This is a genomic window from Comamonas halotolerans (genome assembly GCF_030162935.1).
Lineage (GTDB): Bacteria > Pseudomonadota > Gammaproteobacteria > Burkholderiales > Burkholderiaceae_C > Comamonas > Comamonas halotolerans.
In genome coordinates this window covers 230,687-288,357 of sequence record NZ_JASAUZ010000034.1, presented here as the reverse complement: position 1 = coordinate 288,357, position 57,671 = coordinate 230,687, and the positions used below count along the sequence as shown (strand labels likewise).

Below are 57,671 nucleotides of genomic sequence, written 5' to 3'. Positions count from 1 at the left end.
ACCAACTCGTTTTCCGCAAGCGCGATCGTGACTTTCCCTGGTTTCCTGCCCGGGTGGTTTGCCACGACATCTTGGGGCAGACCGCATTGGTAGATTTGGCTGGCCTGCGCGACGCAATTGCCGCACAAGGAGGCGACCCGGCAGCAGTCAACCCTGTAGTGCCCGTGCAATTGATCGTGGACCATTCACTCGCGGTTGAATGCGATGGCAATGATCCTGAGGCTTTTGCCAAAAACCGCGCGATTGAAGACCGTCGCAATGAAGACCGCTTTCACTTCATCGATTGGTGCAGGCGTGCCTTCAAGAATGTGGAAGTAATTCCTCCAGGTAACGGCATCATGCACCAGATCAATCTGGAGCGAATGAGCCCAGTCATCCACGCCATCAACGGCGAAGCCTACCCAGACACCTTGGTAGGCACCGACAGCCATACCCCCCATGTCGATGCTCTGGGCGTTATTGCAGTTGGCGTGGGTGGTCTGGAAGCTGAAAACGTCATGCTAGGCCGCGCATCCTGGATGCGCCTGCCCGAGATCATTGGCGTGCAACTGAGTGGGCAGCGCCAACGCGGCATCACGGCCACCGATATCGTCCTGGCTCTTACCGAGTTTCTGCGCAAACAAAAAGTTGTGGGCGCCTATCTGGAGTTTTATGGCGAAGGTGCCCGCAGCCTCAGCGTAGGTGACCGCGCCACTATTTCCAATATGGCACCTGAATACGGTGCCACGGCAGCCATGTTTGCGATTGATGAGCAAACCATCAACTACCTTCGCCTGACTGGCCGCGCCCCTGAACAAGTGCAAATGGTTGAAACCTATGCCAAGCACACAGGCCTGTGGGCTGACGCCCTCGCCCAAGCCGAATACGAACGCACTCTGCAATTCGACCTTTCCACCGTGGTGCGCAATATGGCAGGCCCTTCCAACCCACACGCCCGCATAGCCACCACTGACCTGACGACCATGGGCATTGCTGGAGCATGGACAGAAACCGATGACCAAATGCCTGATGGCGCAGTCATCATTGCCGCCATCACCAGCTGCACCAATACCAGCAACCCGCGCAACGTGATTGCCGCGGGCCTGCTGGCTCGCAATGCACGCAACCTGGGGCTGGAACGCAAGCCTTGGGTCAAAACATCTTTGGCACCCGGCTCCAAGACCGTACCACTCTATCTGCAACAAGCGGGCCTGCTGCATGACCTGGAAGCCCTGGGCTTTGGCGTGGTGGCATTTGCCTGCACCACCTGCAACGGTATGAGTGGGGCGTTGGACCCAGCGATTGAACAAGAAATTCAAACACGCGATCTGTACACCACGGCTGTGCTCTCCGGCAACCGTAACTTTGATGGTCGCATTCATCCATCGGCCAAACAGGCCTTCCTGGCATCACCACCGCTGGTGGTTGCATACGCCATCGCAGGAACCATTCGTTTTGATATCGAAAACGATGTGCTAGGCCACTTTCAGGGGCGAGAAATTCGCCTCAAAGACATCTGGCCCACTGACGAAGAAATCGACACTGTTGCCCGTGCAGCCGTTAAGCCAGCACAGTTCCAGGCAGTGTATGAGCCCATGTTTGCAATTGAGGCTGACAGCGGCCCGCAAGCCCAACCGCTGTATGACTGGCGCCCACAGTCCACCTATATCCGCCGGCCACCTTATTGGGAAGGCGCTTTGACTGGTGAACGCACACTGCGCAGCATGCGCCCCTTGGCCATCCTGCCCGACAACATCACCACCGACCACCTCTCTCCGTCCAATGCCATCTTGATGGAGTCCGCAGCTGGCGAGTACCTGCACAAGATGGGTGTGCCACCAGAAGACTTCAATTCGTATGCCACGCATCGCGGCGACCATCTGACCGCGCAGCGCGCCACCTTCGCCAACCCCAAGCTGCGCAATGAAATGGCCGTCAACGCCGATGGCTCAGTGCGCCAGGGCTCACTCGCGCGTGTAGAGCCTGAAGGCAAGCTCATGCGTATGTGGGAAGCCATTGAGACCTATATGCAGCGCAAGCAACCATTGATCATCATTGCTGGTGCCGACTATGGCCAAGGGTCCAGCCGCGACTGGGCTGCCAAGGGCGTTCGACTGGCAGGCGTAGAAGCCATTGTGGCAGAGGGTTTTGAGCGCATTCACCGCACCAATCTGATTGGCATGGGCGTGCTTCCATTGGAATTTTTGCCAGGCACCACCCGACACACACTGGCACTGGATGGCACTGAAACCTTCGACGTAGTGGGACAGCGCCAGGCGCGGGGCGAGTTGACACTGCACATTTACAGAACCACAGGCGCCAGAGATACCGTGCAGGTGACATGCCGCCTCGACACCGCTGAAGAAGTCAGCATCTATGAAGCGGGTGGTGTGTTGCAACGCTTTGCCCAAGACTTTCTGGCAGAGCACACAAGAAGCAGCTCTCCACAAAAAGTGCTGGAAACGCACGCTTGAATGAGCGAAACGCAACGAAAAAACAAAGGCAATATGACAAAGACCAAACGCTATGCGCCACAAACACGCATCCCCGCAACCTATATGCGTGGCGGCACCAGCAAAGGCGTGTTCTTCAAATTGCAGGATCTGCCGCCCGCAGCGCAGCAGCCCGGTACTGTGCGCGATGCCATCTTGCTGCGCACCTTGGGCAGCCCTGATCCGTATGGCAAACAAATTGATGGCATGGGCAATGCGTCTTCAAGCACCAGCAAAGCAGTAATCCTGAGCGCCAGCGCCCGCGAAGGGCACGATGTGGACTACCTGTTTGGACAGGTCTCCATTGACCAGCCCTTTGTGGACTGGAGCGGCAACTGCGGCAATCTCAGCGCAGCAGTCGGGCCTTGTGCTATCCACATGGGGCTTTTACCTGCAGATCGTATTTCGAATGATGGCACAGTCACCGTCCGTATCTGGCAAGCCAATATTGGCAAAACCATCTTGGCACATGTGCCGATCACTCATGGACAAGTGCAGGAAAGTGGCAGTTACGAGCTGGATGGCGTCACCTTCCCTGCAGCAGAAATTCCGCTGGAGTTTTTAGACCCCGCAGATGAAGGTGACGGTACCGCAGGGACTGCCATGTTTCCAACAGGCCAAGTTGCGGAGCAGCTTCACGTGCCCGGTGTTGGCACACTCAACGCAACACTGATCAACGCAGGCATTCCAACCATCTTCTTGAATGCGTCCGAGCTGGGCTACACAGGGTGCGAATTGCAATCCGACATCAACGAAGACAAGGCCGCTTTAGCCACCCTTGAATCCATCCGTGCCCACGGCGCGCTCAAGATGGGTCTGATCAGCGGCCTGACAGAAGCCACTGCCCGACAGCACACCCCAAAAATCGCCTTCGTGGCACCCGCGCAAAGCTACACCGCCTCCAGCGGAAAAATCATTGCCCAGCAAGACATCGACTTGGTCGTGCGCGCCGTATCCATGGGCAAGCTCCACCACGCCATGATGGGCACAGCCGCCGTCGCCATCGGCACTGCGGCCGCCATTCCCGGCACTTTGGTCAACCTCGCAGCAGGAGGCGGTGAACGCAAGGCAGTGGTCTTTGGCCACCCCAGCGGCAGCTTGCGCGTTGGGGCAGAAGCTCAGCAAATGGACGGCCAATGGCAGGTCACCAAAGCTCTCATGAGCCGCAGCGCCCGCATCCTGATGGAAGGCTGGGTGCGGGTACCGGCAGAACTGATTGATGAGCAGCCCTCGCCAAGCACAAGCACTGCCAGCCCAATCAATCTCCAGCTCTAGCTTCATCAAATTGAGCGCTTGCTATCAAGAATTTTCTGAGACAACACCATGAGCCCTAAAAAGAAACTCCAGTCCCTCGCTCAAGCACGCCGCGGCGTCATCGTTCCGGGCGCCTTCAACGCCATGTCCGCCAGAATCATTGAAGATCTGGGCTTTGAAGCCATTTATGTCACTGGCGCAGGCGTCACCAATATGTGGTTTGGCATGCCCGATCAAGGTTTCATGGGGCTCACCGACATAGCAGACCACACCGCCCGTATCCGTGACACCGTGGAAGTGCCATTACTGGTTGATGCAGATACCGGTTTCGGTAACGCTGTGAATACCTACCACGCTGTACGTACCCTTGAACGCGCAGGCGCTGACTGTATTCAACTGGAAGACCAGGTCAGCCCCAAGCGCTGCGGCCACTTCAACGGCAAAGACGTCATCTCCACCAGCGAAATGCTGGGCAAGATCAAAGCCGCCGTAGACGCCCGGCGCGACGGCGGCACCCTCATCATGGCGCGCACCGACGCCGCAGCCGTGCACGGCTTTGAAGCAGCCATCGAACGCGCCCAGGCCTTTGAAGAAGCCGGAGCAGACATACTGTTTGTAGAAGCAGTCACCACCGCCGAACAAGTGCGCTCCCTGCCCCAACGACTGAAACAACCGCAACTCATGAACATGGTCATTGGCGGAAAAACTCCTATTTTCAACGCCGACGAACTGGGAGCCTTGGGGTTTGGATTTGTGCTGTACGCCAACGCCGCCCTGCAAGGTGCTGTAGCCGGCATGCAAAAGTGCCTCACCCTGCTGCGCGATGATCATAAGGTGCAAGAAGACCCAACCATCGTGGCACCGTTTGCCGAGCGGCAACGGCTGGTCAACAAGGCATTTTGGGATCAGTTGGAGCAGCGATATCGCTGAGCTTTAGAACAAAGAGCAGATTTTCTCGCTGCCTTAATCACAAGTTTGAATCGCATCTCTGTGTATCGTGCCTAGCCGATCTCTACCGCTAAGCTTAGTCAGATTAAGGCTGGTTACAGTCGTTCAGCACAGAGTTGCCAAGGGCTGCTTATGACCAAAGGAACCATCCCCAAGCGGCTTCTTTAAAAGATCCCTAACGGGGTGATGCTTGCGGTCCGCCACGTTCTGCTACTACAGCTCGAGCACATTCAACCAGGTGATGAATGAGCGGTAGCCGTGCCGATGCGCGCAGCCAGATTACGCCAAAGCGCCTGACCTTTTCTTGTTTCAAGGGTAAAGCCATACGGACTACACCTTGGCCCTCAGGCATAGCCAACGCCGTGTCAGGCACCAGAGCCACGCCTAGACCTTTTTCTACCATAAGCGCTATAGCAACTAGTGAACTGAGCTCGAAACGTTCCCGTGGAGCTATCTGAGCAGTCCGTAAATAGCTTTCCACCATTTGGCCTCCACCCAGCGAACGGTCATAGCGTATAAGTGGCTGACTACGCAGCAACTCATGAGGTTCTTGCCCTGCCATGCAACGGGGGGCCAGCAGAACCAGCGGTTCTTCCCGTAGCAGTGCCCAATCGAACGTCTTAGGCAGAGCGAAAGACGGATACAGACATACGGCAGCGTCCAGTCGCCCCTGCTGCGCGGCCTGATAAAGCTGTTGAGTAGTACCGGATTCAAGAAATACCTTGGCATCCGGACAGCGAGTGACAAAGCTTGACAGGATATCTGGCAGCAAACTGTGCAGCGCTGTATTGATAGTGCCTATTAGCAGCTCTCCGGCTACGCCAGCTTCATTTACATGCGTTTTGGCATTAGCCAGCTCCCGAAGAAGCAGGGGGGCGCTGTGTGCAAGACGGTGGCCTGCAGGCGTGGGCTGGACTGTACGCCCTGCGCGAGCCAAAAGCGGTGCATGAAATTCGCGCTCTAAGCTGTGGATCTGCTGAGCGACCGCTGCAGCAGTAATGTTCAAACGTCGTGCTGCCTCAGCTAAGGAGCCTGTTTCCACCACCAGCAAAAAACTTTCGAGATAGGCTGTTTCCATAATTTTTCTATTGTTTGAAACAATATTAGATGTGTTTTTCTTTTCTTGCACGCCATTCACAATGACCGCATGAGAAGCAAACTGTTTGTTCCAGCCTCGCGTCCTGAACTCTTCGCTAAGGCTCTAGCCAGCGATGCGGATGCATTGTCATTCGATTTAGAAGATGCTGTAGCTGAGCCTCGTAAGGAAGAGGCCAGAGACATGCTAAAAGCTTTTTTAGAAAGTCCAGAAGCCAAGGCAACTTCCAAGACCTTGATCGTGCGCGTAAACGCAATGGACACAGTGCATTTTGCCGCCGACGTAGCTGCCGTCGTTCGGCCCGGCCTGCATTTGGTCAATCTGCCTAAACCAGACAGCCCTGATGCGGTAGTGCAAGCTGCAGCGTGCATCGCTGATGCCGGACTGGCTAATGGTTTGTCTGAACTACCAGGTTTGCTGCTCAATATTGAAACCCCTCAATCATTGCGTATGGCTGCCACACTAGCTCGTGCACATCCGGCGGTAGTAGGCCTGCAATTGGGTTTAGGCGATCTTTTCGAGCCCTATGGAGTGCACAGGCGGGAGCCCAGCGCCCTACAGCAGGCGCTATTTACGGTGCGCATGGCTGCCGCAGAAGCCAATGTTTTCGCCTACGACGGGGCATTTGCAGATATTCACGATTCAGAAGGTTTTCGTGCTGAGGCCGAGCTTTCCCGTCGCTTGGGCTTTATTGGTAAGAGCTGCATTCACCCTAGCCAGATTGCCTTGGCTAATAGCGTCTACCAGCCGACCAAAACTGAGATTGCTCATGCACAGCGCGTGCTACAAGCCGCTGAAAAGGCGGAAGCCAGTTCCACGGGCGCTTTTGTAGTGGACGGCAAGATGATTGACCGCCCCTTTGTACTGCGCGCCCAGGCCATTATTGCCAGCGCGCGCGCCAGCGGCTTGCTCACCGGCTGATGTTGCGCACCAGATTCCCCATAACAACCAAGGAGACAACTCATGAAAACTTCTCGCCGCTGCTTTTCTCTCGCCATCACCTCAGCATTAGCCTTGCTAGCCAGCCCAGTCCAGGCTGCAGACTCTTATCCTCAGAAGCCTATTACCATGGTTGTCCCCTATCCACCGGGGGGATCGAACGATGTTTTTGCGCGTCTTGTTGCCAAGGAACTGGGCGATTTGCTTAAACACCCTGTGATCGTAGACAACCGTCCAGGCGCCAGCGGTAACACTGGCACGGGACAGGTGGCCAAGGCGGCGCCGGATGGATACACCGTGGTAGCCGTGTCTTCGAGCATAACCACCAATGCCGCCGCGCAGAGCAAGCTGCCTTTTGACCCTGTGAAAAGCTTTGCGCCCATAGCTATGTTTGCCAAGGGGCCGTTTGTAGTAGCGGTGAATAAAGACTTTCCGGCTCAAACACCCGTAGAGCTGATACAAGAAATAAAGGCTCACCCAGGAAAGTACAACTATGCAAGCTCGGGTACAGGCAGCGTCAATCATTTCGCAACAGAACTGCTGCGCACTATGGTGCCGGGTTTTGACATCATCCATGTTCCCTACAAGGGGCAAGGGCAGGCAGTCACTGACGTAGCCGGCAATCAGGTGCAACTGATGATTTCTAGCGGGCCTTCTATCTTGCCTATGGTTCGCAATGGCAAGTTACGCGCTATAGGTATTACCAGCCCAGAACCAAGTCCTGTTGCGCCTGACCTCACGCCTATGGCTACAGCAGTTCCGGGATATGCCTTTGATCTGTGGTGGGGGCTGCTGGCTCCAGCCAATACCCCTGATGCCATTGTGAATCAGCTTAACCAAGCTGTGAATCAGGTGCTGGCAAAACCTGAAATCCGATCTAGCTTTTTGCGTGAAGGTGCCATTGCCACACCTGTTACGCCTTCGCAGTTTGCCGAAACCATTCGCCAGGACATTAAGCGCTGGCAAGAGCTAGCCAAAGAACGACAAATCACTTTGGACTAAGTTTCGAAAAACATGGCTTTCAGCACTTATCCCATAGGGACCGAAAGCCAATATATCAATCTATCATGACGCTTTCCCATCTCCATCGCCAAGGGCCCCGTGGCCCACTCAGCGGCGTGCGTGTGCTAGATCTTAGCGCCTACATCGCAGGCCCTTATGGCTGCTCTTTGCTAGCCGATCAAGGTGCTGAGGTTATAAAAATTGAGCCCCCTGTGGGCGATAACCTACGCAAATACCCTTCTACCCTCGAAGCAGAGAGCCGTGCTTTCATTGGTGTCAACCGCAGCAAATGGGGTATGGTGCTGGACCTTAAACAAAAATCAGAACACGCCACGTTAATGCGCTTGGTGCGCAATGCTGACGTGCTGGTACACAACTTCCGGCCAGGAGTACCAGAGCGGCTGGGGATAGGCTTTGATCAATTGATGGAGTTGAACCCTCGCTTGATCTACTGCAGCGTGACAGGCTACGGGAAGCAGGGTCCCATGAAGTCGAAAGCTGGCTATGACCAAGTACTTCAGACCATGACTGGCATGTGCGCCATGCAAGGCGAGGCAGGTACACCTGAGATTCTGTATGGATCAGTAGTTGATTACTATGCAGCCGCTTTGGTGGCCAGTGGTGTGGCTTCGGCTCTGTACGAGCGCACACTGAGTGGCCGGGGCCAGCATGTTGGTGTGTCACTGCTGCGCTCCGCGCTCACTATGCAATCGGCTCGGCTAATCTGGGCAGAAGGCGAGCCGCGAGATGTTGGAGGGCGTGACATGCGCTCGGGCGGCATCACTGGCCTTCATCCGACCAAGCAAGGGTACTTGTACCTCTCTGCGAACACACAGCATTTCTGGGAAGCACTGTGTCACAAGGTAGGCTTATCTGATCTCGCGTCCGATCTGCGCTTCGATACTGTGCGTAAACGCGCTCAGCGTCACGCCGAATTGGTGCCATTGTTGCGTCAGGCTCTGGCGTCACGCACTGCTCTAGAGTGGGAAGAGTTGTTCGGCGATGAAGTACCTTGTGCTGCCGCCCGAGAAGTAGAAGATATGTTCGATCATCCTCAAGTGCTGGCAGAAAACCTCATTGAGAATTTTAGCCATCCTACGCTTGGAAGCTATCGGGGATTTTCAGGCCCCTGGGACTTTAGCCGAACACCTGGTCCAGTGCCTTTTGCCGCACCCACTTTAGGCCAGCATACTGCTGTGTTAAAGGGTGTTGTCTCCTCGGAAGAAAAGGCATAAGCCGAGAACTTCCGCTCTGTGCCAGTGATGCGCTGCTACACATTTTTGACGCAAGCTTTCCTGCTTAAGCGATGCATGCGGTGCAGGGCAGTGCCACTTCTCTGCGGACTACTTGGCACTGCGCCAGCATCTTAGATTTCAACCACGCGCGATGACTGTTACTCGGCAACGATCAGTCATCCATGTTCTGGAATTGACAGACAGCAACCGCAGCATTCCTGCCTCATCCACTTCATCCAGCACTGCTTTCCCCTGCATCTAAAACAGATGCTTTTGAGGTGAAATCAAAGCTGAAAAACTATCTCCCAGTGGTAGCAAGATGGCATCGGCAATCGGCTTGAGCTGCTTTGTCAGATAGTGTTCATAGTCCACTTTCGAATAGAGCGCTTCCAGTGGCTCGGGGCCATTTTTAGTCATCACGTATTGAATCCATCCACCGCTTTGATACTGTGGGGGCCGATCCATTCGCCGGTTGTATTCATCAGCGATTCTTGCGGCCCTTACCTGTGGAGGAACATTTCTTACGTATGCATTGAGGCTGTGGCGCAATCGCTTGCGGTAAATAAGCATGTCATTTTTCTTGCCTGCAAGAGTGTCCTGCACATACTCGGCCACAAAGTCCTGGTATGGGACACCTTGAAAAACGCGCGCAAGCAAGCCCTCCTGGAATTGACGTGCAAGAAGCGTCCAGTCGCTTCTCGCCATCTCCAGCCCTCTGAAAACCATTGCTTCCTTGCCGTCGGCATCGACGCTCAAGCCCGCATACCGTTTCTTGCTTCCCACATCAGAGCCTCTGATGGTGGGCATAAAGAACTTCTTGTAGTGCGTGTCGAACTCAATTTCGAGAAAGCTCTCCAGCCCCTGCTCTTGCCGCAGCGTTTTGGCCCACCAAGCGTTGATGTCGTTGACAAGTTCGGCCGCTACCGCATGCGCTTGCTCATTCGTATGCCTGCGTTTGAGCCAGATAAAAATAGAGTCCGTATCTCCATAGATGGCCTCATACCCGCGCCTTTCTACCAAGTCACGGGTCGCCTTGACCATCTCGTGACCGCGCAAGGTAATGGCCGAGATGAGTTTGGGATTGAAGAAGCGGCACTCTGTAGCCCCCAACACTCCAGCAAACGAATTCATCACCAGTTTCAATGCTTGAGACAGTGGCTCGTTATGACTGCGCTTGGCCTCGTCACGCGCTTTCCAAAGCGTGGTCACAATGCCCGGCAAACAGTGTTTGTCACGTGAAAAGTGCGTATCCAATGGGCCCCTGATGGGATGATCGGCGCTAGTGGCCCTCTCTCCTTCGACCAGTCCGACCGGATCTACCAGATAGGTGCGGATGATGGAAGGGTAGAGACTCTTGTAATCCAACACCAAAACGGAGTCGTAAAAACCAGGCCTGGAATTCATGACATAGCCACCCGGAGATGACTTCCCCTGAATGTCTCCTACGTTAGGGGCCACATAGCCCAAGCGATGCATGCGCGGCAGATAGTGATGGCTGAAGGCAGCAATGGAGCCACCGAAATGGTCGAGCTGCAGGCCCGTCGTATGGGCTCGCTCCATGGCAAATGACAAAAGCTTTGCCTTGTCAAAAATACGCAGCACCAGCTCGCAGTCTCGGATGTTGTATGCAGCGAGCGCAGGCTTGTCCTCCTGGTAGCGACGCTCGATTTCTGCCATCTTGTCGTACGCATCGCCAATGGCCTTGCCTTCGCCCAGAATTTGCTGCGCCACATTCTCCAGGCTGAAAGATGAAAAACTCCACATTGCAGCCCGGAGTGCTTCAATGCCATCAATAAAGACACGACCGGGCATCGGCGCAAAAAGATATTCCTGCTTTCCCGGGTGGTTACGCCATGCGATGGGTTTACGCTCACGCCCCAGCAGCAAAGGAGCACAGGCATCATCCGCATTTTTTTGCAAAACGCGCAGATCAAACTGGACGACATTCCAGCCAATGATCACATCCGGGTCATGATGCTCAAACCAGTCATTGAGTGCCTCAATCATGGCCTTTCTACTTGGGTAGTAGCGCAGCACAAAATCTTTTGGCACGGTCGACGCACAAGGTGGCTGGCCGAGCATAAAGACAACGCGCTCGCCCATCCCGTCCAGCGCAATGGAATAGAGCTCCTGATGCTGACTTGTCTCTATGTCTAGCGATACAACCTTCAAACGAGGCCTGTAATCAGGAGCTGGAACAAGCTTGCCATCTGTACAAACACGATTTTCAATACGACCGCCACGCACCTCCACACTCGCGGTGATAAAGCGTTCCATCAAATAACGCTCATGAGGGCGCACATCCGCTTCCAGCAATGGAACGCCCTTAGGCGCAAGCGCACGCGCCAATCGACCCAGGTGCCGGAAATGCTTGGCGTAGATTCCTATGACAGGCTCGTTTTGAAAGCTCTTGAGTTCCAGCTCACGCAGGTACACATCTGAAGTTCCAAGAAGCTGCGCCTGCACCACTGCCTTGTGCTGTGCCTCAACAAATGCCACCGATGTCTGGCCCGTAAGCACCACCTTCAACGGCCCTGCTTCAGTGGCGAGCCAGTATTCGAGTTCAGTGCCCGCAGCAGTGTCTCGCCAATTGCGGGTCAGGATGAATCCTTGAAGTGCTGGGGATGACACGTAGACTAAAAGTACATGAGTGAGTGCAGGCCAAATTTTCAGCGATGAAGCTCCTGCAGGGAATTCTGGGGGGAATAGCAGCCATATCAATACGCCGTCAGTACGGACGGGCATCACCAGCTCCAGAATCGAATGCTTGTCCATAGCGGACTTACAAACCAGGCCCAGAAACGAAAAAAGCCCTGAGTATTCAGGGCTTTATCGAAATCTGGCGGAGAGGGCGGGATTCGAACCCGCGGTGGGCTATTAACCCACACACGCTTTCCAGGCGTGCGACTTAAACCACTCATCCACCTCTCCAGAAGCTGAAATTCTAACTTGTTTTTCAGGAGCAAATCAATAATCCCCTGCTTTTTTAGAAAAAACTGTGTTTTGCTCTGCTGTTACTGCTCGCACCCACCCCACACTCGTCATGCAGCTTCCGTGAGCGTACGCATCTGCCAAACATTGAGTAGAGCCATCAGCCTGGTCCAGGACAACAGATTGAACACCCAACCTGAAAGCATTGCTGATCGTTGAGCACCACCTCACTGACTGCTTGCATGGTGCACCAGCCTTTGCCTCCATCCACTCCTGCTCTCCCCCGCGGCCTTACAGCATTCGACTTGTCATGCTATTTGCGGCAACTTCACAAGCTACGGCTTCCGCCCCAGCACGACAAACTTTCATGCAAACAGGTACAGTGCCCTACTTTGTTTGCGTGCCTCTGGTACGCGTCCACCTTTTCACTTTTGCAACCTGATTGAATGACTGCTCCAGCCTTACCCATTTTGTATTCCTTCCGACGCTGCCCTTATGCCATGCGTGCACGTTTGGCTTTGGTTCATGCAGGGTTGGCTTGTGAGCTGCGTGAAATCAATCTGCGTAACAAGCCCCAAGCTTTGCTGGATGCATCTCCCAAGGGCACAGTGCCTGTTTTGGTGCTGCAAGATGGCACAGTCATTGAGCAAAGTCTGGACATCATGCTGCATGCGTTACAAGGCAACGATCCGGACGGCTGGTTGGTTCCCACCCAAGGCAATCTGGAAGAAATGTTGGCGCTCATCAGCCGTAACGACAGCTTCTTCAAGCAGGCTTTGGACCGCTGTAAATACCCTGAGCGCTACAACGCCGAAGAAGTCAATCAGGCGCAAACCGATGCGCTGACCTGGCTGGCCGCGCTCGATGAGCAATTGGCGGATACAGGTTATCTGTTTGGCCTGAACCCCAGCTTGGCAGATATGGCGCTGCGCCCCTTTGTGCGTCAGTTCGCACGCATTGATGAAGCCCAGTGGGCTGAGCAACCCTGGCCCCATCTTCAGGACTGGCTGCAGCGCTGGATCGACTCCGCATTGTTTGCAGAAATCATGGAAACCTATCCCGGCTGGATTCCCGGCACCACAGGTCCGTCATTCAGCACCAATAGCGTCGAATCAGATTAATCTTGCAGCCTCTCCCCAAAAAGTGCACTCGTTGGCTCGAGGCGCTTTTTTTCTGTCTGGTGCGCAATGCAACTACCAAAAACCACGCTCACCCAGACACAGCAAACTGCGTTTTCAAATTCGCCCAGGCACTCATTTGCAGGTGGTATCGTGCGCTGAAAAGTGGTTGGCTCGCTACGATTTCAAGCCTTCTTGTTAAACCACGCTCCAGGCTTGCGAGTGGTCGATGCAGGGTTTCGCACAGCAGCAGTCTGCCTCGCGCTGCTACGCCCATAGCGCACCGGCACACCACTATCAGTGAGAGTACTTGCGCCCCACTGAATATCTTCTCGTGCAATGGCTCTCCATTGCCCCAGTGGCAAATCACCCAATTGCAGATTGGCGATGCTACGTCGTATCAACCGCAAGGTAGGGTGCCCAATCGCTGCCGTCATCTTTCGTACCTGGCGGTTCTTGCCCTCCACCACCTGAATTTCCATCCAAACGTCTTGCACGCTTTTGCGCACGCGTACCGGCGGGTCTCGTGGCTCCACTTCAGGCTGAGGCTCCAGAAGTCGCGCCCGACACGGCAATGTCGTGTAGTCCTCAATGCGCAAGCCTTGGCGCATGCGCTGCAATGCAGCTTCGTCAGGTACACGCTCAACCAGCGCCCAGTAGGTCTTGGGTTTTTCATTGCGCGGATTGAGCAGTTGCTCAATCAAAGGCCCATCATCGGTCAGCAGCAGCAAACCTTCGGAGTCCTTATCCAGGCGCCCAGCCGGATACACCCCCTTGGGCAAATCAAATTCAGCCAATGAGCGTGCACCGTCCTCGGGCGTGAACTGAGACAGTACGCCAAATGGCTTGTGAAAGAGGATGTATTGAGGCATGCCGGAAACCAAGAACTCGCAAAGGCTGCCATTGTCGGACAAAGCAAAAGCCCCGGCATGCAATGCAGGCCGGGGCTTGGAGCTGGATCTGACGCAACGTTTAGCCGCGCTTGCCCCCTTTGAGGAGGATTATCAGCAGCACCACAGCAAAGCCCACAAAGCAAAGAAACGACCAGTTGGCAATTGAGCCTCCCAGGAACGTCCAGTCAATGGCCGTGCAGTCTCCCGAGCCCCGGAAAATCATGGGAATGGAGCGGCTGATGGGATAGTTTTCAATCATGCCGTAGAAGTCACGCCCGCAACTGGCAAACTCTGGTGGGTACCATTGCAGCCAGCTTTGGCGTGCCGCGACAAAAGCGCCAAACCCCGATGCCAGTAGCGCCAATGCTGCGAAAGACTTCCACCACGCCCGTGAACCATTCAGGCTCGCCAACCCAGTCAGCACCGCCACAAGCACCAGTGCATATCGCTGAACGATACACATCGGGCATGGCTCCAGGCCTTGCATATGCTGCAAATACAGCCCAAAAGCCACCAGCCCCACACAGGTGGCGGCGATAAGCGCCAAAGTACGACGCGGGGCAGTAGTCATCCAGTTCAGAACCTGCATAAAAATCTCGTTTTTGGGCAAAAGAAAAGGCGGCATCCCGCCGCCCTGTCTTTTACCAGAAGCGATTTAGATGCCTGCTGCTTCATCCAAGAATACCTTGGCGCGGCGCGGAGTGACTACCAATGTCTCACCTTCACGCAACCCCATTTCACGGAATTGCTCGGCGGGAATCTGGGCCTCAATCACATGCTCGGACTCAGCATTGTCTCTAGCTTGGGGCTCATCTGCAGCAATTAGTTCCAGGCGCGCAATTGGTCCCACCACAATCGCACGGCTGAGCTGCATCACCAAGCCCGTGGTACGACCATTGCCATCAGTATTCTGGCCAGGAGAGTAACGCGCCACATCCAGCTCATGCGGACGCACGTAGGCAAATGCGCTCTTGTCCACGGCGCCCTGTGCTTCGCTGCTTTCCAACTGCAAGCCTTCGTCCAGGAACACCTGGCCGTTTTTGGCACGGCCCTTGAACAGGTTCACGTCACCCAGGAAACCGTACACAAACGGGCTTGCGGGGTTTTCCCAAACTTCTTGTGGCGTGCCCTCTTGCTCGATTTGCCCCTTGTTGATTACCACCACACGATCCGCCACTTCCAGTGCTTCCTCCTGGTCGTGCGTCACAAAAATGGAAGTCACATGCAACTCATCGTGCAAGCGACGCAGCCAACGGCGCAGCTCCTTGCGCACCTTGGCATCCAGTGCACCAAACGGCTCATCCAGCAGCAACACCTTGGGCTCCACCGCCAAGGCGCGAGCCAGCGCAATACGCTGGCGCTGGCCACCCGAGAGCTGGGAAGGGAAACGATCAGCCACCCAGTCCAGTTGAACCAGCTTGAGCAGATTCATCACTTTCTCTTTGATCTGCGCTTCGCTGGGGCGCTGCTTGCGTGGTTTCACCCGCAATCCAAAGGCCACATTCTCAAACACGGTCATATGGCGGAACAGAGCGTAATGCTGGAACACAAAACCCACATTGCGGTCACGAACGTGCACATCGGTTGTGTCTTCACCACTGAAGTGGATGGTGCCAACATCGGCAGTTTCCAGTCCCGCGATGATGCGCAGCAGCGTGGTTTTGCCGCAGCCCGAAGGGCCCAGCAAGGCAATCAGCTCTCCGGACTTGATGTCCAAACTCACATCGCGCAAGGCATGGAAATCTCCAAACTGCTTGCTCACATTGCGAATTTCAATACTCATGGTCTGTCTCTTTCAAATGCGCCGCACGCTCAGGTCTGGGCCAGTGGTGTGGGACGCTCAGGAGGCATGTTCGCTGCCGCCTTCACTTGTTGTTCATGCTTCCATTCGGCATAGGTCTTGATCACCAGGGTGACCAGTGCCAGCAATGCCAGCAAAGACGCTGCGGCAAAGGCTGCAACCGATTGGTATTCGTTGTAGAGAATTTCCACATGCAGTGGAATGGTGTTGGTCTGCCCACGGATGTGGCCGGAGACCACAGACACTGCCCCGAACTCACCCATGGCACGGGCATTGCACAGAATCACGCCGTACAACAGCCCCCACTTGATGTTGGGCAGCGTGACATGCCAGAAGGTCTGCCATCCACTGGCCCCCAGCACGGTGGCTGCCTGCTCTTCATCATTGCCTTGAGCCTGCATCAGGGGAATCAGCTCGCGAGCAATGAATGGGAAAGTCACAAACAGCGTGGCCAGCACAATGCCCGGGACCGCAAAAATGATCTTGATTTCCGGAATGGTGAACTCAGGCAGCGTGAACATCAGAAAGCTCAGCTGGAATGTATGCGGCTTGGACAACCACTCGCCGAACCATCCATGTGCGCCAAAGACCAGCACATACATCAAGCCCACTACCACGGGTGAGATGGAGAACGGCAGATCAATCAAGGTCGTCAGAAATGCCTTACCTTTGAACTCATACTTGGCAATGCACCAGGCAGCAGCCACGCCAAACACGAGGTTCAAGGGCACGGCAATCGCCGCTGTCAGCAAGGTGAGCTTGATGGCCGACCATGCATCCGGTTCATTAAGCCCTTCCCAATAAGCCTCCACGCCCTTGCGCAATGCTTCGGTAAATACCGCTGCCAGTGGCAGAACAAGAAACAGCAGGATGAAAGTCAGGGCCGTGCCAATCAGCACCCAACGCACCCAGCGCGGCTCGGTGATGGAGAGCTTCTCAGGCTTGCTCCCCTTCTTGGGTGCCGTCAAACGGTAAAGAGCAATGACTACGCTCAATATGCCCACCACCACTTGCAGCAGCAGGTAATGTTTGGCCGGCAGCATGATGCCGAAATGGCTGACCACCCACTGGCTCAGAAATTCATTGATGCCTACGCCAGGAAAGGCGATGCCAAAGTGCTCGGCCAGCCAGGCCGAGAATCCGGTGTTTTCGTTCATGCTGGTGCTCCTGCATGGCGGCGCTGCCAAGCTTGCAAGGCATTAATCACCAGCAGCAGCACAAAAGAAATCAAAAGCATCACCACGGCAACCGCAGTTGCACCGGTGTAGTCATATTGCTCGAGCTTGCTGATGATGATCAGCGGCGTGATTTCCGACACCATGGGCATATTGCCCGCAATGAAAATCACCGAACCGTACTCCCCCACCGCCCGCGCGAACGCCATGGCAAAGCCTGTTATCAAGGCCGGCAAGATACTGGGCAGAATGACTTTGTAGAAAATCTGCCAGCGCGATGCGCCCAGGCTGGTGGCCGCCTCTTCCAGCTCTTTCTCTGAATCTTCCAGCACCGGCTGCACGGTCCGCACCACAAATGGCAGACCGATAAAGATCAGCGCAATCACAATACCTTTGGGATTGAACGCAAGTTGAATGCCTAGCGGCTCCAGAAATTGCCCCACCCAGCCGTTGCCGGCCAGCAAGGCAGTCAGCGAGATACCCGCCACCGCCGTTGGCAGCGCAAAAGGCAGATCCACCAGCGCATCCACAATTTTTTTACCTGGAAATTTGTAGCGCACCAGCACCCAGGCGATCAGCAAGCCGAACACCAGGTTCACGCATGCAGCCATGAAGGATGCGCCAAACGTCAGTTTGTAAGAAGCCACCACCCGGGGGGCGCTTACTGCCTGCCAGAACTGATCCCACGTCAACTCAAACGTCTTGAAGATCAGCGCGGACAACGGAATCAGCACAATGATGCTGAGATAAAACAGTGTGTAGCCCAAGGTCAACCCGAAGCCGGGCAGAACGCGTTTGGCGCCACGCCCACGGCGAGCCGGGGCAGTAGCGCCAAGACCTGGGCTGGCGGGAGATGCAGAAGCCATGGTTTCCCTGTCAGCCAATATCGTTGTTATGCGGTGGTATCAATCGCGCAGCGTGCGCGAATTACTTGCCAGGTGTGTAGAGTTCGTCGAACTTGCCACCATCATTGAAATGCACCTTCTGCGCTTCACCCAGTGAGCCAAAGTACTTGGCCACGGTGAACTGTTTGAGCGGCTTGAACACGTCGGCGTGCTTTTTCAGCACTGCTTCAGAGCGCGGACGCAGCGCATGGTTGGCCGCGATCTCTTGCGCCTCATCGGTGTACAGATAGTCCAGATAGGCCTTGGCCAAAGCGCCAGAGCCCTTCTTCTCAGCAGTGCGCTGCACCACCGCCACAGGGTTCTCGGCAATGATGGAGCTTGAGGGGTAAACAGCTTCCACCTTGCCCTTGCCGAATTCACGGTCAACCGAGATCACCTCGGATTCAAACGTGATCAGCACGTCACCGATGTTGCGCTGCAAGAAGATAGCCGTGGCATCGCGACCACCCTTGCCCAACACGGGCACATTCTTGTACAGATCCTTCACAAAGGCCTGAGCTTGTGCGTCGGTGCCGCCGCTCTCGCGCACAGAGCCCCACGCTGCCAGATAGGCATAGCGGCCATTACCGCCGGTTTTGGGGTTCACCACGACCACCTTCACATCAGGACGCGTCAGGTCTTTCCAGTCCTTGATGTTCTTGGGGTTGCCGTTACGCACCAGGAACAGCATGGTGGATGTGGTGGGCGATGCATCGTGCGGAAACTGCTTGGCCCAGTCTTTGGCAACCACACCGTTATTGGCCAGAAACTCAATATCCGTAGTGGTGTTGAAAGTCACGACATCCGCAGGCAGACCGTCGTTGACCGCACGCGCCTGTGCGCTGGAACCACCATGGGCCTGATCAATCTTGATGTCCTTGCCAGTGGTCTTCTTGTAATGCGCCACAAAAGCCTGGTTGTAGTCCTTGTAGAACTCGCGAGCAACGTCGTAAGAAACGTTGAGCAACTGGTCTTGAGCGCTAGCCATGCCACCGGCAGCCAGCGCAATCGTTGCCAACAGAGTCTTGAGTTTCAAAGATGTCATGGTTTCGTCGCCTTACACGGATGTGTGTTTCTTAAGAGATCCGTCGAATTGTGAAGACGAGCACTTAAAACTCAAAAGAATATATTTTTTTAAATTTATCCAAATTTGGAATATAGAAAACTAGAGCATCAAATCCTTTCCCACAAAGGATCCACAAGATTTTCAGCAGAAAAATCAAGCCGCAACCATCTGCTTTCCCTTACCCCAAGCCATGTCTTCCACCAGTGATTGCAGCAAGGCCCAGCCCAGCGGCCAATGCCCGTGTCCCGATTCAATATTGATGTGCCCTGCATTGGGCAAGCGTACAAACTCACTCCCCCAGGAGCGGGCATAAGCACCGGCCAGCCGAATGGGGCAATATGGATCGTTCGTACTTGCCACCAGCACACTGCGGTACGGAAGGGGCTGGTAAGGTACTGGCGCAAAGTCAGCCAGATGCGCCCGGCGCTCGGGGTCCGCTGGAGCCACCAACAAAGCGCTTTGGATTCGCGCAGCCGCTTCGCCCCCAAGATGGGCCGTTGTAATACAGCCCAGGCTGTGTGCCACCACAATGGCTGGCTCCGGCCGCGCCAGTATTACCCTCTCCAGAGTCTGCACCCAATCCGCTCGCTTCGGAGTGAGCCAGTCGTCCTGCTCCACACGTTCCACATTTGGCAATAGCTGCGCCCACAGACTTTGCCAATGCTCAGCGCCAGAATTACGCCAACCTGGAACGATGATGATACGAGGTGCAGAACTAGACATGGCGAACTCTCCTTTGGGGCGCCGATTGTGCGAGTCTGCTGCGCAAATCCCAACAATTGATTCGTTGTTTTCTTATGCGCATAAGCATTTGCCCATGCTACGCAAACACATTTGAGCATGCGCTTTGGCTACAAAGAATCAGCGCATTTGGCCATCCAAGCTGGCCTTCCAATTTGATTCAATCATCTCTTAACAAACCATGAAAAAAGCACCCTATACAGAGATGCATAGAGCGCTTTTTTGATCAGCCAGAGATAAAGATCTTGGATTTACACGTCTGCAGCCAAACCTATCTCGACACTTTCGCAGGAACTGTAAAGCGCATTGAGGGAGGCTTTGGCCAGCACCAATTGCCCATCTGGCAATTCCAGCTCGAATACGAAATGGCTCCCTCGGAAGGTACGCTCACGCACTTTGGCACTCACACCTTTATCAACCAGAGTCACATGCTCAGGCCGTAGCAGCACACGTACGCCCTGTGCCGAGGCATAGTGTGGGTGACCTGCTGGCAACAAGCCCAAAGCAGTTTGCCATTGCCCGCCTGCTGTTGCCTGCGCATGTACCAGAGTGCCTTCACCCACAAACAACGCAACATCCTGAGTGGCAGGAGCGCAATACACCTCGACTGCATTGCCCCATTGCATGAGCTGACCACGCGCCATCACACCCACGTTGTCCGCCATGGCAAAGGCTTCATTTTGGTCATGTGTGACCATCAACGCCGTAGCTTGGGCTTGTTTCAAAATAGCACGCACTTCGCGTGCAATGCTCTCGCGCATGCTCGTGTCAAGGCTGGAGAACGGCTCATCCATCAGCAGCAAGCTGGGCTTAGGCGCCAAGGCGCGGGCCAGTGCTACACGTTGCTGCTGACCACCTGATAGTTCATGCGGCCAACGTTGCCCCATACCTTCCAGGCCTACCAGTTCCAGCATCTCCTGCACCCTGCCAGCCCGCACAGCTTTGTTCATGCGGTGCAAGCCAAACCCCACGTTATCCGCCACATTCAGATGGGGGAACAAGGCATGGTCCTGAAACACCATGCCAATGTCACGCAACTGTGGGGCCACGCTGTGCGCGGGCGCTGCAACAGCCTGTCCCTGCAAATCAATCTGCCCGACGCGCACGGGTTCAAATCCGGCAATGGCACGCAGCAAAGTGGTCTTGCCACAGCCCGATGGCCCCAGCAAACAGCCGATCTCACCTTGAGCCAAACGCATGTTGACGTTTTGCACAACGATGTTGGAACCATAGCCCAATGAAACGTTTTTAACTTCAAGCATCACAAAACCTCGGCATTATTCAACCGGCCGAGGACGGCGTTTTTTCAGTTTGCAACACCAGCAAAATCACCGGCAGCAGGCCAACCAGCACAATCGCCAGCGCTGGCAGCGCAGCTTCTTGCCACATGGACTCCGAGGTCAGCTGGAACACGCGCACCGCCAGGGTGTCCCAACCAAACTGGCGCATCATCAATGTGATGGGCATCTCCTTCATGACGTCCACCACCACCATCAGGAAAGCTGATAGCAAGCCCGTGCGCAACAGCGGCAAATGCAGGCGTCGCAGCGTTTGCCAGGGGCTCAGACCCAATGAAGCACAGGCCTCCTCCTGACTGCGTGTGATGCGCTGCATGGCCGCGTCCGTGGCGTTATAGGCGACAGCCAGAAAGCGTGCGGCCAATGCCAGCAACATGCCTGCCAGGCTGCCCTTCAAAATGCCCAAGGTTTCAATGCCCCAAGGCTCAACCAGAGCCATCAGCTTTTCATCCAGCCAGGCGATTGGCACAAACACACCTACCGCCAAGACCACACCGGGCACGGCATAACCCAGCACAGCCAGCCGCACCGTCCAGCCGGTCAGCCCGTCACTGTGGCGGCGGCGAATCCAGGAAAGCAGCAATGCAAATACGGAGGCAATGGCCGCCGTGATCAACGCCAGTGACAGCGTGTTCCAGGCGTAGCCCCAGTAATCGCTATTCAAAACGTCTTCCCATACCTCCAGCGACCACCACACGATCTGTACCATGGGCACTGCAAACGCAGCAGAAAACACCAGCAAGCACAGCAAGCTGGCAGCCCAGCCACGGCCACCCTTGAGCACTACGCGGTGCTGCTGCGGATTGCTCACGTGAAAACGCTGTGCACTGCGAGAGCGCTGCTCGGCTGCCACCAACAGCAACACCACCAACACCAGAATCGCCGCCAGCTGCGCGGCAGCACCAATGTTGTGCAGATCAAACCATGACTTGTACAGCGCCGTGGTGAACGTATCGAAGTTGAAAACGGCAATCGCGCCGAAGTCCGCCAGCACTTCCATCAGCACCAGCGCCAGGCCAGCACCGATCCAGGGGCGGGCCAAAGGCAGCGCCACCTTGAAAAAGGCGGCTACAGGGCTCAGACCCAGCGCCTGCGCAGCTTCCATGCTGCGATGACCCTGGGTGAGAAATGCGCTGCGAGTCATGAGATACACGTAGGGATAAAACGCCATGACCAAGACCATGACCAGACCCCACAAGCTGCCGCGAATATCCGGAAACCACCGGCTCGATCCCATGACTTCACGCAAGAAACTCTGCACAGGGCCGGCATATTCAAACAAGCCCATTTGCACAAAAGCCAGCACATAAGCCGGGATTGCCAAGGGCAGCACCAAAGCCCAGGAAAAAAACCTGCGCCCCGGAAAATCACACATGACGGTCAGCCATGCCAGGGGCACGCCCACTGCAAGCACAACCACACTCACAAGCAGCATGAGCAGCAAGGTATTGCCCAGCACACGCGGGAGCACGTATTTCCACAAGTGCTGCCAGATATCAGGTTGCGGCGTAACAGCCATCCACACCACCGCCAGCAAAGGGATGATGGTGAGCAACGCAATGGGCAGCGCAAAAGCAAAACCGCGCCAGCGGAGGGCTGGCGCGGTATGGTCTACAGCAGACAAGTAGCTAACCTAATGAAGAGAACCGATTAACGATAGCCTACACGATCCAGCAGCTTGATCGCTTCAGCTTGGCGTGAGCCAATGTCGGCAGCGTTCAAAGGGCTGGGAATGAAGTCACCCCAGGCCTTGACGATTGGGTCTTCTTCCGCATTCTTGTTGATGGGGCTTTCATAAGTGCCGTGGGTGTAAGCAGTCTGAACCTTGTCGGAAGACAGCCATTCCAGCAGCTTGCGCGCGCCTTCTGGGTTCTTCGCATGTTTGGCCACGCCTGCACCCGACAGATTCACGTGAGCACCACCCTCGTCCTTGCCCTGATTGGCCCAGAACAGCTTGACTTGCTTGTTGAAGTCAGGCTCCTTGGACAGGATGCGGCCAAAGTAGTAAGTATTGGCAATGCCCACGTCACACTGACCTGCTGCAATCGCCTTGAGCAAGCTGGCATCGTTGGTAAATACATCGCCCGCCAGGTTATTCACCCAGCCCTTGGTGATGGTTTCGGCCTTTTCCACACCGTGCTTGGCAATCATCATCGCCACCAGCGACTGTGTGTAGGTTTGCTTGGAAGTGCGCAGGCACAGCTTTCCCTTCCACTTGGGGTCAGCCAGGTCTTCATAAGTGCTCAGTTGCTCAGGCTTGATACGGTCAGCAGCGTAGAAAATGGTGCGTTCGCGCTGCGACAGGCCCCACCAGCGGCTGCCTGGATCGCGGAAGTTCTCTGGCACATTGGCATTGAGCGTAGGCGAATCAATCTTTTGCAGCAGATCACGCTGGGCAGCGTTGTACAGATTGCCCATATCCACCGTAATCAACACATCCGCTGGAGAGCTGGCACCTTCGGCAGCCAGACGCTCTGTCAAAGAGCCACCACGGTCGGTCAGCAGATTGATCTTCACGCCTGTTTGCTTGGTGTACTCATCCAGTGTGGGCTTGAGCAAAGCCTCAATACGCGAGGAATACACGGTCACGGCTTGAGGTTGAGCCGCTTGGGCCAGGGTAGCAGCGCCCACCAGGCTCATGCACAGAGCTGTCTTCCAAAGTTTCATTTTGAAAAGCTTTCAGTCAGAGAAAATCGCGCCGCAAAACTACAGCGCTCCACCAATCGGTGTGAAGTTACAAGAATTATCAGTTGGAGCACCAACAATTAATAAGAATAATTCCTATTCCTTGATTCTAATCCAACTTCTTCACCGCTTCGCAGTAGCTGTCGCAACGAATACACGGTCTTTTTCGATGGACTTGCAAGCCAGAAGTGCACGCTCTAATGCGATGAATCACTTGATACTGCGCTTGGTCCGCTGCAACAAGCGGGTGCGCAAACCCAGCGGAACTGCCCAGGACAGCAGCCATGCATTGCGCGATTGGTGTCCATACACAATGCGCGCCTTTTTCCTGCGAATGCCATCAATCACCACTTTGACGATTTCTTCAGAAGGCGTCTTCAGGAATTTCTCTGCAAACTTGCGCCCCTTTTCGGTGGTGTCAGCAATCCCGGTCCGCACGCCGCCCGGATGTACCAGATGCACGCTCACATGAGTTTGCATCAGCTCCACCATCAACGCCTCAGTGAAGCCCCGTACCGCAAATTTCGAAGCGCAGTATTCTGCATTGGCGGGCATGCCAATCAGTCCCAGCACACTCGAAACATTGACCAGTGCTGCTTCCTCGTTGGAGAGCAACTGGGGCAAGAATGCCTGCGTGCCATGCAGCACACCATTGAAGTTGATGTGCATGACCGCTTCAAATTGCTCAAATGGCATCTCCAGTACCGATTTTCCCTTGCCACTGATACCTGCGTTGTTGATGACCACATGTGCAGCTCCCAGTTGAACTTGCACTTGCTGCGCGAAATCAAACATCTGTGCCCGATTGCTCACATCAAACGCTTGAGCGTATACGCGTTGCGCCCCTATCCCCTTCGCCATCAGCAAGCGCACGGTTTCTTCCAGGCTCTCGGCATTGAAGTCATTTAGTGCCACTTTGGCACCCAAACGAGAAAACTCCAGCGCGTAATCACGCCCCATGCCTGAGCCAGCTCCCGTAATGACCACAACCTTGTCGATAAACGACTGCATATGTCTCCCGTTCGCTTTGTTGGAATTTATGACTGCTGCCAGCCATCAAGTCTGAGCAACCTCATGTGCACAAGACGAGGAGCCAGCAAGTGTTTCGTTTTCAAAAAATCATTTGCGACTGCTCCTGCCGGGCATGAAGTCCCCCAGAAAATCCAGAAAACTGCGTACTGCTGGCGTCAGGCCTCGACGTGAGCTAAACACCGCATGCACAATGCCGGGTGGAAATTGCCACTGCGGCAGCACACGCACTAACTCACCGTTGGCGATTTCCTGCTGGCACATATAGTCTGGCAAATTACTTACGCCCACACCTCCCAGCACGGCCAGTTTCAGGGTCATCAAATCATCGGCCACATACCGTGCATGCGGTTGAATTTGCACCTCCGCGCCTGAATCGCTGCGTAAACGCCAGTGCGCCACCCCTTCAAATGCCGACATGGACAGCACTTCGTGCTCCAGTAAATCCTGAGGAGATTGTGGCGTGCCTTTGCGCGCCAAATACTGCGGTGTGGCCAGCAGAATTTGCTGGGTGACATCCAAGCGCTTGACCACCATGCTGGCGCTGTCTTCCAGTGAAGCACGCACACGCAACGCCACATCAATGCCCTCCTCGACCACATTCACTGGCCGGTTCACCACCATCATTTCAAGGCGCACATGCGGATTGCGTGCCAAGAAGTGTGGAATCAAAGGGGCAAGAACCGTTTGCGACAAGGTCACAGGGCAACTGACACGCACTGTCCCGCGCGGCTCACTCTGCACCTGCTCTACTGTATCCTGCGCTGCCTGCGCAGCATCGCGCATGGCCTGACAGTGGCGCAAAAAGGCAGACCCCACCTCGGTGAGTGAGAGTTTGCGCGTGGTGCGCTGTAGCAAACGCACTCCCAAACGGGACTCGAGTTCTGCAATGCGGCGTGACAAACGTGACTTTGGAATACCCAGGGCTCGCCCTGCCGCGGCGAAACCACCACGTTCCACCACCTCGGCAAAGTACAGCATGTCATTCAGATCTTGCATCCACATCACCCTAAATTGTTCCAAATTCAGAACAATCTATCGCAAAATTAAAGACTAATCAAACAAATGGATGTAATGCATACTTCCACCCATTGAAAACAAACCTTGGAGCTTCTCTTGAAACTGCTGCACATTGACTCGTCCATCACTGGTGAAAACTCTGCTTCGCGCAAACTGACACAACAGATTGTCAACACCTGGGTCAACAAGCATCCTGACACGCAGGTGGAATACCTGGATCTGGTGATTGATGCGCCCAACCACTTCACCATGGCTGCCATGACACCCCGTACCGGCCAAACCGAAGGCTTGAGTGCAGAACAAATTGCTGAAAACGCTGTGTCCGAAAAACTGGTGAGCCAGTTCCTGGCTGCCGACGTGGTCGTGATTGGTGCACCTTTCTACAACTTCAGCATTCCTTCCCAACTGAAGGCATGGATTGACCGTCTGGCACAACCTGGCCGCACTTTCCGCTACACCGCCGAAGGTCCTGAAGGTCTGGCAAAGGGCAAGACCGTCATCATTGCATCCAGCCGCGGCGGCGTGTACTCCACCACCGAAGCCTTGCAAGCACTGGACCACCAAGAGAGCTACCTCAAGGTTGTGATGGGTTTCTTTGGCATTACCGACGTACGCATCGTGCGTGCAGAAGGTCTGGGCATGGGCCCTGATGCTGTGGCATCGGCTTTCGCCAGCGCAGCCAATGATGTACAGGCCGTGACTGCTGCCTAAACATTACCGCCACTTAATATGCAAAAAAACGCCTGCTGATTGAGCAGGCGTTTTTGTTTGCCGCTTTGATTCGGCAGGCAGGCAGGCACTCAAGCGCCTACTGACCAATACCTCCATGCGCCAGAGACCACTTGGCCGGATCTTGCAAAAATGCCTGCCAGATTGCCAATTGTTCCACCGAGAAGCCACCGCGCTGAAAAGCCATCGCCAGCACATCTTGCCAGTTGCACAGCGCATGCACGCGCACCCCATGCTGCGCCAGCACAGAATCAGAGCCAAAACAGGCGTAATCAAACACCACAAACAGGTCTTCCACACGAGCGCCCTGCGCACGCAATGCGTCAATAAAGCTCAGCTTGTACTGGCCTGCAGACACCATATCGTCCACCAGCAAAACTTTGCCATCTTGCTCCACCATGCCTTCAACCTGACGGCTGCCAACGGCACGCTTGCGCACGTATTGCAGCGGCATATCCAGCTTTTCAGCAAACCACGCGGCAAATGCGATACCACTGGACTCGCCACCAGCCACTGCACTCAGACCTTGCAAAGCGCCCGCATCCAGCAAACGCTGCACACCTTGCTTCATCAATTCGCGGCGGATTGTGGGCAGCGAAATCAGGCGTGTGGCATCCATATACACGGGACTGGCCCAGCCCGAAGGCAATACAAATGGAGCATCAGTGCGCACCTCCACGCAACCGGCTTCCAACAACCAAGCCGCAGCTTGCTGACTCATGGGGTTTGTCATTTCAAAACTCTCTTCACTCATGTTCGCTGTAGGCCCGCTCCAGCATGGCGCGCAGACGTGCTGCCCCCTCCTTGCCTTTGCTGGCACCAGCCCACAGCTGGGTCGTCATTTGTTCATGCAAGGTTACTGCCTCTGCCGAGGAAGTCACCATGGCAATGCCGTTTCTCACGTTCGGCAGCTCGCCCAGCCGAAATGGGCTTTGCATCAGCACACGATGATTGGTACCGATCAACACCTGGTACGTAGACGATGGCATCGCGTCATCCACCAATCCAATCTGTGCGTACCAGGGCTCACTGTCCATCAGTGCGGCAATGCGTTCCACCTCACGGCAGGCAGCTTGTTGGCGTGCTTTGCGCAGCTGTTCGGGCAGATCAAGCCGGCCAATCAGGCCGGTTTGTACAAAGCGCTCCAGATCACGCAGTCCCACCAGACTCACAATATGTGGCTTGCGTTGCTCGAAGCTGCGCTTGCGCTCACGCAGCAAATCCATGGTGCGCACGGTATGCCGGGCGTGAAGCTGCTGATCCGCATCCTGCGGCAAAGCCTCCTGCAGCATCTGCGCCAGAAAGTCCAGGTATTGCTCGGACATGAGCAGCACCGAGATGGGCTCAAAATGCGCCATGATGCGATCGCTGCTGGCCTCCAACTGCCTCATGCGTTCAAACAGCGCCACCGCAGAGGCGTAGTACTCGCTTTCCACACCCAGCAGTGACGGCAAGCTGCTGCCTAGCAGGTTAGCCAGCCGCTCCAGCGTTTCAATTTTTACGATCTCGCCTTTTTCCATGCGGTAGATCACCGCACGCGACACCCCCAGCTTCTCGGCCACTTCATCAGCTTGCAAGCCTGCGCCCATGCGATAGGCACGCAGGCGATCACCCATAGCGGTGTAATCAATCTGTGAAGTGAAACTGGGCATCGTCATGGCTGCGACTATAGCGAGGCTGGCTGCGGCGCAATCGCGGCGATGGTGTCCGCCATCACCTGTGTGCCCAGCATGAAGTCCGACAGCTCCATGGCCTCATGAGGATTGTGCGAGCCATTCTGGTTGCGCACAAACACCATGGCTGATGGCACGCCACCATTGGCAAACAAGGCAGCATCATGGCCTGCCCCACTGGGAATGCGCTCATGTGCAATGCCTCGATCACGGCAGGCCTTGGCCATCAAATCACACAATTGCGCATCACACACGGCGGGCTCGCTCAACAAGCGCCTATCCAGCGCGAACTTAACACCGCGCTCTCGCTCAATCGATGCCATCTCGGCCTGCACCAACTGGTAGAAAGCCTCCAGCGTATCGCTGCTTTTGCTGCGTGCCTCAAAGCTGAAATGCGCATATCCTGGCACACGCGAAATGGAATGCTCCGCCGGGTTGGTCTGCAACACGCCACAAGTCACAACCAGGTCGGTACCACGCTCCAGCAAAGCACGCCAGTGATTGTCCAGTCGCACGATCAAGTCCGACACTGCAAAAACCGCATCCTTGCGCAGCCAGCGTGGCACCACACCCGAGTGCTGCGCATCGCCAAAGCATTCAATCTTGTTGTGTCGCACATTGCCCCGGATGCCGCTGACAACCCCTACCGGGATCTCACGCGCCACCATGACTGGTCCTTGTTCGATATGCAACTCCACATAGGCGCGAATTTCGAAAGGGTTGAGCAGTCTTTCCTGGCGGCCAATGGCGCCCATATCAGCCCCGCAAGCAGCCAGCGCGTCATACAGGCTGACACCATCGCCTCGGCGTTTCAGCGCCAGATCTGCGCTGCTGAGCTTGCCCCACAGCGCACCAGAGCCCATATACGCCTTGCCAAACCAGGCGCTTTCTTCCCCCCGAAAGCCAATGACTTTCAATGGCGCAGGCAAGGTCACCCCCTGGCGTTTGGCCGCAATCAGCACCAATAATCCGGCAACCACACCGGCCAAACCATCGTAGTTGCCACCTTGCGGCACTGAGTCCAAGTGCGAGCCAGACCAGATGGCTGCATCGGTACGTATGTCCGCAGGATCAAAATAGATGAAGTTGCCAGCGCGGTCCACGGCCACATCCAGGCCTTCACTACGCGCAAATTTTTCCAGGTGCGCAGCACAGGCATTTTCGCCTTCGCCGTAACTGGCTCGTGTAACGCCCACACCATCAAACGTCAGCCCACGAATATCGGCAAACAATTGCTGCGCCAGCGGCTGTAGAGACTGCAGTTCCATATCCACTTGCCTGCATGCAATGCACTGTGCAGGCTTTCAAGGTTGCTAAGGACACATGCTAATCTCAAAAAAGATACGTGTTTCCCGCAAACATGCCGCGGCATTGGCATGGTTTGTATCTTTTCTGGAATACATCCAGCAGTGCATGCCTGCGTCTTTGCTTCTTTCTTGTGAAAAATGAAGGCACTGACAAAAATTTGCAGTGCATAAGGGCCACCGCGTTGGTGCTTCTGCACCTGATAAGTTTGTTGCATTGACCGGTTGGATGCGCAAGCGCAAACTGCATTTCGTCCCAACTTCTGCTTGGTGCGCAGGTACGATAGTGAACTCGCAGCGCTTTGCAATCGAAGTACTATCTCAAAAATGCATACAGAGGATAAGTTTTGGCGTGATTGCGCAATGCCTTATTTGGAGGCCCGGCGCTCAGTAAATAGTCGAGCTTGCTACAAGCCGCATATGCACTCAACCGTGTCTTTTGGTGCAGTTGATATCGGCACCAGCGTCTTGATCGACAACGGCAACATGGCCAAGCAGATAGCAGCAGGATCTGTTGTCTGGATCCCTGCGAACTTCAGACATGCCTGCAATCCACTGCCTTCGACGGCGTGGAGCTTTCAGATGCTCTACCTTGATCCTTATTGGATTGCCGAAGCCTGCCAGCTTGAACAACCATCTGCGTTCACGACAGATACAGCGCGAGAAATTCTCATCAGCAACGATGCAGGCCTTTACTCTCGATTTTGTGCCCTGACAGATCTCTTGTTCAGCCAAGCGCCGATGCAGCGCAAGCATGATGCGCTGACCGGCTTAATTGAATCTTGCCAGGCAGCCTCATGGGAAAAAATGCCCAATGCAGCTTCAGTGCGATACGTAAGCCTAGAGTTGCAGGCTGTTCTACAAAAAATCCAGAGAACGCCTTCTGCTGAAATCGACTGGGATGAAGAGGCGCGCCTCGCAGGACTGAGCCGCACCCAGCTGATTCGGGCATTCAAGCGACTTACAGGCATGACGCCTCATTCGTGGCAACAAAATGCGCGGATCAATGCTGCACGGGAGCAGCTGCGTTGCGGACAAGCATTAGCTGACGTTGCATACGCGCAAGGGTTCTCAGACCAAGCGCATTTCCAGCGAGTCTTCAAAAGCCTGGCAGGCAGCACGCCAGGCAACTACCGGGCATAGCCTGCAATTTTCTTCAATACAACCTCCAACCGGTTCTACACACTGCAGCCCCAGATAAACGGAATGCTGTGATGGAACAATTTGCGATGGTTGCGCTCGCGCACTTTATGGCACTGCTGCTGCCAGGACCTGATTTCTTTTTGATAACCAGAACAACGCTCAGATCAGGTTGGAGAAGCGCAAGCGGAGCATGCCTAGGAATAGCACTTGCCAATGGGCTCTTTGTTGCACTCGCCTTTTCTGGCATCGGCATGCTTGAGCATGACAGTACCGTCATGCTTGCTGTGCAGTGGCTGGGGATTGCTTACTTGCTGTACTTGGGCCAGCTTTTTATGCGCACTGCCAGGAAACATCAGCCTCATCTGCAACCTTCAATCGCAGATTTGGATAGTGTGCAATGGAGTAAAGCCTTCGGCATGGGCTTATTGTCCGGTGTTTTAAACCCCAAGAATGCACTGTTCTATGGCAGTCTGGCTGCTGCTCTGGCTGGCCCCTTAAAGCAGCCGCATCTAGCATGGTTCTACGGACTTTGGATGGTTGGGGTGGTTTTGCTATGGGACCTGGCAGTGGCCGTGTTTGTAGGCAATCAATTCGTCCTTAAGCGCTTTGCATCAGCATTGCCATACCTGGAGTTCATCTCAGGGGGGGTATTGATCACCATTGCCCTGTCAATGGCAGCGTGGGCATTGACCTAACAGCTCAGACATCCAACTTCTGCCTTGCAGCGATTGCAGCAGTTCATGTACGGAGGTCGAACCGCTGGCCTCAGCCAGACTGCAGCCATCCCGAATGCCAAGGCATCGATCCCCAACGGCTGGCTTCAGGTCAACAATCGTCTACGGATCGAACGTCAGGCCTGGGTGTACTTCAGTCCACCATCATGGTGGCATGAATGACGCTATCGATCATTGCTTTCATCCATGCCTCACCATCAGATATCTGTTGGGCCACGGCTGCAGCGTGGCGAACAGCTCGTCTGACCGACTGTTGATTGCTGCATGGAGGTCGTTGGCTCCTTGAAATGAACACCTTGTGATGAAACAACTTGATGCCAGAAAGGTAACTTTTACTTTTATGCGCTCTGACTGGATCCCAATACGGTCTGAATGAAATCCATATGGTGTGCTGTTTTACGCACTGCTTGGCGTGTAACGATGGAAATTGGAATGCTCAGCGAAAGATCTTTAATAGGCAACTCGACAAGTTGTCCGCTGGCAAGTCCACCAGCAATACAGGGGCGCGGCAGACAGCCCATGCCTATGTTGGAAGCAACTGCTTTCTTCAACACCCTGAGGCTGTCGCTCTCAAGCACGATATCCATGGCATCGATGTGCTCCAGCAGAGCCAGCGTGAATTGACGACGAGTGTCGCTGAAACGGTGCTGCAAACACCATCGCTGATCACTTAGATCAGTGGCCTTGAGAGACTTTTTGTTGGCCGCTAGTCGATGCTGTGGAGAGCAGAAAACGACGAGATCTTCCTGGCGCCACCTTCTCATCTGGAGCGTTGATCGGACGGTAATAAATTCAATAAGGCCGATGTCCAGCGCCATTTCATCCACGCGGCTGATCACATCAAAAGCCGGCAGCACTGAAATGCTCAAGCGTACCTGTGGATGGTTGCGCATGAACTCGCTGCAGATATCCTGCAATAAGTAGCCACCTACGGTCGGGCTGGCCCCCACACGAATCTGCTCGTTGTGGGTTTCCGAATTCATGGCCGTCATGATTTCTCTCGCCTCCACGAGCAGGGAGCGAGCCATGGGCTGCAACTGTTTTCCGCGCTCACTCAAAACAAGGCGCTTGTTCACCCGGACAAAAAGCTCTGTGCCTAGAAATGCCTCCAGCTGCTGCAAAGACATGCTGGCTGCGGGTTGTGTCATCGCAAGCTCATCGGCAGCTTCACGGACACTGCCAAGTCGCGCAATGGCGTCAAACACAGTCAATTGCTTAAATGAAAACATAAGCATTCCTGATGAGTTTTATAAAAATAATCAGTTAGACATATTAACCGTCGCTTCCTAGCATGCGTTGCATAAATACACAAAGGAGACAAAGTTGACCTATCACAAAAATGCAAGGCATCGCCTGTGCAAGCTGTGCAGCGTACTGGCGGTGACAGCCCTGGGGTTTATTACTCATGGGAATGCCACGGCAGCAGACACATTCCCGGCTAAAACCGTCACGCTCGTGGTGCCCACCCCGGCGGCGGGGCCACTAGATTTCTTTGCGCGGAACCTGTCCCCGCTGTTATCCACCCATTGGGGGCAGCCGGTGGTGGTTGAAAACAAGCCCGGTGCTGGCACGGCCCTAGGTACACAGGCTGTAGCGCGTTCGCGCCCAGACGGTCATACCTTGCTGATGGCCAACATTGCCATCTCGGCCCATGGCGCTCTGAGCAAGGCGCCACTTTTCGATGTGGAGCGCGATCTGGCCCCCGTGGCCATGGTTGCCTCTACTCCATACTTTCTTATCGCCCCTGAAAAGGCGCCCTCCACGCTCAAAGACATGGTGAGCTATGGCAAGGCCAACCCTGACAAGCTCAACGTTGCCATCATCCCCAACAGCCAGCAGCATCTGGATACGGCACGCATGCTGTCGGTTCTGGGTATCAAGGCAACACTAGTGCCGTACTCGGGCACATCCCCGATCACCCGTGCACTTGTCGCTGGAGAAATTGATCTGTTCTTGGGAACGCTGGCAGGAATGCAACCGTTCTTCGAGAACGGGCGCCTGCGCCCGCTTGGTGTGACGAGCGAAAAACCATGGCCAACCTTGCCCGATACACCCACGCTGCAATCCCAGGGCTATGACCTTGTGCTGGACCCCTGGTATGCGATTTTTGCCCCCTCCAGCACTCCTGCCGATGTGCTGGGGAAGCTGCGTGAAGACATTCGCAAGGCGTTGCAGGCACCGGAATTTCACAAGAAGGTCGTTGACGGAGGCTATGTCCCGCGCATCACCAAACACGAGACGCTGGGTCGCATGGTCAGCGAGAACCTGAAACAGTCCCGCGAGCTGGTTCGCGTCTACAACATTCAGCCAGAGTGAACGGTTTTGTGGATATGAGTGAATACAAACACATACAGCTCCTCAAACAGTCCGGAGTGGCGCATGTCGTTCTCGATCGCCCCGAAAAACGCAACGCTCTGGGCTTTGGACCAGGCTCCAGCCGTGACGACATTGCGCGCGCACTGCGCCAAGCAGACGCAGACAGCAATATCGGTGCGATTGTTCTGCGTGCCCATGGCCCGGTATTCTGTGCAGGCGGCGACCTTTCCGGTCTGCCTCCCGGCGAAGGCCCGCTGCAGGACGAGCTACTGATCTCCATGGTGGACGAGTTCCACACGACAGTACGTCAGACACGGAAACCCTTGATCGCAGCAGTTAACGGACCATGCCTGGGCGCAGGCATGGGACTGATTGCACAGTGCGATTTTGTCCTCGCAGGCAGTGATGCACGCTTTGGTCTGCCTGAAGGACGCTTCGGCCATCCTGGAGGCTCGGAACTTGTGCCGATGATAGGAAGCTCCTGGGCCAAGTTTCTCATCCTCACCGGGGAACTGATCGATGCAGCGACTGCGGTGGACATCGGGCTCGCGCTCGTCGAACTGCCCGCAGCAAGCCTTCAAGAGGCTTGCTTGGCGCTGGCCGAGCGCATGGCGCGACTGCCGATTGAGGCTCAGTGCGCGAACAAGCAGGCAATCAACCGTGCCGCAGAAGCGGGTGGACGCGCAGCAGGGCGACTGGCCGGACGTGCTGCAGATCTGGCGACCAAATCCTTGAGTCGCCTGGCGCGTGCCCCTGATGGTCGACTGTTTGACGACATCCTCAAAACCGACGGCCCCCATGGCCTCAAGCAAGCCCAGAAACAACAGTTCTCAGACTCCTGGATGGATAAGTATGTCTCACACTGCGCCTAACCCCCACTCAATTGCTGGTCTGCCAGCCATGGCTCTGGAAGGGCTTCGCATTCTGGACATGACCAATGTGGTCATGGGCCCCTACGCCACGCAGATCCTGGCGGATCTTGGTGCGGACGTCATCAAGATCGAATCCCCCCAGGGAGACACCACGCGCCAGATCCCCCCCATGCGCAATGCCGATATGGGTTGCTTGTTCCTGCACCTCAATCGCAACAAGCGCAGCATCGTGCTTGACTTGAAACAGCGCGTCTGCGTGGACGCGCTTATCGAGCTGGCCACTCAGTCCGATGTACTGATCTGCAATGTCCGCCCCGCCGCCCTGGAACGTCTGGGAATCTCCTATGAAGACCTGGCCGCGCGCAATCCCCGACTGATCTGGATCAGCCTGGTGGGTTTCGGCAGCGATGGACCTTATGCCGGCCGCCCTGCCTACGAAGATTTGATGCAAGGGCTCACCGGCATGCCCGCCATGCTGGTGAAGGCAGGCTCGGAGCAGCCGCACTACGTGCCGCTGTCCTTCAACGACCGTGTTGTGGGATTGCATGCAGCCATCTCGATGCTGGCTGCCGTGCAATGGCGCGAGCGCAGCGGGCGCGGGCAGTTCATTGAAGTCCCCATGTTCGAGACCATGACGCAGTTTACGGTAGGGGATCACATGGGAGGGCAGACCTTCGACCCGCCGGAAGGTCCCATGGGCTACCAGCGCACCCTTACCAAAGAAAGGCGCCCATACGCCACCAAGGATGGCTTCATCTGCCTAGTTGTCTATACAGACAAGCACTGGCGCTCTTTCTTCGAGGCCGTGGGGCAACCCGACCGATTCGATACGGACCCCCGTGTGCAGAGCCTACGCAGCCGCACCACGCATGCGCGAGAACTCTATGCAGAGCTGGCCGACTGTATGCGCGCGCATACGACACAGGAGTGGCTGGAGGTGTTGCGGCAGGCCGATATTCCTGCAGCACCCATGCACACCCTGGACACCGTCGTTCAGGATCCGCACCTCAATGCCGTGGGCATGTTTGAGTTGGTAGAGCACCCGACAGAAGGAGTGATTCGACAGCTGCGCGCGCCTACGCGCTGGAGTGTCACACCCCCTGTGGTGCGTCGACATGCCCCCAGTCTGGGAGAACACACCGAAGAAGTGCTGCGCGAAATTGGTTTGAGCGATGTCGTTGTGCAGGACATTGCACAGAGCGCGCGCAAGGCCAGTGTTTGACCCCCTGCGGGTTTGTGAATCAAGCAAATAGAAAAAATGAGTCAACTGATTGAAATACCGGTTTTGATCGCAGGTGCAGGCCCCGTGGGCCTGGCCCTGAGCCTGGATCTGGCGCATCAGGGAGTGCAGTGTCTGGTTGCAGAACAGGAGGCTGGAACGGCTCTGGTCGTCCAGGCCAAGGCTGGCACCCACAACGAACGAACCATGGAGTACTGCCGCCGCTGGGGACTGGTCGATGAGATATCTGCAGCCTACCCCGACGACGAGGCACGTGACACCGTGTACTGCACAGCACTGGATGGGCACTACATTGGTCGCAGCAAGGTGCCTTCTGCGCGTGAACGCGGAACTCCCGCGGTAGGACCGGAGATGATGCGCCGCTGTGCGCAGAACCAGTTCGATCCCATTCTGGCGCGTGCCGTGCAGGCCAATCCCCATGCGCAGTTGCGCTATGGGATGCGCTTTGAGCGCTTCGAGCAGGATGACGATGGGGTGACTTCATGGCTGAGCGACCTGAACAGTGGCGAGAACATCCAGGTGCGTTCGCAATATCTGGTGGGATGCGAAGGGGTGGCCAGTGGTATTCGCAAGGCACTGGGCATTCCCTTCGACCTGATCAAGCAGATGGACTTCTCGCTCAGCGCCATGCTGCGTATCGACAACCTCGGGCAGTACCACGACTTTGGCAGTCTTGAGCGCTTCATGTTCATCGGCCCCGAAGGGACTTGGGCGAACATGACGTCGGTGGATGGCCGTGGCCTGTGGCGATTTACGGTGGTCGGTGCGGAATCATCGCTCAATCCGGACACCTACGACATCACGCCAGTCATTCGTCGGGCATTTGGTGGCTTGGACATCCCATATGTCGTGGAGCGCATGGTGCCCTGGCGCCGAGCGCAGACGCTGGCTCGCACCTACGGGCAAGGGCGTGTCATGCTGGCTGGTGACTCGCTGCACACCACTTCGCCAACAGGTGGACACGGCCTCAATACCGGCATAGGCGATGCCACAAATCTGAGCTGGATGCTGGCAGCCTGCATCAATGGTTGGGGCGGCAAACATCTGCTGCAAGCCTATACGCTGGAACGCCGCCCCGTGGCCTTGCGCAATCTCGGAAGTGCCACGCAAAACTACAACGCATGGGTGGGTGCTGGCATGGGCAATGTGGCAGACGAAGGCCCATTGGGCCAGGCTGCGCGTCGCAATATTGGCGATTCACTGCAGGTGTCGCTGCACCAGGAATGGTGCTCGCAAGGTATTGCGCTGGGCTACCGCTATGACAAGTCGCCGATCGTGATACCCGATGGCTCTCCCAACACAGGAGACCATCCAAGCTTCTACGAGCCAACGGCACGCCCAGGTCACCGTGCTCCGCATGCCTGGTTACCCGATGGCCGATCGACACTTGATTTGTTTGGCAAGGATTTCGTGCTGCTGTGCTTCGGTACAGATGTGGCACAAAGCAAGCCCCTGCTCCAAGCGGCTCAGGTCGTAGGCATGCCCCTGCGTGTGGAATGTATTGAACAGCCGGAAATTCGCGCGCTTTATCAACGCAACTGGGTGCTGGTTCGCCCCGATGGTCACGTCGCCTGGCGCGGCGATGAACTACTGCAAGACAGTATTCAAGAGTTGATCGACACCGTGCGTGGCGCACGTCTGAACGCAGACGCCAGCGCAGCTTTGAGCATTTGAAAACACAATATTTTTAAAGGAGACTCCATGAATTCCACTTTTCCCGCAGTCGTTATTGAAGAAGCCGAAGGCAAGGCCGTCACAGTTTTCAAGCAGCTCTCACTGAGCGATCTGCCAGACCATGACACCCTGGTAGAAATCCAGTATTCCGGGCTGAACTACAAGGATGGCCTTGCGCTGAGCGGCAACCTCAACAAAGTGGCACGTTCGCTGCCCATGGTCGGAGGGATCGATCTCGTTGGCAAGGTGGTGGAGTGCAGCACCGGCCAATGGCAGTCGGGAGATATGGTCGTGCTCAACGGTTTTGGATTGTCGGAACTGCACTGGGGCGGCTTCTCACGCTTTCAGCGTGTCAAGGGCGAGTGGCTGGTCCCCTTGCCCGCAGCATTCTCCCCCCTTCAGGCCATGGCTATCGGTACAGCCGGCTACACCGCAGCGCTGTGCGTGGAAGCACTCGAGCAATGGGGCCATATGCAACCCGGTGCTGGAAAGGTACTGGTCACGGGTGCAGCGGGAGGCGTGGGGTCTGTCGCTGTGGCGCTGCTGGCTAAGGCTGGCTATCACGTGGTGGCCTCTACCGGGCGCGCCGACACCCATGCTTACCTGCATGGCCTCGGAGCGGCAGAGTGCATTGACCGCGCAACCCTGCAAGGTGTCGTACGGCCTTTGCAGCGCGAGACCTGGGCGGGCGCCGTGGATTCCGTTGGCAGCACCACGCTGGCCAATGTGCTGGCGCAAGTCGAGTATGGCGGCGCCGTGGCGGCATGTGGTCTGGCCGGGGGCATGGATCTGCCAGGCACCGTGCTGCCGCACATTCTGCGCAGCGTTGCACTGCTGGGCGTGGACTCGGTGATGGCTCCCATCCCCAAGCGCCTGAAGGCTTGGGACCGTCTGGCACGCGACCTGTCGCTGGAAAAGCTTGATGCGCTGACCACCGTCGCACCCATGACCGATCTGCCAGCTCTGGCGCAGGAAATCCTGGCAGGCAGGGTGCGCGGCCGAGTGGTGATTGACGTGAACCGCTAAACATATCCGGCCTGTACGTTCGTGCAGGCATTCCAACTTCTTTTCATGGCGTCCGGCACATCGATGCGGGCGTACCAAGCTTTGAATGGCACAAGTCTTCAGCCAGGAGTTCTTGCGCTTGCGATTTACAGCCCACCCACCACCACGCAGGTTCCTGGGCGCTGACTTTGGAATGAGAACCTGCGACACAACAACGCGCCTTCAAAGGCTGCGCATATAACAAGGAGACAATCTCGTGAAATTTCCTGTGAAGAGCACGGCCCTGGCCGTGTCCGCCCTGCTGGGCACGATGATTAGCGCGCATGCGCAATCCAACGTCGCTATTTACGGCATTCTGGATGCCAGTGTCTCTTATGCCAAGGCTGTTCAAAGCAAGTCGGCGCTGCGCTCGGGCGATCTCTCGGCCCCTCGCCTGGGGTTTCGAGGGACAGAGGACCTGGGCTCGGGCCTGAAGGCCAACTTCGCGCTGGAAGCGGGTCTGGCTCACGATACCGGCACTGGCTCTGCCAGCAATACCAACAACCAGGCATCCGGTGCCATCTCCGCAGGTCCTCTCACATTCAATCGCCAGTCATGGGTGGGGCTGGAGGGAGCCTGGGGTGAACTGCGTCTGGGCCGCAACTTCAACCCGACCTATCGGCAATACATTGCCTACGATCCCTTTATGGGAGGCGGTGTGGGCGCATCCCAGGCAGCCCAGTCTTCACTGGCCACTTATGGCTACAGCCCTGCAGGACTGCGACATTCCAATGCGGTGGAATACTGGCTGCCTGCGCAGGGAGCGCTCACCGGCCAGTTCATGTATGCCATGGGTGAGAACGCATCAGGCACATCCAACGCTTCAGATGGCGACTATCTGGCCGGACGTCTGGCCTACCGAGTAGGTAATGCCGAGATCGGTCTGGCAGCAGGCCGGATGAAAAACGCTTCCAAGGACGACATCAAGGAATATGTGCTGGGTGGCCGCTACAAGATGGGGGAGATTGTCCTCATGGGCATGTATACCCGCAGCAGCGAAGGCATTGGTACTAGGCAAGACGGCTGGCTGGTGGGCGGCACCATGCGCCGCAATGCCATGGAATATCGGGTGTCCCTGTCCGCGTCTCAAACAGAAAACGCCAGCGGAGCTTCTATCGGCAAGAGCCAAAAACTGGCCGCAATCGGGCGCTACCACCTGAGCAAACGAAGCAGTGTCTATCTGATGGGTGTGTATAGCCGCAATCGCGACGGCGCTTCCATGGTTCCATTAGGCACCCTCTCAGCAAACGAAACTGCACCCAACCAGAATGCTCGAGCCATTTCTGTCGGGCTCACACACACTTTCTAGGAAGAGAAGGCGAGCCATATGCTGATTCAAAAAATCCACCATGTCGCCTACCGCTGCAAAGACGCCAAAGAGACCGTCGAGTGGTACACCCAGCACCTGGACATGAAGTTCGTGCTGGCCATTGCCGAAAACGAAGTGCCTTCCACCAAAGCGCCTGATCCCTATATGCACATCTTCCTGGATGCAGGCAACGAGAACATCCTCGCATTCTTTGAGCTGCCCACACAGCCCCAAATGGGCCGCGACACCAATACCCCGGCCTGGGTGCAGCACCTGGCTTTGCGTGTGGAATCGATGGACGTGCTGGTTGCCACCAAGGAACGTCTGCAGGCGGCAGGTATTTCCGTCATCGGCCCGGTGAATCACACCCTGTTTCACTCCATTTACTTCTTTGATCCCAATGGCCACCGTATTGAGCTAGCCGCCGAAGTGGGCACTCCAGAGATGTACCAAAAGCTCGATGAAGTGAAATGGGCCATGCTCGAGGAGTGGAGCCAGACCAAGCGTGCACCTCGGCACGCTGCCTGGATGCATGACGGCAGCCTGGGCAAGCAGTAAGACTGCCCCAGCATTTATTGATTTGACCCGCAGTGCGCGCCGTCACGGCCACTGCGGCTTGTGTTTTTATGCCCCGTGTTTGAAGTGCCAACGATGACCACACTCCTGAACGAAACCCATGACCCCGAACTGCGTAGCTGGGTAGCCTGCGCCAACCAGGCCGGTTGCGACTTCCCCATACAAAACCTGCCCTTTGCCAGCTTCAGGCGCAAGGGTAGCAACGAGACCATGCGCGTGGGCGTTGCCATTGGCAGCCAGGTGCTGGACCTGACAGCAGCAGCCCGCACTGGCGTCTTTGCAGGAGATGCCACACAGGCCCTGCAAGCGGCCTGCCAGCCCACGCTCAACGCCCTCATGGCGCTGGGCAAAACCCACTGGAGCGCCCTGCGCCTGGCCCTGTCGCGTGCCTTGCGCGAGGGGGCGGCTGAGCAGTCCGCCTTGCAGGCTTGCCTGGTGGCGCAGTCCGATGTTGAATACGGCCTGCCAGCGCAGATCGGTGACTACACCGACTTCTACACCTCGATCTACCACGCCACCAACATCGGCCGCCTCTTTCGCCCTGACAATCCATTGATGCCCAACTACCATTGGGTGCCGATTGGCTACCATGGCCGCGCTTCCAGCATTGCGGTCTCAGGGCAGGCGTTTGCGCGCCCCTGCGGACAGATCAAGGCGCCTGATGCAGATGCCCCCGTGCTGGCCCCCAGCAAGCGGCTGGACATCGAGCTGGAGCTGGGCGTCTTCATCGGTCAGGGCAATGAGCTGGGCAGTCCTGTCTCTATTGACCAGGCCGAAGATCATGTCTTCGGCATCTGCCTGCTCAACGACTGGTCAGCCCGCGACATCCAGGCCTGGGAATATCAGCCTCTGGGTCCATTCCTGGCCAAGAACTTTGCGTCCACCATTTCTCCCTGGGTGGTTACCCTGGAAGCATTGGCGCCCTACCGCGCCGCCCTGCAGCGCCCTGCAGAAAATCCACAGCCCCTGCCCTATCTGGACAGCGAGGCCAACCGCAACCAGGGCGCCCTGGACATCCAGCTGGAGGTAGGCTTGCAAACCCGGCAGATGCGCGAGCAGAACCCGAAGTCTGAAACACGCCTGTGCCTGACCAGCTACCGCCATGCCTACTGGACCATGGCGCAAATGGTCACGCACCACACGGTCAATGGCTGCAACCTCCAGCCTGGTGACCTGCTGGGCAGCGGCACCCTGTCCGGCCCCACCCTTGATCAGGCTGGTGCCTTGATTGAACTGACCAGTGGCGGCAAGCACCCCATCCAGTTACCCAATGGCGAAAAGCGCACCTTCCTTGAAGACGGTGATGCCATCGTGCTGCGCGGCTGGTGTGAAAAACAAGGCTTTGCACGCATCGGTTTTGGTGAATGCCGGGGCACTGTGCTGCCCGCCAAGCAGCCCGTTTGAGCGCGAGAGGCAGTGAATGAAGCATTACAACTACTTTCGCAGTGGCACCTCGCACCGCCTTCGCATTGCGCTCAACCTCAAAGGGGTGGCAGCCGGATACATTCCTGTGGACCTGCTGGCCGAAGACCACCTGCAAGCAGAGTTCACCGCCATCAATCCACAGGGTCTGGTGCCTGCCCTGGTCCTGGACAGCGGCGAAGTGCTGACCCAGTCACCAGCCATCATCGAATGGCTGGAAGAGCGCTATCCAGCCCCGCCCCTGCTGCCCTCTGATCCCCATGCCCGCGCCCAGGTGCGTGCGCTGGCGGCGCTGGTGGCTTGCGACATCCACCCCGTCAACAACCGGCGCATCCTGCAGTATCTGCGCCAGCAATTCGGTGCCGATGAGGCGGCTGTCAATGCATGGTGTGGTCACTGGATCACCGCTGGCTTTGATGCCTACGAGGCCTTGCTGGCGCAACAGCCCCATCGCGGCGCCTTCAGCTGGGGCAACGCCCCAACAGTCGCTGATGTCTATCTGATTCCCCAGGTGGAAAGCGCCCGCCGCTTCAAGGTAGAGCTATCACGCTGGCCGCGCATTGAAGCCATAGATGCCCACTGCGCAACGCTGGAGGCTTTTGCCAAGGCATCACCATGGCGGCAGCCGGATGCGCCTGCTCCCAAGTGAAGAAGTTGCGCAAATCAATGGGCAGAATGAATTCAGCCCATTGAATTCAAGAGAAAGCACCTCGACGGTGATGAGCAACCCTGCGAGAAACAGAAAAAGAAGCCGGCACCGAAACCCCGTAAATTGCAAATTTGCGGTCACGATAAGGCTTGGCAACCATGTATCTGGGAGGTGCTAGCCAATCATGGTTGCACCACTACACACGCCGCTTACCACCAACTCAAGTTATTCCACGCTTCTTCAAGCTGATTCATCGCATTTTGCGTTGCTTCGCCCACAGCCTTGGAGGCTGATGCTGCCGTCTGACGCGCTTTCTCAGCTGCTTGCTTGGCGGTCGATTGCACTGTTTCCGCTGCCTGCTTGGCCGTGGCTTGCGCTTTTTCTGCTGCCTGAGTCACTGCCCTTTGGGCCTGCGCCGCTTTTTTGGATGCGTAATCTGCGGCCTCATCAACGGTCTGGGAAACTTTGTCTGCAGCCTGCTTGGCAGCAGATTGCACCTTGTCAGCGGCTTCACTCGCTACTTTTTTGGCCTGCTCAGCTTTCTCTGATGCGTATTCGACAGCGTCATCCACGGTCTGAGACACCTTCTCAGCCGTTTCCTTGGCGGCAGATTGCACCTTGTCTGCGGTCTCACTCGCCACCTTTTTGGCCTGCTCAACTTTTTCTGAGGCGTAATCGGTAGCAGTCTCTACCGCCTGATCTACGGGCCGGTTGACATTGTGCTCAATCCAGCCATAAACACTGCGATTCGATTCACTGATACCGCGTTGGCTGAAATAACTGAACGGCTCTGCATTGCTCATAAAACCTACTTTGGAGTCATGCACATAGGTGTGGATGAAATCCATCACACCACGCGGCGCAGTGCTGTACCAGGCTTTCAGTTGCCAGTCTTGCGGCTTGATCCACATGGTGTAAGCACCCTGGGTAATCATGTAACCGGGGTTGACCGCCTGAATGAGATTGGGGTTTTCAAAATTCTGCTTTGCCCGTTCATATTTTTCTATCTCGGAACTCATATCGCCACGCCCGCCAGCCCAGGATTTGCCTTCGCGGTGCTCGCGCTGGGTAACGCTTTCACCGCCCTGGCGTTTGAGCGTGCCAAACGCGCTGTAAAGCGTGGCCATATGCGCTTGAACGCAATCTTCAATGCTGCCTCTCGGGTTGCAGGCAGCTACATAAGCCTGATACGCAGCTTCTGTGGCTGGCTTGCATTCAAAGAGCTCTTGGAAAGTTTTTTCACTTCTGGATTTGATGTCTTCGTACCGAACAAGCCTGACTCCTTTTTTGAGAGCTTCGTTCATCATGTCGCGCATGGGAATGCGCGCATAGTTGTTGCTAATATCCTGATTCAATGGCTCATAGCCGCCACCAACGTCTGAGTGCGCTCCGGGGTAGGTTTTCTCCAGCCATTTGCTGTTGAGCTTGCCATCTTTGCGAATCAAATCTACCGGAAATGAAAAGCGCAACTCATGCGCGGCCACATAGTGCACGCAGCGCTCAATGCGGTCATCCACCACCAGATCACGGCCTTTGAAACCGCCATATTTCCAGTCATTGGCCAAGTTTGCGGCGGGCAGGCCAAAAGAGGCAACCGTATCAAACAGGCCCAGAAATACAAAGCGAATCGGGTGGCCTTCATAAAACAGTTTCCCCCGGTTATCTTCACACTTCCAAAGCCATTGGTTGCTAAAAGCACGCGCCAAAGCTGCACCGCGCGAAAAGCCAAAAATAGAAACATTAATCTGCTTGATCAAACGGTGTTTTTTTAGGTGTAGATTCACATCCTCAAAGCTTTGCTTTTTGGCTGCATTGGCATGGCGCTGCACCTGCCCCCCCAATTGCTCTGCACGGCTCAGCAGTGCACTACGCAGTGCATCGTTGACTTGCTGCTGACCATGATTAATCCGACGCCCCCCTCCAGCGCCAAATGCACCACCGACGGCATCTTTATCTTCAATATCTATAAGATGCTGATCACCTGCGAAAAGTGGTTCTCCATTAAATGGAGTCCCAACCCCAGAAATATAAATTGCATAATAAGGTGCTTTTTTTGCAGAAAGCATGTCTGCTGATTGCCATATACGGGCTGGATTACTCAGTTTTTCAAGATCGTCATCAATATCTTTATTGTTACCTGTTCCATCAAAGAATACAGAAATATGAATAACATCGCTGCATTCCTGTGCTGAAGATGGCGGTGTATCTTTGATATCTCGTGTGCTTGCAGCCGCTTGCTGCATTGAACAGCTACTCATTATCTTGCTCCCATTGCCTGTTAATTTCCATGCCACGCTCAGTTTTCTCAGGCCAGAACTCCTCGGGTACTAGCTCCACTGAATTATCCGGATAAATATGCACACCAAGGTAGGTAAGCTTTGAATCTGGTAACTCTAAAAATGGTGTATTAATGGCATGCACTGTTTCACCATTTCCTGGCATTCCTTTAGGGCCATCCAATCTCCATGTGATTTTTTGTTCACCCAGTGGCACGGGCACACCTGTGATAATTCCGCCTCTGCCTCTGTGCGGCTGCCCACCTGCTACACCAATATGGCGGCCATTAAGAGTGACATCAAATATTGGACGTTCCAGGTAGCTATAGAGATTGATGCTAAAATATACGATATTTTTATTCTCGGATTGACTCTTAGCAATGTCTTGGATGTCACTCTCGCCGTTATTAACCATACACGCTGCTAGACCAACACCTATAAATCCAAAGATTGCGAACAGCGCATAACGACACCTTTTCTTTGAGTTATAATCATTGACTAGCAATTTGCACATAATTCTTATTTAATATTTATTATTTTGAAAAAAATCCATAATCATTTCGCATGCTTTATTAGGCTAGACTTATATTCCCATAACTTAGATTTATTTACCATTTTTCACTTTCCATTGACGATAGAGCTCTCGACCACGCTCTGTAGCTTCTGGCCAAAACTCTTCTGGAAGAAGTTCCACGGTGTAATCCGGGTAGATATGCACGCCCAGGTAGCGGTGTGTCGCGGGTGGAGCCTCAAGCACCAGAGTGTTGGCTGCATGCACCCTATCTCCATTGCCTTCCATACCTTCGGGGCCATCCAAGCGCCAACTGACCGTTTGAGGTCCCAGTGGAACTTTAACCCCCGTCATTAACGCTCCGCCACCAAATGCGCTGGCCACGCCAATATCTTTTTTGTTGAGATAAACATCGAATATTGTGCGATCTAAGTAGTTGTAAATTGATACATCAAAATATACCAAAGAACTTTTTGAATCCGTGGATTGTATTGATTTATTCTGGGAATTTTTAGGGGATGGGCGACATGCGGAAACACTTACCATCAGCATGCTTAATGCAACAATAAGTAATTTGCGACGAGCACTGCTGATAAACATGGTAGAAAACTTGTTGATATAAATATCACTCAATCTTGTACATTTTGGGTTTTCATTTAATTATTCTTGTTTTCTATTTCCAATTTCCGCCGTATTTCTGAGCCACGTTCAGTGGGCTCAGGCCAAAATTCCTCAGAAATAAGCTCCACGGTGTAATCTGGATAGATGTGAACACCCAAGTAGCGATGTTCGCGAGGCGGTGCCAGCAGCACCAAGGCGTTGGTGGCATGCACGGTATCTCCATTGCCTTTCATACCTTCAGGTCCATCCAAGCGCCAGCTGACCATTTGAGGGCCGAGTGGAACTTTTACGCCGGTCATCAAGCCATGACCACTGTTAAAGGTGCTGGCTAATCCAATGTGTTTTTTGTTTAATCTGACATCAAATATTGGACGATTGAGGTAGTTGAAAATTGCCACATCAAAATATACAAAATCAGTTTTTCCGTCAGAGGGTTGCATGGATTTACTCTCAGGGTTTTGGGATGTTGGGCGACACGCCGCCACACTAGCAGTCAGCATGCTCAATGCAGTGACAATTGTTTGGCGGCGGTTGATATTTATAGACATAAAATTCAATCAGCTAGATAAAGCAGGCAGTTAAAGATAATATTTTTATGCATTGAAAATTTTTCATTTAGTGGTTCTTGTTTTGCATTTTTAATTGCCGCCTTATTTCTGAACCACGCTCAGTAGGCACAGGCCAGAATGCCTCGGAAATAATCTGAACAGTGTTATCTGGGTAGATATGAACACCCAAGTAACGATGTTCTTCAGGTGGTGCAACAAATACCAAAGTATTGGCTGCATGCACGGTGTCTCCATTGCCTTCCATACCTTTAGGGCCACCTAGTCGCCAACTGACCGTCTGGGGCCCCAGCGGAACTTTGACACCTGTCATCAAACCATGACCACTGTTAAAGGTATTGGCTAATCCAATGTGTTTTTTGTTTAACCTGACATCAAATATTGGACGGTTGAGATAGTTGAAAATTGCCACATCAAAATATGCAAAATCGGTTCTTTTGTCTGCGCTCTGCGTTGTTGAGTGTTCTGCATTGCGGGAGTCTGGGCGGCATGCGGCAACACTCGCCGTCAGCGTGCTCAAAGCAGTGATAAGAGTTTGACGGCGACTGTGTTGTATGGGCATGGGAGATTTCGTCAGACATTTCAATGCATTGGCCAACTATTCGGGCATTTGTTCAATGGCCTGATCCAACGTCAACTCGCCCAGGCGCACCTGGTCGAGCAGCACCGCAATAGCTGGATCAGTTTGCATGCGCTGGCGGTAGATGAGGCACATGGCAGTGAAGTTGACCAGGTCTCGCAGGCCACTCAACCCTAGCTGGCGTGCAGGCCCGAGCACTGCACGGACAAAGCGGTAGCGGTTGATAGCCGGTAAGCGCTTGTCAAAAAGGTGGGGTTGATTGAGCTCTATGTGGTAGATGATCTGGTCGGGCACGCTGGCTTCGACAAGCAGGTCTTCCTGAGCCTGTGTCAGCCGCAACGCTTGAATGACCGGCGCACTGTCGTGCGGTGCGGCCTTGCTTGGTGGATCTATGCGGTGCGGCAAGTCTTCACGATCCCAGTACCACCATGCAGTAATGGGATGCAAGAACGCTTGCATTTGCTGCGCATCCAGTACGGGGCCGGCGATATGAAGCGTGGTGTCGTCTGCCTGCCCGAGGAGTGTGCCCAGAATAGCCGGGTCCCAAAAGGCAAACCCCAATTCAAGCCCGCCTTCCAGATGCACCTGTTTGAAGCTCTTCAGGTGGCTATGCAGCTCGGGCAAACCGACGCTGGCGCATATCACGGTGAAGGCCGGTGAAGCGGCATAGCGCAGTGCCGCAATGTCTTGCAAGGCTGATGCACTGTAGATATGAAAAAGCTGTGGGCCTCTTTCGGCAACGCCTGAACCCAGGTGCTCCAGCAACGCCGCGCTGGGGTATCCAGCGCGTTGGAGTTGTTGGGGCAGCTTGCGATCCATGGCTGCATCCACCAGCACAAACAGCTCTTGTGGTTGGGCTGGGCTTTGTTCGTCCAGCCAGACTTGAGTAAGAGATAGGTCACGCATCGGACTCAGACTCCCTGGCTGATGAAGGCTGTGCGCTCCTCTGCACGGCGCATGAGGCATTCAATGCACACGCTCTGCGGAAACTGCGGCAGTTTAGAACTTCCTCTGGTAGGCCCTTGCAATGTGCGCATGGACGCTTTGTAGGTAATGCTGCCCGGCGCTTCAAACGTGATGTTGCCGCCTTCGATGGTGATGGCTGCGCCCTGCGCGGTGGCAATGCGCAGCTTGCGTGCTGCGGCAATGTCCATGCCCGCCTGCGCGCTTTGCACGGTGAGGGTTTGCTGGGCGTTGAGTTGCAGCACATCGGTTTGAGCCTGCACATTGATGGCATCTTGCGCGGCAATGATGGACAGGCCTGTGCCTTCGTGGTCGGCCTTGGCCGCCGCAGCCACCAGCCCGATAGCCTGGCCCGCATGCATGCGTGCCTGGGCGTTGATGGCCACGTTGATGCTGCCTCCCGAGGCCAGCGTGATGTCTTCACCCGCCGCCACTTGCATGTGCTGCCCGGCAATGACCACCAGGCCGTTTTGGGCAGCGGCGGCAATGATGGCATCGCCCGTGTGGGGCACGCGGTCTGGCCCTGTGGCGGGCGATTTCTCGGGCGCTTGCGCCAGGGCTGTGTCGCTGGAGTTGGCATCCACCGTGGTGCTGACCGAGCGCAGCATGGCAGCATGCGGGGCGTGGCTGTTGTCCATGGCGCTGCGCTGGTCCTGGTGGCTGCCTATCTGCCCCGGCAGGCGCACGGTCTGGTGGGTGCTGGCTGATTCGTTCAAGCCTTGCGAGAGGGTGTTCAGGTGCTGGAACATGGCCATGCCAGCGGCAAAGTCTGCCGTGGGCTCCAGCTGAATGCCACCCGGGCCGTGGTAGGTGGTGAGCATGACGCCTGCGCCGCCGCGCAAGGCGGCGTAGCCGTCGGTGCGCAGCTCAAAGCCCTGGCCGCGCACACCGCCCCGGTAATTGTCTTGCTGGTGAATGATGTGGCCCAGGTTCAACTGTGAGGCCTGGATGCTGGAGGCCATTTGCGCACGCAGCTGCTGGTTGCTGTCGTCAAACACCAGCTGGTTGTAGCCTTTGCCGCCCAGCTCTTTGGATTTGAAGCCCCACAGGGCTGTGGCGTTGCGGTGGCCTTGTGCGCCTGGAGATGCAGCATGCCAGGCCGGTGCATGGCCGCCGCCCATGCCTGCGGTCAGGTTGTGCTGGGCGCTGGGGGTGGTGTCGTTGGCCTGGGCAAACAGCTCGGCGGCATCGCTGGTGTTTCTGGCGGCAGCGCCGCCGGGGGTGGGAGCGATGCCGCCCGCGCCCTGGCCGTTGTACAGGGTGCCGATGACGATGGGCTGGTCGGGGTCGTTGTCGGTGAACTTGACCAGCACTTCCTGGCCGATGCGGGGCAGCCATTGCCAGCCCAGGCCGGGGCCCGCCTGACGCTGGGCCACCCGCACCCAGCGGGTGTTGCGGTTGTCTTTGCGCACTTGCTGGGCATCGGGCATCTGGGTTTGCACAAACTCGCTTTGCCAGTGAAAGCGGATGCGTATGTCGCCACGGGCGTTGGTATAGATTTCATCGGGGCCGTTGGGCGTGGATGAGCCGTCAGGCCCGACAACGATGGCGCTGTGCACGCCAAAGGCCAAGGCTCTGGAGCCCAGGCCCGTGCTGGGTGCGCTGTCGCTGGGCGTTTGCAGTGGGGCACGCCAGGGGGTGCTGGCGTGGATGGCTCTGAAGCGGTTGGCGTAGCCATGGGATTGGGCCTGCGCGATCAGGGCCGCATCGGGGTAGCTGCGCGGGCTCTGCCAGGATGCGGACAGGGCCTCATCAATTGCAAAAGCATCGCCAGCCAAAGCGCCAGCACCCGAAGCGCTGGCCCCAAATGCGCGTTGGGGTTGCTGCTGCGTGCCAGGTCTGTCCATCAGCCCCGGGGTGCCGGGCAGCACGTTCAGGTCTATGCCGCTGTCTTCAAACCACAGGTGCTGCCGGGCTGTGCCCAGGCGTGCTTCAATGACTTGTGCCGAGTTGGTGGGCAGGTCGTTAAAGCCCGCTTGCTCCAGGGCCTCAAGCACCAGGGTGGGGGCAGCGTCGGGCAGACCCAGCGCGGGCGCTTCCTGCACCGTCAGCCGGGTGCCAACCTGTGCGGTGCGCACGCTGGAGCGCCCGGCCATCATGTCGCTAAACGCTTCCACCCCCTGCATCAGGCGCACGGCAGTGCGCTCCAGTGCGCGGTGGCTGTCCAGACCTTTGCTGTGGTCGTCCTGGCCCAGCAGATGGTCATAAGCAATGTCGGGGGTGTGCGCAGGCGGGTTCAGGCGGCGCGCTTGCGCGTCTTGCAGCCGGTGTGCATCGGGCATCCAGGCGGCTGCATGGATGCGCTTGACGCCCATGCGTGTCTGGCGGATGAGCGACTGCACGGCGTCTTCGGTTTCCTGGGCCGCCTGACGGTGAAAGCGCGTGGGCGAGGACAGGTTTGGCGGGGTGGCGCTTTCCTGGCTGCTGTCACCAAAGAAGATGATTTCATGGCCCCACTGCACCTCTGGATTGGCTTGCACGCGCCAGCCCAGACCTTCTTCGGCCAGAATGCGCGAGAGGAATGCGTAATCGCTCTCACGCCACTGGGTGCAGTAGTTGCGGATGGGGGCATCCTGGATCAGGGCGCGGGCATCGCCGCTTAAATGCCAGACTGCCCCCTGGCGGGTATAGGGGGCCAGCACGAATTCGATGATCTGGGAGATGCTGCGGTCTTGAAAGATCTGGCTGCGTGCCTGCTGTGTTGCCAGCCACAGCCAGGGAACCAGGGTGAGGCGGTAGCGGGCCAAAGCCCCATCGGCCTCCAGCGCTTCCACCTTGCGCAGCAAGCCGCTGCGGGTGTACAGGCTGCCATCAGCGCAGACGGTGTGCAGCAGCAGGCCCTGGCCCAGCAGATCGTGCAAGGGCAAGTCGGCCTCCAGGCTCAGGCACAGCAGGCGGGTTTCACCGATTTCGCTGAGTGCTTCGCGGGCAATCCAGGCTTCGGGCTGCAGCGCCTGCACGGTGGACTCCAGCGCAGCACCGGAGCCTGAAGGAACCAATTGCAAGCGATACAGGCGCGCATTGGCGCTGAAAGAGGCGGGGGCGAGCAAACTGGCAAGCTCAGCGTGGTTGCGTGAGGGCTCAAACATGAACAGCAAACGGTGGCAAGCCGTTGGAGATGAAGTGGAAAAAGCGTGGCGTAAAACCTTTCTATTAATACCCAATCCACTTAATAAACACAAAGCGTTAGCGCAAGAAATGCGCTGAAGTAATTATTTTTTAAATATTGATGCGCAAAAAGAACATAGCTTGGTTACAAAGAGTTTCTCATTCGGCGCAGGAATTCATAAATTTTTGATCTATGTCTATTTCCTCGAAAAACAATAAAATATTTTCAGACGCTGCTACCAGCGCACATACCAGACGATCAAGCAGCACATGGATAACGCAAAAGAAAATACTCAATGAAATAGGATTTTATTAAAAATTGATATTTATAAAGAAAATCCCAGCAACCATACTTCAGAGCCAAGATGGCTACATTTGATTTGAATGTTTTTTGGACTGAGCAGGCATCAGCGCGATATTTGAATATCTTCACAGCAGGAGAAAAAAATAGCGCTGGCAGATATAGCTCTTCTTATCTATTTTCAAGCCAAGGTAATTTGCACTCAGCAAATTATCCATCAAGGAAAAACGGCCTGTTCCATCAAGAAACAGGCCGTTCGCAAGTTTTTATTTATGGCGAAGCAATCAGCGCTTGGCTTTCTTCTTTGCCTGAGGCTTGGGAGTGGCTTGAGGTGCCGAAGAGCCCTTGTCTTTTTTGCTGCCGATTTTGCTTTCCTGCCCTTTGAGCAAGCGGCTGATATTGTCCGCATGGCGCCACAGCAGCAAAGCTGACATGGCAAGCACCGCCAGCAGCACCGGCTTTTCATAGACCCACAGACTACCACCCAGCAGCACGTAATACACCGGAGCCATTACAGCGGCCACCAGCGCAGACAAGGAGGAGTAACGCGTGGTGAAAGCCACGGCCAACCACGTCAGAAGCACGAACAGCCCCAGCCAGCCGCTGATGCCCAATAACACACCCAGCGCCGTGGCAACACCCTTGCCTCCCTTGAACTTGAAGAAAACCGGGAACAGGTGACCCAGGAAAGCCGCAATCGCTACCAATGCCAAAGTGCCCTCGTGCAAACCGTAATCAGGTCCGATGTACTTGACCAGCAAAACAGGCACCAGCCCCTTGACCGCATCCAGGAGCAAGGTCAGCGCCGCCGCAGCCTTGCTGCCGGAACGCAGGACATTGGTGGCACCAGGGTTGCCGCTGCCATAGGTGCGCGGATCATTGAGCCCCATCACAGAGCTCACGATCACTGCAAAAGACAGCGAACCAATCAAATACGCCACAACAGTGGCCAACACAGGTAGTACGGAATTCAAAACTGCAATCCTTGCCTGCCTTCAGGGCAAGCTTTGTTATCCAGGGTCTGGGGCACATCTATCTCGATATGTGATGCCCCAAAAGACGCAGGCGGAATCTAGCAGCGGCAGCAAGGCTTGTGGTCTACACAAATCAAGAATATTTCAATGCTGTGCGCCGCTTTGCGAAACGCTGTGCCCAACCCCTTATTGTGCCAGCGCGCACTGCACCGGCTTGGCACCCAGCAGCTCCACACAAACCCGCGGGTCAAGTTGCACCAGAAAACCACGCCGACCGCCGTTGATGGCAATGCGTGGCAAATCCAGGATGGATTGTTCAATGTACACCGGCATGTTCTTGCGCACCCCAAACGGAGAAGTGCCTCCAACCAGATAACCACTGTGACGGTTGGCCACTTCTGGTTTGCAGGGCTCGACATTCTTGGCACCAATCTGACGGGCCAGATTCTTGGTTGAAACGGTGCAGTCCCCGTGCATCAGCACGATCAAGGGCTTGGCATCCTGGTCCTGCATGACCAGGGTTTTCACCACCGCATGCTCATCCAGTCCGAGTTGCCTGGCAGACTCGCCCGTACCGCCGTGCTCCACATAGTCATAGGGGTGTTCGGTGAACGCCACCTTATGCGCTTTAAGCAGCTGAGTGGCTGGTGTTTCGCTCACATGCGCTTTGTCTTTTTTCGCCATGGTTACTGTCCAGGATCACGGAATTTCCAACGCAGTGCATCGATCTGACTCAGCAATTCCGGACTGAGCTGGACATTCCATGCATCCAGGTTTTCATCCAGTTGCGCCAGGCTGGTCACCCCAATGATGGTGCTGGCAACACGCCAGCTGCGGTAGCAAAAAGCCAGCGCAAGTTGCACTGGCGTCAACCCTTGGTCCCGAGCCAGCTGGTTGTATTGCCGTGCCGCGTCCAATGCCTCGGGGCGGCCCCAGCGCTGCTTTTGCACCGACGGATAGGCCAGCCGCGTGCCCTGCGGTGCGTGTGGACCGCTGTAGCCATGCGCATCGTATTTCCCTGTCAGCAACCCGACTCCCAGGGGCGAGTAGGCCAGCAGACCCACCCCCAGGCGGTGACAGCTTTCGTCCATGGCATTGTCCCAGCTGCGGTTGAGCAGCCCATATGGATTCTGCACACTGGCAACACGTGGCAATCCGTATTGCTCGGCCAAGCGGACAAACTCATGCACACCATATGGTGTTTCGTTTGAGAGACCAATCGCGCGCACCTTGCCCTGCTCCACCAGCTTGGACAGCGCCTGCAACTGCTCATGGATGCTGGTGGCACTTTTATCCAGGCTGGGGTCAAAGTACAGATTGCCAAAAGATGGAACGTAGCGCTCGGGCCAGTGGATCTGGTAGAGATCAATCACCTCGGTTTGCAGCCGACGCAGGCTGCCTTCACAGGAAGCGACGATGTCTGCCGCCGTCATTCCCTGATCTTCACGAATCCAAGGCATGCCACGTGAAGGCCCGGCCACCTTGCTCGCCAGCACTATTTTTTGCCGGACACCCGGACGCGCTGCCAGCCAGCGGCCAATGATGGACTCCGTCGCACCATAGGTTTCCTTGCGAGCGGGCACGGCATACATCTCGGCGGTGTCCAAGAAATTCAGGCCACGCTCCAGTGCGCGATCCATGATGGCAAAGGCATCTGCTTCGCAGACCTGCTCGCCAAAGGTCATCGTCCCCAGACAAATGGGAGTTACTTGCAAATCGCTGCGGCCCAGCCGCAAAGGTGTCATCGTTGGGCTATTCATAGCTACCAAGTGTAGGTTGTCGGGTCGCAATATTGACTGTGGTCAACACCAAGTCACCGAATAATGTGCTGCATGTATACACCTTTGCGCCCCTCCTCTACCGAAGATCTGCCCATTCGCAACATGCACTACCACGTCCATACCTGGGGGCTGCCGCAAGCAGGTGTGCCTTCGCTGGTAATGGTGCATGGCTGGATGGATGTGGGAGCTTCCTACCAGTTTGTCGTGGATGCCTTCAGCCAGGCGTTTTACGAAGGTCGTCACATCATTGCGCCTGACTGGCGTGGCTTTGGGCACAGCATGCCGCCAACTCCATGCGACCACTACACATTTGCCGACTACCTTGGTGACCTGGATGCACTGCTGGACCACTACGTGCCCGAGGGCCAGTCCATTGATCTGGTGGGCCACAGCATGGGGGGCAATGTAGCCATGCTATATGCAGGCGCACGCCCGGCCCGCATTCGCCGCTTGGTCAATCTGGAAGGCTTTGGCCTGCCAGCCACCCAGCCCACGCAAGCCCCACAACGCACCCAGACATGGCTGGACGAACTCAAGGCACTGCACACCGGTGCCCTGGCACTGAAAACCTATGAAAGCCTTGAAGCAGTAGCGGCCCGCTTGCAAAAGACCAATCAGCGCCTCGGCGCTGACAAGGCAATGTGGCTTGCGCAGCAGTGGTCGGCCCCCAATGCGCAAGGCCGCTGGGCCATTCTTGGCGATAACGCACACAAGGTGGTCAGTGCGCAATTGTTTCGCGTAGACGAAGTTTTGGCACATTACGCCGCCATTACTGCACCTGTGCTGGCCATAGAAGCAAGCGAAGACAGCATGAGCCAGTGGTGGAAAAACCGCTATTCCCTTGCCGAGTACCATGAGCGTTTGCAAGCTGTGCAGCACTGCCAAATTGCCCAGGTCGATGACGCCGGACACATGCTTCACCACGACCAGCCTCAAATCATCGCGCAGATGATCGAAGACTTTTGCAGAAACTAATTCAGCAGCAGGTTACGTCATCTTTACAAGGCATTGCAGTACATTTCAGGCTGCACTCCTTTATTGGCATGCGTAAACTGCTCTTGTTTTTTGCGATGCCCACTATGAAACCCTGCTGTTATGTGGCTCACCGATCTTCTGCGCAAACTCACCAAAGGTCCTAACGTAGGCGAGACCTTCCGTGATTACATTGGCTGTTATCTATACGGCACTGAAGTTGTTGGCAGCAATCAGCCTGAATACCTGGGAGCGCCAGCCACCCTGGAAGCGCTGGAGACAGGCATGCGCACGTATTTGGCAGACTTTCTCAGCACCCAGCACGACACAAGCTCACCAGCCGCCCACACGGTGCAGGCGGTTTTGGACACGTTACCCCAGCGCCTGCAGGCCCATATCAGCACCGACATGAGCCTGCCATTTCTCACGCTGGATGGTGTGGAGCTGTTCATCCGTAAAGGTGTTCGCCAACGCCGCAAAGAAAATGGCAAATTCACCGAATAAGTCCCCTGCACTCACCTAAACACCACAGCCCTTGCATGCATCGCCCATGACCGAGACAGCGCCTTTGCCATCAACCAAGGCCCCGCAAAAATTCTGCCCTTTGTTACTGCCGCCGTTGACCGCGATGGTGCAAGAGCTGATGCAGATGCTGCCTCCCCGCGGCTTGGCACAGGCTTCGCAAGCCTTGGAATTGCTCAGGCAAATCGACCAGTCCCTGGCAGCTCTGGAACTGCGCAGCCTGATCAAGCTGATGCGTGCCATGCAAGGCCCTTTGCAGGACCAAAACGGTGACGAGGCTGCATTGCGCGAGAACAGTGGTGAGTTGCTGAAACGGGCCGCAAGCGACGCCCTGGTGTTTCTCCAAAGCATGGAGGCTGGCGCACCAGCGTCGTCCCAAGCGCTGTTCGCCAGTTACCGGGAACTGACCAAACTCAGTGGCAAAGACACGGCGCATCCTGCCGATCTGTGGGATACGCCTTGGGAGCTGACATCCCTGCCTGCACCAGTTGCGGTCAATGCCTTGGCTCCCTGTGGTGAAGTACGCAGCCAGATTGATCAGCATGTGCTTGGCCTGCTGCGAACCAGCGACCCATCTTTTTGCAGCGCGCTTTATCAGCAAAGCCTGGGTTTGGCCGCCCATGCGCAAGATGGCAGCACTTGGCTGTTGGCAGCAGCCTGGCTGCAAGCTCTGGAATATGGCTTGCTGGATCAGGATATCTACGCCAAGCGCCAGGCTTCGCGCCTGCTGGCCTACTACACCAGTTATGCCAAAGGGCAAGAAACGGCCGCAGCCAATTTTGTGCGTGACTTGCTGTATTTTTGTGCGCAAGCTGCGCAGACTGCAGCACAACGTGAACAAAGTCTGCCGACCATGCTTGCCCTGGTGCAGCAGCACTGCGCACCAGTGGTCCGCTCACCAACACTCAGCAATCAGTCACTCACCGCTGATGAATCTATCGTGGACGTCGCTGAGCATGCACCTTCCTCTCCGGCACCGATGCCGTCTGGGCTGCAAAGCGCAACAGCAATTCAGCCTGCGGAAACACTTCAGGGTGAACAGGTATCCACTCCGCCAACAGAGCCTGACCTTGATTTTCTTCAGGCAGCCGAGACACTCTCTGAGCAACTGGATTCACAGCTAAGCAATTGGCTGGCAGATGAAAACGCAGTGCTGGCTCCAGACACTGCGGAACACGCCGCAAAGCTGGCACGGCTGGCATGGACTGCGGGTTGTGCCGACATTGCGACGCTCACCTACCTTCTGCAACGATGTGTGCAGCGTATCAAGAAAGACGCTCCACTACAGCAACGTCAGACCTGCCACCTCGCTGGCGAGGAAATCAACCGTTTGCTCCACCAATTCGCAGCAGGTTTCATGCGCCGTGCGCAACCACAAGTTATGGATGCACTGCACAAGCTGTATGCGCAATTGCCTAAACCCACTGCAATACAGGCGCATACGCCTGCTGAAGTGCATGGGCAGACTTAGGCTCATCACCCACTGATACAACGCTGCCTCGCCGCGTCGCACCTCTGCGCCGAGTGCGACCTCGGGCCTCTTCTCAGCCGCAGACCTGCGGTTTATGCAGTGGAGCTAGCGGCCCTTTGGCACGCTCAAGCAAACAAGCAATGCGTTGCTGACACATAAAACCTTGCCCCCCTGCTTCATCGGCTGCACAAGGCCATAGTTTTTTGTGCGTCCGTGCTCCGCCTCTCAACCCTGCAGATTTTTGCAGCCTGTTCACTCGCCTCTACTTTGCATGCCAATACCTTACTGCTGTCGCGGTTGCGTCTGCTGGCATCAGATAAACGGACAAATTTGTCCGATACTCTGCATCCATGTCTTCACCTGTCAAACGTCCTGATGCCGAAACACGCCGCGCCCAATTGCTGGATGCGGCAGATGCCGTATTTACGACACACGGCGTGAACGCTCCACTGGAGCTGGTGGTGGAACATGCAGGCGTTGGTAGAGCCACCTTGTATCGTCAATATCCAGACCGTCACGCCATATTGCTCGCACTGATGGAGCGCTCGGTGGAGCGCCTGCAAGCCAAGGCCACATCGCTGTCCGATGCACCCGAAGCGTTTTTCACCTTGCTGGAGTATCTGGCGCAACGCATCGTGCGCTCGCCAGCCATATCGGACTATTGGCGCACAACCAGCATGCATGACGCACGCTTCCAACCCGCACGCCTGCAGGTACGCAAGATCTTTGCCCCGGCTCTGCAACGCGCTCAGGC

Annotated in this window: 52 protein-coding genes and 1 tRNA gene (2 of these 53 running past the window's edge); 24 read left to right on the top strand and 29 right to left on the bottom strand. The window is 55.8% G+C overall.

From position 1 onward, the window contains the following. The 3 genes in view from acnD to QEP11_RS14175 are tightly spaced (at most 48 nt apart) and all read left to right on the top strand, a layout consistent with a single transcriptional unit that may run on beyond the window. Positions 1-2,453, top strand: the 3' portion of a protein-coding gene (gene acnD / locus QEP11_RS14185; protein WP_284337286.1) for a Fe/S-dependent 2-methylisocitrate dehydratase AcnD. Its footprint begins 187 nt before the window's first position; 2,453 of the gene's 2,640 nt are visible here — the last part of the coding sequence; its start codon lies beyond the left edge, outside the window; its stop codon occupies positions 2,451-2,453. Between the two features lie 33 nt (positions 2,454-2,486). Continuing rightward, positions 2,487-3,746: a 2-methylaconitate cis-trans isomerase PrpF gene (gene prpF, locus QEP11_RS14180; protein WP_284337285.1), complete on the top strand. Its 1,260-nt coding sequence runs from the start codon at positions 2,487-2,489 to the stop codon at positions 3,744-3,746. 48 nt (positions 3,747-3,794) lie between these two features. Then, positions 3,795-4,655, top strand: coding sequence for an isocitrate lyase/PEP mutase family protein (locus QEP11_RS14175; protein ID WP_284337284.1), 861 nt, complete (start codon positions 3,795-3,797; stop codon positions 4,653-4,655). Between the two features lie 193 nt (positions 4,656-4,848). On the opposite strand, the gene QEP11_RS14170 is transcribed toward QEP11_RS14175, so the two are convergent. After that, positions 4,849-5,751 (bottom strand): LysR family transcriptional regulator, encoded by a 903-nt coding sequence (locus tag QEP11_RS14170; protein ID WP_284337325.1) that lies wholly within the window; start codon positions 5,749-5,751, stop codon positions 4,849-4,851. A 69-nt stretch (positions 5,752-5,820) separates the two neighbouring features. Here QEP11_RS14170 and QEP11_RS14165 point away from each other — a divergent pair, with 69 nt between their 5' ends. From QEP11_RS14165 to QEP11_RS14155, 3 genes are all read left to right on the top strand, one after another. After that, positions 5,821-6,690 (top strand): HpcH/HpaI aldolase/citrate lyase family protein, encoded by an 870-nt coding sequence (locus QEP11_RS14165; RefSeq protein WP_284337283.1) that lies wholly within the window; start codon positions 5,821-5,823, stop codon positions 6,688-6,690. A 42-nt stretch (positions 6,691-6,732) separates the two neighbouring features. Beyond that, positions 6,733-7,710, top strand: a complete 978-nt coding sequence (locus QEP11_RS14160; protein WP_284337282.1) for a Bug family tripartite tricarboxylate transporter substrate binding protein — start codon at positions 6,733-6,735, stop codon at positions 7,708-7,710. 65 nt (positions 7,711-7,775) lie between these two features. Continuing rightward, positions 7,776-8,945, top strand: a complete 1,170-nt coding sequence (locus QEP11_RS14155; RefSeq protein ID WP_284337281.1) for a CaiB/BaiF CoA transferase family protein — start codon at positions 7,776-7,778, stop codon at positions 8,943-8,945. Between the two features lie 258 nt (positions 8,946-9,203). Here the strand turns inward: QEP11_RS14155 and QEP11_RS14150 are convergent, their stop codons facing one another. Together QEP11_RS14150 and QEP11_RS14145 are read right to left on the bottom strand one after the other, a co-directional pair. Further along, a complete protein-coding gene (locus QEP11_RS14150) occupies positions 9,204-11,576 on the bottom strand; it encodes a DNA polymerase II (RefSeq protein ID WP_284337324.1) in 2,373 nt (790 codons plus the stop codon). 209 nt (positions 11,577-11,785) lie between these two features. Further along, positions 11,786-11,876, bottom strand: a tRNA-Ser gene (locus QEP11_RS14145). Between the two features lie 446 nt (positions 11,877-12,322). On the opposite strand from QEP11_RS14145, the gene QEP11_RS14140 reads away from it, so the two are divergent. Beyond that, the gene (locus tag QEP11_RS14140) at positions 12,323-12,997 is read left to right on the top strand and encodes a glutathione S-transferase (protein ID WP_284337280.1); all 675 of its coding nucleotides are present in this window, start codon (positions 12,323-12,325) and stop codon (positions 12,995-12,997) included. Between the two features lie 182 nt (positions 12,998-13,179). Here QEP11_RS14140 and QEP11_RS14135 read toward each other — a convergent pair whose 3' ends face one another. The 12 genes from QEP11_RS14135 to QEP11_RS14080 all read right to left on the bottom strand — a co-directional run bounded on the left by QEP11_RS14135 (position 13,180) and on the right by QEP11_RS14080 (position 25,565). Further along, the gene (locus tag QEP11_RS14135) at positions 13,180-13,866 is read right to left on the bottom strand and encodes a pseudouridine synthase (protein ID WP_284337279.1); all 687 of its coding nucleotides are present in this window, start codon (positions 13,864-13,866) and stop codon (positions 13,180-13,182) included. Positions 13,867-13,966: 100 nt separating this feature from the next. Further along, entirely contained in the window at positions 13,967-14,476 is a 510-nt protein-coding gene (locus QEP11_RS14130; protein ID WP_284337278.1) for a disulfide bond formation protein B, read from the bottom strand. Between the two features lie 66 nt (positions 14,477-14,542). Then, positions 14,543-15,670: a sulfate/molybdate ABC transporter ATP-binding protein gene (locus tag QEP11_RS14125; RefSeq protein WP_284337277.1), complete on the bottom strand. Its 1,128-nt coding sequence runs from the start codon at positions 15,668-15,670 to the stop codon at positions 14,543-14,545. Between the two features lie 29 nt (positions 15,671-15,699). Then, entirely contained in the window at positions 15,700-16,731 is a 1,032-nt protein-coding gene (locus tag QEP11_RS14120; RefSeq protein WP_284337323.1) for a sulfate ABC transporter permease, read from the bottom strand. 110 nt (positions 16,732-16,841) lie between these two features. Then, on the bottom strand, positions 16,842-17,729 hold the full coding sequence (gene cysT, locus QEP11_RS14115; protein WP_284337276.1) for a sulfate ABC transporter permease subunit CysT: 888 nt from the start codon (positions 17,727-17,729) through the stop codon (positions 16,842-16,844). Between the two features lie 61 nt (positions 17,730-17,790). Then, the gene (locus tag QEP11_RS14110; RefSeq protein ID WP_284337275.1) at positions 17,791-18,792 is read right to left on the bottom strand and encodes a sulfate ABC transporter substrate-binding protein; all 1,002 of its coding nucleotides are present in this window, start codon (positions 18,790-18,792) and stop codon (positions 17,791-17,793) included. A gap of 174 nt (positions 18,793-18,966) precedes the next feature. After that, positions 18,967-19,536, bottom strand: a complete 570-nt coding sequence (locus QEP11_RS14105; RefSeq protein ID WP_284337274.1) for an RBBP9/YdeN family alpha/beta hydrolase — start codon at positions 19,534-19,536, stop codon at positions 18,967-18,969. 269 nt (positions 19,537-19,805) lie between these two features. Next, positions 19,806-20,816, bottom strand: a complete 1,011-nt coding sequence (locus QEP11_RS14100) for an ABC transporter ATP-binding protein (RefSeq protein ID WP_284337273.1) — start codon at positions 20,814-20,816, stop codon at positions 19,806-19,808. Between the two features lie 19 nt (positions 20,817-20,835). After that, positions 20,836-22,476, bottom strand: a complete 1,641-nt coding sequence (locus tag QEP11_RS14095; protein WP_284337272.1) for an ABC transporter permease — start codon at positions 22,474-22,476, stop codon at positions 20,836-20,838. Between the two features lie 26 nt (positions 22,477-22,502). Then, complete coding sequence (locus QEP11_RS14090; protein WP_284337271.1) at positions 22,503-23,519, bottom strand: extracellular solute-binding protein; 1,017 nt, start codon at positions 23,517-23,519, stop codon at positions 22,503-22,505. Between the two features lie 228 nt (positions 23,520-23,747). Continuing rightward, positions 23,748-24,548 (bottom strand): SDR family NAD(P)-dependent oxidoreductase, encoded by an 801-nt coding sequence (locus tag QEP11_RS14085; RefSeq protein WP_284337270.1) that lies wholly within the window; start codon positions 24,546-24,548, stop codon positions 23,748-23,750. Between the two features lie 108 nt (positions 24,549-24,656). Then, complete coding sequence (locus QEP11_RS14080; protein WP_284337269.1) at positions 24,657-25,565, bottom strand: LysR substrate-binding domain-containing protein; 909 nt, start codon at positions 25,563-25,565, stop codon at positions 24,657-24,659. A gap of 117 nt (positions 25,566-25,682) precedes the next feature. On the opposite strand from QEP11_RS14080, the gene QEP11_RS14075 reads away from it, so the two are divergent. Beyond that, positions 25,683-26,297, top strand: a complete 615-nt coding sequence (locus QEP11_RS14075; RefSeq protein ID WP_284337268.1) for an FMN-dependent NADH-azoreductase — start codon at positions 25,683-25,685, stop codon at positions 26,295-26,297. Between the two features lie 97 nt (positions 26,298-26,394). Here the strand turns inward: QEP11_RS14075 and QEP11_RS14070 are convergent, their stop codons facing one another. From QEP11_RS14070 to QEP11_RS14060, 3 genes are read right to left on the bottom strand one after another with little or no spacing between them, the layout of a single operon-like run. Further along, positions 26,395-27,048, bottom strand: coding sequence for an orotate phosphoribosyltransferase (locus QEP11_RS14070; protein WP_284337267.1), 654 nt, complete (start codon positions 27,046-27,048; stop codon positions 26,395-26,397). A gap of 13 nt (positions 27,049-27,061) precedes the next feature. Beyond that, complete coding sequence (locus QEP11_RS14065; RefSeq protein WP_284337266.1) at positions 27,062-27,973, bottom strand: helix-turn-helix domain-containing protein; 912 nt, start codon at positions 27,971-27,973, stop codon at positions 27,062-27,064. An 8-nt stretch (positions 27,974-27,981) separates the two neighbouring features. Continuing rightward, a complete protein-coding gene (locus tag QEP11_RS14060) occupies positions 27,982-29,256 on the bottom strand; it encodes a hydantoinase/carbamoylase family amidase (protein WP_284337265.1) in 1,275 nt (424 codons plus the stop codon). A 456-nt stretch (positions 29,257-29,712) separates the two neighbouring features. Here QEP11_RS14060 and QEP11_RS14055 point away from each other — a divergent pair, with 456 nt between their 5' ends. The 3 genes from QEP11_RS14055 to QEP11_RS14045 all read left to right on the top strand — a co-directional run bounded on the left by QEP11_RS14055 (position 29,713) and on the right by QEP11_RS14045 (position 31,331). Continuing rightward, complete coding sequence (locus QEP11_RS14055) at positions 29,713-30,435, top strand: AraC family transcriptional regulator (RefSeq protein ID WP_284337264.1); 723 nt, start codon at positions 29,713-29,715, stop codon at positions 30,433-30,435. Positions 30,436-30,506: 71 nt separating this feature from the next. Continuing rightward, complete coding sequence (locus tag QEP11_RS14050; RefSeq protein ID WP_284337263.1) at positions 30,507-31,130, top strand: LysE family translocator; 624 nt, start codon at positions 30,507-30,509, stop codon at positions 31,128-31,130. A 45-nt stretch (positions 31,131-31,175) separates the two neighbouring features. Further along, positions 31,176-31,331: a hypothetical protein gene (locus QEP11_RS14045; RefSeq protein ID WP_284337262.1), complete on the top strand. Its 156-nt coding sequence runs from the start codon at positions 31,176-31,178 to the stop codon at positions 31,329-31,331. A gap of 176 nt (positions 31,332-31,507) precedes the next feature. On the opposite strand, the gene QEP11_RS14040 is transcribed toward QEP11_RS14045, so the two are convergent. Then, the gene (locus QEP11_RS14040) at positions 31,508-32,398 is read right to left on the bottom strand and encodes a LysR substrate-binding domain-containing protein (RefSeq protein WP_284337261.1); all 891 of its coding nucleotides are present in this window, start codon (positions 32,396-32,398) and stop codon (positions 31,508-31,510) included. A gap of 94 nt (positions 32,399-32,492) precedes the next feature. On the opposite strand from QEP11_RS14040, the gene QEP11_RS14035 reads away from it, so the two are divergent. From QEP11_RS14035 to maiA, 9 genes are all read left to right on the top strand, one after another. Continuing rightward, on the top strand, positions 32,493-33,485 hold the full coding sequence (locus QEP11_RS14035; RefSeq protein ID WP_284337260.1) for a Bug family tripartite tricarboxylate transporter substrate binding protein: 993 nt from the start codon (positions 32,493-32,495) through the stop codon (positions 33,483-33,485). A gap of 14 nt (positions 33,486-33,499) precedes the next feature. Continuing rightward, positions 33,500-34,357 (top strand): enoyl-CoA hydratase/isomerase family protein, encoded by an 858-nt coding sequence (locus tag QEP11_RS14030; protein ID WP_284337259.1) that lies wholly within the window; start codon positions 33,500-33,502, stop codon positions 34,355-34,357. Next, positions 34,338-35,579: a CaiB/BaiF CoA transferase family protein gene (locus tag QEP11_RS14025; RefSeq protein WP_284337258.1), complete on the top strand. Its 1,242-nt coding sequence runs from the start codon at positions 34,338-34,340 to the stop codon at positions 35,577-35,579. The genes QEP11_RS14030 and QEP11_RS14025 overlap by 20 nt, the downstream gene beginning before the upstream one ends. A gap of 36 nt (positions 35,580-35,615) precedes the next feature. Next, a complete protein-coding gene (locus tag QEP11_RS14020; protein WP_284337257.1) occupies positions 35,616-37,271 on the top strand; it encodes an FAD-dependent monooxygenase in 1,656 nt (551 codons plus the stop codon). A gap of 27 nt (positions 37,272-37,298) precedes the next feature. Continuing rightward, on the top strand, positions 37,299-38,297 hold the full coding sequence (locus tag QEP11_RS14015) for an MDR family oxidoreductase (RefSeq protein WP_284337256.1): 999 nt from the start codon (positions 37,299-37,301) through the stop codon (positions 38,295-38,297). Between the two features lie 235 nt (positions 38,298-38,532). Further along, positions 38,533-39,624, top strand: coding sequence for a porin (locus tag QEP11_RS14010; protein ID WP_284337255.1), 1,092 nt, complete (start codon positions 38,533-38,535; stop codon positions 39,622-39,624). Positions 39,625-39,642: 18 nt separating this feature from the next. Then, positions 39,643-40,182 carry a VOC family protein gene (locus QEP11_RS14005; RefSeq protein WP_284337254.1) on the top strand — a complete coding sequence of 180 codons (540 nt, stop codon included), beginning with the start codon at positions 39,643-39,645 and terminating at the stop codon, positions 40,180-40,182. Positions 40,183-40,275: 93 nt separating this feature from the next. Continuing rightward, positions 40,276-41,604, top strand: a complete 1,329-nt coding sequence (gene fahA, locus QEP11_RS14000; protein WP_284337253.1) for a fumarylacetoacetase — start codon at positions 40,276-40,278, stop codon at positions 41,602-41,604. A gap of 16 nt (positions 41,605-41,620) precedes the next feature. Then, the gene (maiA, locus tag QEP11_RS13995; protein WP_284337252.1) at positions 41,621-42,271 is read left to right on the top strand and encodes a maleylacetoacetate isomerase; all 651 of its coding nucleotides are present in this window, start codon (positions 41,621-41,623) and stop codon (positions 42,269-42,271) included. Positions 42,272-42,480: 209 nt separating this feature from the next. Here maiA and QEP11_RS13990 read toward each other — a convergent pair whose 3' ends face one another. The 10 genes from QEP11_RS13990 to QEP11_RS13945 all read right to left on the bottom strand — a co-directional run bounded on the left by QEP11_RS13990 (position 42,481) and on the right by QEP11_RS13945 (position 53,931). After that, entirely contained in the window at positions 42,481-44,337 is a 1,857-nt protein-coding gene (locus QEP11_RS13990; protein WP_413788737.1) for a T6SS phospholipase effector Tle1-like catalytic domain-containing protein, read from the bottom strand. Between the two features lie 184 nt (positions 44,338-44,521). Further along, a complete protein-coding gene (locus QEP11_RS13985; RefSeq protein ID WP_284337251.1) occupies positions 44,522-44,962 on the bottom strand; it encodes a hypothetical protein in 441 nt (146 codons plus the stop codon). A gap of 189 nt (positions 44,963-45,151) precedes the next feature. Next, positions 45,152-45,691: a hypothetical protein gene (locus QEP11_RS13980; protein WP_284337250.1), complete on the bottom strand. Its 540-nt coding sequence runs from the start codon at positions 45,689-45,691 to the stop codon at positions 45,152-45,154. A 23-nt stretch (positions 45,692-45,714) separates the two neighbouring features. Continuing rightward, complete coding sequence (locus QEP11_RS13975) at positions 45,715-46,119, bottom strand: hypothetical protein (protein ID WP_284337249.1); 405 nt, start codon at positions 46,117-46,119, stop codon at positions 45,715-45,717. Between the two features lie 175 nt (positions 46,120-46,294). Next, positions 46,295-46,807: a hypothetical protein gene (locus tag QEP11_RS13970; RefSeq protein ID WP_284337248.1), complete on the bottom strand. Its 513-nt coding sequence runs from the start codon at positions 46,805-46,807 to the stop codon at positions 46,295-46,297. 36 nt (positions 46,808-46,843) lie between these two features. Further along, positions 46,844-47,731, bottom strand: coding sequence for a DUF4123 domain-containing protein (locus tag QEP11_RS13965; RefSeq protein WP_284337247.1), 888 nt, complete (start codon positions 47,729-47,731; stop codon positions 46,844-46,846). A 5-nt stretch (positions 47,732-47,736) separates the two neighbouring features. After that, on the bottom strand, positions 47,737-50,877 hold the full coding sequence (locus QEP11_RS13960) for a type VI secretion system Vgr family protein (RefSeq protein WP_284337246.1): 3,141 nt from the start codon (positions 50,875-50,877) through the stop codon (positions 47,737-47,739). Positions 50,878-51,481: 604 nt separating this feature from the next. Beyond that, entirely contained in the window at positions 51,482-52,171 is a 690-nt protein-coding gene (plsY, locus tag QEP11_RS13955) for a glycerol-3-phosphate 1-O-acyltransferase PlsY (protein WP_284337245.1), read from the bottom strand. A 186-nt stretch (positions 52,172-52,357) separates the two neighbouring features. Continuing rightward, positions 52,358-52,855, bottom strand: coding sequence for a Cys-tRNA(Pro) deacylase (gene ybaK, locus QEP11_RS13950; protein ID WP_284337244.1), 498 nt, complete (start codon positions 52,853-52,855; stop codon positions 52,358-52,360). 2 nt (positions 52,856-52,857) lie between these two features. Then, on the bottom strand, positions 52,858-53,931 hold the full coding sequence (locus QEP11_RS13945; protein ID WP_413788736.1) for an aldo/keto reductase: 1,074 nt from the start codon (positions 53,929-53,931) through the stop codon (positions 52,858-52,860). A 72-nt stretch (positions 53,932-54,003) separates the two neighbouring features. Between QEP11_RS13945 and QEP11_RS13940 the strand changes: the two genes are divergently transcribed. The 4 genes from QEP11_RS13940 to QEP11_RS13925 all read left to right on the top strand — a co-directional run. Beyond that, on the top strand, positions 54,004-54,927 hold the full coding sequence (locus QEP11_RS13940; RefSeq protein WP_284337243.1) for an alpha/beta fold hydrolase: 924 nt from the start codon (positions 54,004-54,006) through the stop codon (positions 54,925-54,927). A 120-nt stretch (positions 54,928-55,047) separates the two neighbouring features. Further along, the gene (locus tag QEP11_RS13935; protein ID WP_284337242.1) at positions 55,048-55,428 is read left to right on the top strand and encodes a hypothetical protein; all 381 of its coding nucleotides are present in this window, start codon (positions 55,048-55,050) and stop codon (positions 55,426-55,428) included. Between the two features lie 46 nt (positions 55,429-55,474). After that, the gene (locus tag QEP11_RS13930; protein ID WP_284337241.1) at positions 55,475-56,917 is read left to right on the top strand and encodes a hypothetical protein; all 1,443 of its coding nucleotides are present in this window, start codon (positions 55,475-55,477) and stop codon (positions 56,915-56,917) included. A 350-nt stretch (positions 56,918-57,267) separates the two neighbouring features. After that, positions 57,268-57,671: the 5' portion of a TetR/AcrR family transcriptional regulator gene (locus tag QEP11_RS13925; RefSeq protein WP_284337240.1), read on the top strand. 154 nt of this gene lie beyond the right edge of the window; only the first 404 of its 558 coding nucleotides appear in the window; its start codon is at positions 57,268-57,270; the stop codon falls past the right edge of the window.

Bases quoted from the DNA above. Each gene is read 5' to 3' on its own strand.
- prpF (WP_284337285.1), top strand. From the start codon at position 2,487: ATGACAAAGACCAAACGCTATGCGCCACAAACACGCATCCCCGCAACC.
- QEP11_RS14175 (WP_284337284.1), top strand. From the start codon at position 3,795: ATGAGCCCTAAAAAGAAACTCCAGTCCCTCGCTCAAGCACGCCGCGGC.
- QEP11_RS14170 (WP_284337325.1), bottom strand. From the start codon at position 5,751: ATGGAAACAGCCTATCTCGAAAGTTTTTTGCTGGTGGTGGAAACAGGC.
- QEP11_RS14165 (WP_284337283.1), top strand. From the start codon at position 5,821: ATGAGAAGCAAACTGTTTGTTCCAGCCTCGCGTCCTGAACTCTTCGCT.
- QEP11_RS14160 (WP_284337282.1), top strand. From the start codon at position 6,733: ATGAAAACTTCTCGCCGCTGCTTTTCTCTCGCCATCACCTCAGCATTA.
- QEP11_RS14155 (WP_284337281.1), top strand. From the start codon at position 7,776: ATGACGCTTTCCCATCTCCATCGCCAAGGGCCCCGTGGCCCACTCAGC.
- QEP11_RS14140 (WP_284337280.1), top strand. From the start codon at position 12,323: ATGACTGCTCCAGCCTTACCCATTTTGTATTCCTTCCGACGCTGCCCT.
- QEP11_RS14135 (WP_284337279.1), bottom strand. From the start codon at position 13,866: ATGCCTCAATACATCCTCTTTCACAAGCCATTTGGCGTACTGTCTCAG.
- QEP11_RS14130 (WP_284337278.1), bottom strand. From the start codon at position 14,476: ATGCAGGTTCTGAACTGGATGACTACTGCCCCGCGTCGTACTTTGGCG.
- QEP11_RS14125 (WP_284337277.1), bottom strand. From the start codon at position 15,670: ATGAGTATTGAAATTCGCAATGTGAGCAAGCAGTTTGGAGATTTCCAT.
- QEP11_RS14120 (WP_284337323.1), bottom strand. From the start codon at position 16,731: ATGCTGCCGGCCAAACATTACCTGCTGCTGCAAGTGGTGGTGGGCATA.
- cysT (WP_284337276.1), bottom strand. From the start codon at position 17,729: ATGGCTTCTGCATCTCCCGCCAGCCCAGGTCTTGGCGCTACTGCCCCG.
- QEP11_RS14110 (WP_284337275.1), bottom strand. From the start codon at position 18,792: ATGACATCTTTGAAACTCAAGACTCTGTTGGCAACGATTGCGCTGGCT.
- QEP11_RS14105 (WP_284337274.1), bottom strand. From the start codon at position 19,536: ATGTCTAGTTCTGCACCTCGTATCATCATCGTTCCAGGTTGGCGTAAT.
- QEP11_RS14100 (WP_284337273.1), bottom strand. From the start codon at position 20,816: ATGCTTGAAGTTAAAAACGTTTCATTGGGCTATGGTTCCAACATCGTT.
- QEP11_RS14090 (WP_284337271.1), bottom strand. From the start codon at position 23,519: ATGAAACTTTGGAAGACAGCTCTGTGCATGAGCCTGGTGGGCGCTGCT.
- QEP11_RS14085 (WP_284337270.1), bottom strand. From the start codon at position 24,548: ATGCAGTCGTTTATCGACAAGGTTGTGGTCATTACGGGAGCTGGCTCA.
- QEP11_RS14080 (WP_284337269.1), bottom strand. From the start codon at position 25,565: ATGCAAGATCTGAATGACATGCTGTACTTTGCCGAGGTGGTGGAACGT.
- QEP11_RS14070 (WP_284337267.1), bottom strand. From the start codon at position 27,048: ATGACAAACCCCATGAGTCAGCAAGCTGCGGCTTGGTTGTTGGAAGCC.
- QEP11_RS14065 (WP_284337266.1), bottom strand. From the start codon at position 27,973: ATGACGATGCCCAGTTTCACTTCACAGATTGATTACACCGCTATGGGT.
- QEP11_RS14060 (WP_284337265.1), bottom strand. From the start codon at position 29,256: ATGGAACTGCAGTCTCTACAGCCGCTGGCGCAGCAATTGTTTGCCGAT.
- QEP11_RS14055 (WP_284337264.1), top strand. From the start codon at position 29,713: ATGCACTCAACCGTGTCTTTTGGTGCAGTTGATATCGGCACCAGCGTC.
- QEP11_RS14050 (WP_284337263.1), top strand. From the start codon at position 30,507: ATGGAACAATTTGCGATGGTTGCGCTCGCGCACTTTATGGCACTGCTG.
- QEP11_RS14045 (WP_284337262.1), top strand. From the start codon at position 31,176: ATGTACGGAGGTCGAACCGCTGGCCTCAGCCAGACTGCAGCCATCCCG.
- QEP11_RS14040 (WP_284337261.1), bottom strand. From the start codon at position 32,398: ATGTTTTCATTTAAGCAATTGACTGTGTTTGACGCCATTGCGCGACTT.
- QEP11_RS14030 (WP_284337259.1), top strand. From the start codon at position 33,500: ATGAGTGAATACAAACACATACAGCTCCTCAAACAGTCCGGAGTGGCG.
- QEP11_RS14025 (WP_284337258.1), top strand. From the start codon at position 34,338: ATGTCTCACACTGCGCCTAACCCCCACTCAATTGCTGGTCTGCCAGCC.
- QEP11_RS14020 (WP_284337257.1), top strand. From the start codon at position 35,616: ATGAGTCAACTGATTGAAATACCGGTTTTGATCGCAGGTGCAGGCCCC.
- QEP11_RS14015 (WP_284337256.1), top strand. From the start codon at position 37,299: ATGAATTCCACTTTTCCCGCAGTCGTTATTGAAGAAGCCGAAGGCAAG.
- QEP11_RS14005 (WP_284337254.1), top strand. From the start codon at position 39,643: ATGCTGATTCAAAAAATCCACCATGTCGCCTACCGCTGCAAAGACGCC.
- fahA (WP_284337253.1), top strand. From the start codon at position 40,276: ATGACCACACTCCTGAACGAAACCCATGACCCCGAACTGCGTAGCTGG.
- maiA (WP_284337252.1), top strand. From the start codon at position 41,621: ATGAAGCATTACAACTACTTTCGCAGTGGCACCTCGCACCGCCTTCGC.
- QEP11_RS13990 (WP_413788737.1), bottom strand. From the start codon at position 44,337: ATGCTTTCTGCAAAAAAAGCACCTTATTATGCAATTTATATTTCTGGG.
- QEP11_RS13985 (WP_284337251.1), bottom strand. From the start codon at position 44,962: ATGGTTAATAACGGCGAGAGTGACATCCAAGACATTGCTAAGAGTCAA.
- QEP11_RS13975 (WP_284337249.1), bottom strand. From the start codon at position 46,119: ATGCAACCCTCTGACGGAAAAACTGATTTTGTATATTTTGATGTGGCA.
- QEP11_RS13970 (WP_284337248.1), bottom strand. From the start codon at position 46,807: ATGCCCATACAACACAGTCGCCGTCAAACTCTTATCACTGCTTTGAGC.
- QEP11_RS13965 (WP_284337247.1), bottom strand. From the start codon at position 47,731: ATGCGTGACCTATCTCTTACTCAAGTCTGGCTGGACGAACAAAGCCCA.
- QEP11_RS13960 (WP_284337246.1), bottom strand. From the start codon at position 50,877: ATGTTTGAGCCCTCACGCAACCACGCTGAGCTTGCCAGTTTGCTCGCC.
- ybaK (WP_284337244.1), bottom strand. From the start codon at position 52,855: ATGGCGAAAAAAGACAAAGCGCATGTGAGCGAAACACCAGCCACTCAG.
- QEP11_RS13945 (WP_413788736.1), bottom strand. From the start codon at position 53,931: ATGAATAGCCCAACGATGACACCTTTGCGGCTGGGCCGCAGCGATTTG.
- QEP11_RS13940 (WP_284337243.1), top strand. From the start codon at position 54,004: ATGTATACACCTTTGCGCCCCTCCTCTACCGAAGATCTGCCCATTCGC.
- QEP11_RS13935 (WP_284337242.1), top strand. From the start codon at position 55,048: ATGTGGCTCACCGATCTTCTGCGCAAACTCACCAAAGGTCCTAACGTA.
- QEP11_RS13930 (WP_284337241.1), top strand. From the start codon at position 55,475: ATGACCGAGACAGCGCCTTTGCCATCAACCAAGGCCCCGCAAAAATTC.